This is a genomic window from Agrobacterium sp. YIC 4121 (assembly GCF_002008205.1).
Taxonomy (GTDB): domain Bacteria; phylum Pseudomonadota; class Alphaproteobacteria; order Rhizobiales; family Rhizobiaceae; genus Agrobacterium; species Agrobacterium leguminum.
The window spans coordinates 56,119-112,429 of sequence record NZ_MRDI01000020.1; the positions used below are offsets into that span (position 1 = coordinate 56,119).

A 56,311-nucleotide genomic window follows, 5' to 3' on the forward strand; every position below is an offset into this window, starting at 1 on the left:
GCCTGTTTTCTCAGTGGCGGTGCGGCCGCAGATGATCTCGTTGATGCAGGGCGGGCTCCGATCATGCTGTCTGCCGGAGAAAAAATGCTGTCGATCCGCCGCAACGCGTCCTTCGGGGCCCTGTTGCACGGGGCGGCCGACGTGATGGCGGTTGCCTGGCAATTGAGCCGGGAGGCGAGGCACTATGATGTGATCTGCGCCAACTCGCAAAAGGCGCTTTTTGTCTGTGCCTTGGCCGCGAAGCTCAGCCGCCGGCCGCTTGTCTGGATTTTACACGATATCGTCACCGATCCGGCTTTCAGCGCCACCAATCGCCGCGCCTCGCTGGCATTTGCGCGCCTTTTCGCCAGGCTGGTGGCTGTCAATTCCGAAGAGACGGGCCGGGCCTTCATCGAGGCCGGCGGCGAGGCGGATAAGGTTCGCATCGTTTACAACGGCTTCGACCCTGCGAAAGCAAGGGTTTACGAGCCTGGCACCGCCGCGCGGCTGCGTGCGGAACTGGGCCTTGGTCCGCAACCGCTTGTCGGCCTTTTTGGCCGGCTGAGCGAATGGAAGGGACAACATGTGTTTCTGGACGCGATTGCGGCGATGGAGGGCGTGCAGGCGGTCATCGTCGGCGGTGCGCTTTTCGGGCAGGAGGCCTATGAGGCGCGCATCCGCAAACAGGCGTCCCGTCTCGGTCTCGAGGGTCGCGTCCGTTTTCTCGGTTTCCGCCCGGATGTGCCGGAACTGATGGCGGCGATGGATGTGGTTGCTCATACCTCGATTGTTGCCGAGCCCTTCGGCCGTGTGGTGGTGGAGGCCATGATGTGCGGGCGTCCGGTTGTCGCCACGCGCGGCGGCGGTGTTACCGAAATCATCCGTGACGGCGAAACCGGCCTTCTCGTGCCGCCGGGGGATGCATCGGCGCTGGCAGCGGCGATCGGCTGTGTCCTGTCGCAACCAGCACTGGCGGAAAGGCTGGCGCAAAAGGGGCGGGAGGATGTGAGCCAGCGTTTCTCGCTGGAGGAAACCTGCCGCTCCGTTTCCGCGCTGCTGACGGAGGCGGCGTGAAGTTTCGTCCGGCGATCGACAGGAACAGGCAATGCCGGCAGGCGGAGGGGTCAGGATGCGCATTCTCGTAAACATGCCGAGCCAATATGGTGGCAAGGCCTCTGGTGTGGCCCGCGTGACCTTCAGCCTGCTGGAGCGGCTGCTGGAGCAGACGGGTGATGACTATGTTCTTCGCTCTCCCTGGACGCGTGCGCAACTGCCTGAAAACCTGCGCGACAGCCGGTTGCAGCTCATCGAGACTCCACGGCCGCGCGTCATGGTTTTGGATGTGGTGCGTCAGGCCGCGATGCTGCCCGCGCTCTGCCGCCGGCACGGTATCGATGTGCTTTTTAATGCCGATCCTTTCGGAAGTCCCCTCGGGGGCAAACGGCGTCTCACCCTTGTTCATGATCTTTATTTCAAAACCATTCCCGAACAGATCGGCTGGCGGGCGACCCTGACGACCGATTTCATCTTTAAGCTGATGATGGCCGGTTCGGATCGGGTCATCTGCGTATCCGAAGCGACGCGGAAGGATCTGGGGCGTTTCTATCCAGCCGCTGCCGATAAGAGCATCACCATTCATTCCGATAGCACGCTGAATGTCGATCCCGGGGTTTTCGACACGCTGCCGCCTGTTCCCGGACGCTACATACTGGCGGTCGGAAACGCGACGTCCAATAAGAATTTCGCTCTCCTGGGCAAAGCCTTTGCCATACTCGGTAAAAAATGGCCGGATTTGCGCATCGTGCATGTTGGCCGCGACGAGGCGGAGGAAATCGCCGGCGCGCTGGACGATCCGGAATTGAAGGCCCGGCTGATCCGGCTTTCCGGCATAGATGACCGGCAACTGGCCGAACTTTACCGTCACGCAGCCTGCCTTTGCGTCCCCTCCACCTATGAAGGCTTCTGCCTGCCGGTGCTGGAGGCGCAGCAGCTGGGATGCCCGGTCGTCTGCTCCAATCGTTCGGCAACACCGGAGATTGCCGGCGAAGGCGCCCTGACTTTCGATCCGGCGGATGCCCAGAGCCTTGTCGACACGCTTGAGAGACTTTTGGATAATCCGGAATTGGCAGAAAATCTCCGCCTGGCGGGTCATGAAAACCGCAAATTATATTCGTGGCGGAAGGCGGCGGAGAGCTACGCGCGGCTTTTCAAGCAAGGAGCCGCAGCCTGAAGAGGGACGCTGTCGTCACGCTCATGCGGTTTTGCACACATCCGCATAGAGCTTCTCATACGCCGCGACGACCCCTTTGGGCTCAACGCCTTGACGAATTCGCTCCCGGGTTTCAGGTGTTTCCGCAAGCATGGCGGGATTGCGCATCGCCTCTGCCATGCGTGCGGCCAGTTCGGCGGCATTGCCCGGGGCGAACAGGTGTTCCGGCCTGTCCGCGCCGATCTGTTCGGCGACACCCGCAATATTTGAGCCGATGACGGGTACGTCGCGCAAAATGGCTTCAGCGACGGTGCGGCCGAATGCCTCTGGCCATAGGGGCGGCACGATGAGGCAATCTATGCCGGCGAAAAAACGATCGGCCTCCACATAGCCCGGAAATTCGACCGGCAGGCCGGCTGCCTTTTGCTGATAGGCCTTGATGCCATCCGGCGCGCGGCCCGCCATGACCGCTCGCCAGCCCTGCGGCGGCAAAAGCCGCAACGCTTCTATCAGCAAGTCAGCCCCTTTCGCCGCTTCGATGCGGCCCAGATAGCCGAAAACCAGCGGCTCGCCGGGCGTGCGGGGAATGCGCGGTTCTGGCGAATCGGGTGGTGAGATGGCGTTCCAGATCACCGTGCGGCGGTTTTCGGGAACATGGGTGAAAAAACCGGCCCTCACGTGGCGTTCGACGATATCGCGACCGACGCCGGCGACAGCATCGACCGCGCATTGGCAACGCCGGTGGAGATAAGAAAAGGCACGGCATTTTTTGCTGCTGCCATCGCAGATATGCCCGTCATGAAACAGGGAACCATTGGTGCACATGCTCGTGAAATCATGCAGCGAATGAACCAGCGGAACGCCGCGCTTGCGAATCATCGGCCAGATCAGCGGCGTCAGTTCCGATAGCGAATGGGTATTGACCACGTCCGGCCGGAAATCATCGATGACACGCGCAAGCCGGCGAACGAGGCGCGAATCCAGCTGCACAGCGATCTTATAGTATTTTCGCTTCCATTCCGGTTGTTGCCCCCAGTCGCCGATAAAGAACGGCGTGGTATGCCCGAGGCGGTGAATGGTGAAACCGTCGCGTTTTTCCGCTGCCTGTTCTTCACGCGAGATGGCGGCCACCGCGACGGTGTGCCCCTTATCCGCAAGTCCACGCGCAAGGTCTTCCACGAATATTTCCGCGCCGCCCACCCGATCCGGAAAAAACAGCGAGGTTATTTGCAATATCCGCATGCTCAAATTCCTGCGCCTTCAAGATCACGAAACCTGTTTTGCATTCGTAAAATCCGTTATTGCAGACGAAGCGGCGTTTGTACTGTCTGGCCTGAATGGCCCGGCGCCGGCATTGCAGCGTCTTCCGGAAATTGTCTCCGCCGTTTGCGGCCTTCCCGCTCCATTCCCGGCGGGTTCAGACAAAGCGTGACGACCGGGGCGAGGAAAACGGCATAGGCCATGGCAAAGCCTGGAATCTGCAGTGAAAAATCAAGCGTCGAATGCAACAGGACGAGTAGCAGCGCGGCAAGGCCGAGATGAGAGGCATAACGATAATTTCTGCGTTTCAGTGCCCCGCGAATGAAAATCACCAGTTGGATGAGCACAAAAAAAGCGAGATAAAACGGGAAGGCCGCGCCGAGTGTCAGCAGCCCTTCGGCGTAGACGTTGTGGGCATGGGTGACGACGGCGTCCACCCCGCACCGCGCCACATGATAGGGCGCATAGACTTCCGTAAAGCTTGCAAGGCCCGACCCCTGCGGCCAATTGTCGGCGATGGCGCGGGCGATGCCCGGCATGTAGCAGAAGCGCATATCGTCTTCCAAACGCGTTTCCATGCGAAGCGCCACCCGGTTGGCGAAAAGCGCGAAGAGGGCGATGGCGATTGCGATCAGGAGCGCGGCACGACGTCTCGTCCCGCGCTGCCTACGCCGGCTGAAGGCCCCATTGCGGCCGGCTCTGGCGGGGGAGTTGAACACAATCAGCAGGATCAGGACAATCAGCGCTGCGAGGCTTGAGCCGATCCCCGCACGCGATCCCGTCAGCATCAATGCGATGAAACAAAAGCCCGCGAGGACGCCAAGAAAAGCGGCCCTGCGGATGAGCTGTTTCTGCTCCGCCGGCACGGTGAGGCGATTTGCAACGAGCGCCTTTACCCTGGCCCAATCCGGAGCGAGGAGGCTTTTATGTAATAGTGCGGCGAGCGTTAGAAGGATGAGACCGAAGAAGGTCGCGGCGGTATTGCGGTTGACAAAAAGGCCGGTGAGGCTGCCGACGTAGAAGCGCTTCTGGATGAGGCCGAGAGCTTCGGGAAAAAGCACGAATTGCACGATGGAAAACAGCGCGAGCCAGCCACCGGCGATTGCGAACCATCGCAGCGTCTTCGCCGCACGCTCGTCGCTATCGAAAAGCACGAGGCCGGCCATGAAGGCGCCGAAGGGCAGGGCGGCGCTCATGAGGCCGAGCCGGTCATCCGCCGGCGTCAGTGAGATTGTGGCGGCTGGCGCAGTCTGCATGAACATGGCGGCGGTGGACCATGCCGGATTGAGGCGCGCGATGCCGGGTATGGAGGAGGTCTGCAACAGCACCTGAACGATGAGCGCTCCCAATAAAAGGCAGGCTGCGGCGAGTACCTTGCCCGCACCGGCCTTCGGTGGTCCGAACAGGAGGATCGATGGCACCAGCAGGAGATAGATCCCGGCCGTGACGACGATGCGACTTTCTATTTCCGTAGCGCCCCTATTGAGAAGCGCCAGCAGAAATATTGCCCAGAATGCGGCTATTGCGACCGGCCGGACATAGTCCCGAACCGCCACGAGTGGGGGCTGCGAGGAGGAGAGCGGTTCTGATCGGGCTTCGGTGAGCGACATATCTTTGGGCTTTGTCGGAATTGTTTGTGGTGGCTATGCCGCGAATATCGACGAGGCTCAGCCGTTTCATTGTTTCAGATCATGACAGCGGCGCGGGGCGTTTTATATCTGCCGGCGGTGGCTTTGGGCAGACTTGCGCCAAGGTCCATCGCAGGATTTCCCCCTGCCTGCCGCAGACGACGGCCGTATCCGCCTCGCGGGCCGACTCGGCCTCGGGCAAGGTGTTCTTCGGAAACTGCTGCCACATCACGAAACGCCCACGGATCAGATTGGCATCGGCAGGCCCATAGAGCTGGGAGAAATTCATCAGCACGGCGACCTCCATGGGCGAGGCGTTGCGCAGCGAGCGAACCATGGCAAGACGCAGCCAGACATCGCCATTTGCGGGAAAACAAGAGAGCGAATGGCGAATAAAGGTTTCGGCAAAACCGAGACGCGTCGCGCCGGGATCGGATGCCGGATCGACGCCATTTGCATCGAGATCGGCCAGAACGAGCCTTAGTCCGGCTTTGACGATATCCGAACGGCAGATTTTTTCGCTAACGATGGGCTGGAGTTCAGGGACCGTTTCCGCAAGGAGATCAGGCGCGAGGCCGTTATTATCGTCGGCGATCCGCGCCAATGCGACAATATCAGAAAAACGTCGGCTTTGCGAAAAGGCCTGCGCCGCCACGGACAGGACAAAGATGGAAATGACGAGGACCGGTACGACCGCGAAGATTTTCCGCAGGCGCATCACGCCATCACGCCTGGTCATGGTAATATCGTGTATAGCGCGAATGATAATATTCGCTCGACCCATAGGCGCGATAAAGCTTCAGCTTTTCGGTGTCCACCTTGTTGAGGACGACGCCGAGGCACTTCTTGCGGATATGAACCTCATTCTCCACCGTGTTCCGCACTGCTCTGCGGGCGGTTTTGCCCCATTCGGTGACGAAGATGAAACCGTCGATCCGCCCCGCCATGGCGCGTGCATCGACCACCGGCCCGAGCGGGGGCAGGTCGACGATGATATAATCGAAAGCATTGCTCACTTCGGCCAGCAGCTTGTGCATTTGCGCCGAGGTCAGCAGTTCGGAGGAATGAGGGACACGCTGTTTGACCACCGTGGGCAGGAAAGCGAGCCGTGTCTTTTCGTCACGAAGCAGCACATCCTGCACGCTACGGCCTTCCAGCAATACTTCGAGTAGGCCTTCGCTCGCGTGACGCGCCATGGCGCGCGTTGCGCCGGGATTGCGAATATCGGCATCCAGCAGCAGGACCCGCGCACCCTGTCCGGCAAGCAGTTGCGCCAGATTGATGGAGATCGTGGATTTCCCTTCGCTCGGCAAGGCTGAGACAACGCCGACAATCCGCGCTCCGCTTTTGGCGGGAATACCGAGATCGATGGCAAGCCTGGTGCTGCGCAGGGTTTCGGCGAAGGAGGAGAGCGGATGGTCGACCGCGTAGCGCGCAACGCTGGTGGGGCGCGTAAGGGCCGGATGGCCGCCTTCCTGATCTTCTATTATGGCCTTGTTGTTCTGGATGAGCGGGGTATTGCCGAGGAATTCCAGCCCGAGAACGTCTCGAACCTGTTCCCCGGTGCGGAAAAAACGATCCCGGAATTCGCGGAACACAGCAATGCCGCCGCCGGCTGCGGCGCCCATGATCATGAAGAGGGCCAAAATCATGGTTTTGTTCGGCTTGCTCGGAATTCCAGGCGGCATCGCCTTGGAAATCACGCGCGCCTCCGTCACGGGGAAGGATTGCTGCTGCATCGCTTCCTGATATCGCTGCAGGAAGGTCTGGTACATGTTCTTGTAGGTTTCGGCCTCGCGCTGCAATTCGCGCAGCTGAACCTGTGTCTCGCTCGCGGAGTTGCTGATGTCGGTCGCCTTGGCGACACTCTCGGCAAGTGACTTTTCCCTCGCTTCAGAGACTTCCAGATCGCTTTTGTAACTTTGCGCGATACGGCTGATTTCCTGAAACATCAGCCGCCGGTATTCCTGCATTTCATTGCGCAGACGCACCGCCTGAATGTGGTTGCTGCTGAGCCTGCTGGTAATTTCCGCCTCAGTCTTGGAGGCATCGAGATATTTTTTGCGTAGATCGTTGGCGACCGAGCTGTCGAGAATGTCGGTAACGACTGCGTCGACATCGTCGGTGGCGAGAATATGTTCGATGCGTTGCACCCGCGCCCGTGCCCTGGCGGTTTCCGACTGCGCCAAAATCAGGGCGCTATTGGATTCCGCCAGCTGCTGATCGGAGAGCAGGCCGTTATTGCCGGTCGAGATCAAATTATGTTCGGCGCGAAACTTCTGAACGGCCAGATCGGTTTCGAGCGCCCGCTGGCGCAACTCGGCAATACGGTCCGACAACCAGTCGCTGGCCCGTCTTGTCGCCTCATATTTGGAATTCAGCTTGTCCACCAGATAGGCTGAGGCCACGGCGTTGACGATCTGCGCGGCGAGAACCGGCGATGTCGAATTATAGGTGAGTTCCAGCGCGTAGGTTCGGCCGATGCGCTTGACGCTGAGGTTGTTGAGCAGCCGGTCTGACAGCGATCTCTTCAGGGTTCCATTATCAACCACCGCCTCTTTTTTCGCTGGCGAGAACCATTGCGAAACATTGACGAGCGAGCGGATCGTGCCGAATATCGAGCTCAGAAGCGACGCACGCGTTGCCCTGAATTCCTGATTTTCCGTGAGATTGAGACTATCGACAACGGCAAGCCCGATGGTTTCCGATTGCAGCACCTCGACCTGGCTGAGAATGGAAGCCTCATCCTCTATGACGCCGCCGATTGTCGAAAGCTGTTCGACAATCTGGCTGTTATTGCGGTCGATCAGCAGCGTCGCCGTCGCCGAATAGATCGGAACGGCCGTTGCGGCAAAGGCGAGGCCGATTGCCCCGGCGACTGCCACCGCGGCAAGCACGATGCGCCACTGCCGGCGGATCATCGCAAGAACGGCGTCGATATCGATAAACTCGGACGTCAGCCCGCCTTTATCGTAGTCAGCCATCGTCAGGGGATCGTGCCTTTGCAACAACTGTCAGCCTCGCTCTTTTAGGCGGGAGCAGGGCCCGCCAAGTCACGGTTGCATCACAGAACTGGCGGCAGCCTTCCCTCAGGGAAAGGCGACAAAGCCAAACTCAAACGGGACTTGTGCTGACAGGCGTGGTGGTGCTGCCGGTCGAGAAGAAATTGTTGATCGTGGTGAAGAAGGACGTGCCGGTGCTGCCCGTCGTTCCGCCACTGCTGCCGCCGCCGCCACCAACGGGTGCGCTACCGCCACCCGCCTGTGCGGTGCCGCCTGCGTCACCTGCCGTTCCCGAACCGCCGATGCTGTTGGCGCTTGCCGGCGAGGAACCGGCGCCGCCGATCGGCGAGGCCGCTGCTGCGGCCGCCGCAGGGGCGGCCGGACCGGCAGCCGTTCCTTCGATATTTTCGCTAAAGGCGATCAGCAGATCGGCGGGTACGTTGGCGCCCTTTGTCTGCAACTGGATGGCGGCTGCGAGTATCGTGTTGCCGTTCCTCATCGCGGTGGCGTGGGCAAGCGCCAGGCCTTCGCCGACGACTTCGGAGAAGTCCTTGTTGCCGACCTTCTGGGCCAGTGCGACGATAGTCGGCAACTGGCCGGAGTCACTCAGGATGAGGCCGGAAAGCTGTTCGGAGAACTGTGCCGCGCTGGTGGAAACGGCGATGATCGGAAACCCGCTCGTCACTTTTCCGGTTACGTCGGCTGTTGCCGCATCCGTGCTGGAAGCGATGGTGACCAGATCCCTAATCATACCCTGCGTCGGAGACTGCTTGAACAGTTCCGCTGCGGCAATCGAAACAGTGTCCGGATTGGTGGTGTTGACGCGGCTCAGAAATGCAGCGGTGGTTTCATCGGCGGCCTTGACGGGTACGCCTGCTGCCGCGCTCTCAACCGAGGGCGCCTGCTGCGGTGCGGCCGGCGGTGTGGTTTCCACGTTCTGTGCGTTGGCAACAGCGGAAAAGAGACCCATGCTGGCAATAAACATCGCACCAACGAGCATCGAGCCGTTACGAATGCGGGGCATCCAACTCTCCAAATCTTTAAAATACGACTTTAAATACATCCAATGCCGGGCAAGGTTACCCAACATCTAAAATTTCTTTTTAAATCGCACAGCCCAAGCAAAGGATCAAGCGCTAAAATAAACCTGCGGCGGAAACCCTCAGCTATTGTTAACGGCCGCCCTTGCCTTTCTCCGGTTTCTTCATGACACGGCGACTTTCCGTGGCGCTGTTATCAGCCGGTCACGCAGCCAGATATTGGCCGGCGTTTCGACAAGGACGTGGAAGGTGTGGGCTATGGCGACGGTGCTGACGACGATGACGAGGTAAACGAGGTTGCTCCACTCGGGCGGGAAGGTGACGCCGCCGAGCGCAATCTTGAAGCCCCGGAAAATAAACGGATGCAGCAGGTAAAGCGCATAGGATGAATCGCCGAGTTTTGCCAGCGGCCGTGCGAAACGGGGCAGGGAGATGTTTCTGGTCAAGGTCGCCGCTGCCATCAGCAAAATCGCGCCGCCGCCGAAAACCAACAGCCGTGAAAAGGAATAACAGCCGGGATCGCACTTGAAACCTATCCTGCTCAGATCGGTCAGCATCCAGATCGCCAGGCCGCACAGGGCCGTTGCAAGCCCGAGCAGGGGCGGCAGGCGAACGCCTCGCAGGAAGAGGACTGCAATGAACATGCCCGCGACGAATTCGAGAATGATCGGCTGAAACCAGAAGCTGAACGGCAGGCCGAGATCGAAGGCGGAGCCGATCATGACAGCGGCAAACAGCACGCCGGCTGTCGTGAATACCGCGCGCTCCAGCGGCAGGAAGATGAACGCTGCGAAAACGATGTAAAAGAACATCTCGTAATTCAGCGTCCAGCCGAGATCGATCAGCGGAAACGGATAGGCGTCGCCATAACCCATGCTGTCATAGGGAATAAACAGGTAGGAGGTGAGGATCGACTGTAACGGCGGAAAGGCCTTCGCACTGATTATGGTCACGCTGGCGGCCATGGCAAGCCGCAGGGTCAGCACAAACCAGTAAAGCGGGACGATGCGGAGAAAGCGGCGCAGCAAAAACGCGGAACGACCCCCTGTCGCTGCGAAATAGGGCCGGGACGCATAAACGATGACAAATCCGGAAATGACGAAAAACAGGTCGACACCGCCGCCCAGCCTCAGCAGATGCAGTGGAAAAAGCGTGAATTGCCAGTTCACGTCCGCGTGCAGCGCAACAATCATAGTTGCCGCGACGGCGCGCATCACCTGAAGAACATCAAGACGCTGCGCCCCGGAAGCGGGCGCTTCTTTAAAGTTTTTCATCATCGTCAATCTATAAAAATAAAGATATATTTAGTATTATATTGCGCCGCTTTTACGGCGCCGAAGTTCAGTATTCAAGCAGGCTATCATGCAATAACGCGACGCGATACACACAATTTTGCGATGCGGCATTTCGTCGGCGCCATTCAGAAAACTTCCAGAACCGTAAGCTGGTCGCTGACCGAAAGCCGGTATTGCCCGCTTTCCTGTGTGATTATCTGTTGGCTCACGGAGCCGTCATCGCGGAAACGATGTGCGATAACGTGACTATGCTGGCCGGCCACCGAAAATGTCGCAATCCGTTCGGCAGGCGGGTTTTCGATGCGGGCCGGCCATTGCCAGCCGGAAATTCCAAGCCAGACGGGCACGAGCAAAGCACCGTCCGGTCTCACCAGATGCATCGACAACCTTTGGGAATCGGCGGTGAGGAAATCGAGCTGTCGTTTCTCCGGTCCGGTTTGCCGCTCTGCCCTGCAGAGGGAAAGAAGGGCGCGAACGGCCTCGTAGGCCGGGGTGCGGCTGAGATCGTGGCGCAGGAGGCCGAAGGAGGATTCCGGGTTTGTCTGATCAGCGGCGAAGCTTGAAACCATTTCATAGATGTAGGACCGGCGGATACCGCTGATGAAGCACCAGAGCAGCATGCGCGGCATATAGCGCGCCTTGATGCCTTCGGTGACGGGGAAATGAAATGTCCTGGTTTGCAGCGAGGTATGGTAGCCCATTTCCGTGGCGAGCACCGGCCTGCCGGCCGCTATATGCGCCGAAGCGGCGACGGATTTCGAGAGTGCCCCCGGACCCGTCGTTTCGGGATGCTCCATCCCGGCGTAAGCGTGGATATTGCCGTAATCGCAGGCATTTTTCAGGTCCAGCGCCAGCGCTCTGTTCGACAGGACATAACTTGGCGCCGCAACGGGCACCGCACTCAGGCGCGGAACCGAGCGGATGGCGTCGTGCAGCGCCGCCTGATGCTCCGCCGAAATACGCGGAGCATTTTGCGGGTCCTTCGTCAGGTTAGGCTCATTGCTGCCCTCGAAAATATCGATACCCGCGTCGCACCAGTCGTAGAAATCCGCCAGTCTGTCGAGCGGCGTGGAAACGTAAGGGTTTAGATTGTCGTAACAGATGACGGTGAGGCGAACGCCAGCCGCCACGATCCGGCGCAGCCGCCGAAAGACGGGGCTGTTGCGACTGTCTCTCGCGGTGATCAGCCCGTCATCGCGCAGATGCCGGACGCCCAGTGCTTCGAGTTCAGGCACGATCCGCTCGAACTGTTCCGTATAGACGCCCGTGGGACGGGTGAAGTGACCGCACACCCCTACACTGTCCAGAAAGGCTTCGGTACCGGCCGAAGCAACCGTCTGCGCCCGTGCGGGAACGGCCTGCAAACCGGAGGCGGCGACCAATGCAAGCGGCGCGGCTGAAAGCAGGTTGCGCCGTGTCAGGCTGCCCATGGCGATTGGCGTTTTTCCATTCATCTGCGCCTCCTGGTATGTCCGGAGAAAATATAAGCCAGACGTCATCACACGGACGTCGCCGTTTAAATGGCGATGATGCCTCTCAAGGCTTCGAAATCAGAATGTCCTGGAAGTTTTCGGCATCTACAACCGCCCTGAAATTCATGTGTTTGAAATAAAAAGATATTATCAACTCGAACATAATCACAAGCTGCAACGCAACCGATTTCTCCAGATTGCCTGCACTTTAAAGTGGCTAAACCGTAACACGACACCGGTTCTTTTCGCAACACCGCATGGCTTTTACCGCGCCGCGAAAAAAATCACTTGAAATAGCGCCGATTCCCGTGCTTTTTGAAAAGTAGATTTTGGTAATTCATATTTTCAAACATTAGTTCTGCTCCGGCTCTTTTATTTTTGCAGATGTCTCACTGGTCTCCTGAATGAGGTGAGACGAACGAGCCCGGGATGGACGCCATAGATTTTCGATGAAGGAAAACAGAGCGTATCCGCATGAGAATTCTCCATCTTAGCAGCCTTTATCCGCCGCATATCGTTGGTGGATGCGAACGCTCGGTCGAACACCTCGCCGAGGAACTCGTTTCCATGGGACATATGGTCGGCGCCGCCTGTATCGAGCGGCAGGCCGAACCGAAAACCATGCGCAACGGCGTCACCGTTTACCGCATGTTCCACAACAACGATTTCTGGCTCGAGGACTGGCCGCAATATTCGCCGCAGCAGCGGCGCATGCAGAAGCTCAAGCAGCAGTGGAATTTCGACGTCGAAAAGCAGTTCGAAGCCGTTCTCGACGATTTCAAACCTGACGTTCTCAACACCCACTCGCTTCTGGATGTGACGACGCTGGTGTGGCGGGCGGCGCATAAGCGCGGCATTCCGATCGTTCACACGATCTGCGAATATGATCTCCTGTGCGGCAACGCCGCCATGTTCAAGGGCGGCAAGCCCTGCGAGCACATCCATCTCGGCTGCCAGGCGGTGAATTTCACCAAGAAATTCACCCAGCGCTATATCGCGGCTGTCGCAAGCGTCGGCACGGAAATCCTCAAGACGCATGTCAATCACGGGCTTTTCCACCACATTCCGGAAAGCCTGCGCCGCGTCATCTTTTATTCCTGCACGGTTCCCGAGGGCGATCCCGTCGCCCGCCGGCAGATCGACCGCACTGGCCGGCCGCTGACCTTCGGTTATATCGGTCGCATCAATACGGAAAAAGGCGTCGGCAACATGGTCGATGCCTTCAAGGAAATTGGTCACGGCAACTGGCGCTGTCTGGTCGCCGGCCATGCGATGGACGATTCGATCGAACGCTTCACGGCTCAGGCCGGCGATCTGCCGATTGAATTCGTCGGCTGGGCGAAACCGAAGGAGTTTCTCGAAGAGATCGACGTGCTCATCGTTCCTTCCTTCTGGGCGGAACCTTCGCCACGCACGATCTACGAGGCTTATGCCATGGGCGTGCCGGTCATCGGCGCAGCCTCCGGCGGCATTCCGGAGCTGATCGGCGAGACCAACCATGACTGGCTGTTTGAGCCAGGCAACGCCACCGACCTTGCCGCCCGTATCCGCCGTGTGCTGACGCTCTCGCGCGAAGAATTACCGACGGAAGCGGATTTCGGAAACATCGTCGAGGAATCCACCTCGCGTCGAGTGGGTGAGAATTACGTGAAGCTCTACGAGGAAGTGCTGACGCGCTACAGGCAAAGCCGAACCCTGCGTGCATCTTAACCGGCAACGGACCCGGTCCGTTGAAGCGGTTTTCTTCGAAGGAGAGAGCATATGGTGGGAAGCAATAAGGGCAGCCTCCGCTTTCACGGCCTGGGCGTAGACTATTTTGTGGTCGCTGCGCATGTTGCGTCGACGCGGCCGGTTTTACGGGTGGTGGATTGATGTCCGAAGCTGCGTCGATAGGCAATGCTGCCCTGAAAGGCGTGTTCTGGTCCATTGTCCAGAACTGGGGCGGTAAGCTTTTCACCTCCATTCTCTTCATCGTTCTGGCCCGTTTCCTCAGTCCTACTGATTACGGTATGGTCGCCACCGCGGGGCTGGTTCTGATGCTGATCCAGATGGTGTCCGAGTTCGGATTCGCAGATGCGATCGTGCAGAAACGCAATCTGGAACCCGGCGACGTCAATCTGCCCTTTTATGCCTCGGTTGCGGTTGCAACGGTGCTGGCCATTACCGTTTGCGTGTTCTCACCGGAACTGGAACGCTGGTTTGAGGTCGAAGGGCTGGCGCCGGTGATCGTGGCTATCTGCATATTGCTGCCGCTGAACACAGCCTCGATGTTTCAGGAGGTGAATTATCGCCGTGCACTGGCTTTCAAGCCGCTGGCAATCAGAACATTCATATCGAACATCGTCGGCGGCGGCGTGGCGATTGTTTTCGCGATCATGGGCATGGGCGTCTGGAGCCTTGTCGTGCAGACCTATGTCGCCACCATCGTCACGCTGATATGGCTCTGGCGAAAGCCGCACTGGCTGCCGGGCAACACTCTCAACCCCGGCACCTTCGTCGAACTGCTTCGCTTCGGTTCGTCGGCGCTCGGCCTTCGCATTGTCGATTTCGCGGCCACGCGCCTGATCGATTTCATGATCCTGGGGCGTTACGGGGTCGCGCTCTTTGGCCTCTACACCGTCGGCAGTCGCCTTTATCAACTTCTCATGCAATTGCTTCAGTCGGCACTTTATGACGTGTCGCTGACGGTGCTTTCGCGCGTCTCGCACGAGCGCGAACGCATGGCGGAACTTTACAAGCAGTTGATCGCAATATCCGCAATTGTCTCGACACCAGCCTTCGTGCTTTTTGCGGCATTGACGCCGGAGATTTGCCGCGTTTTGTTTGGGGCGCAGTGGCAAGGAGCAGATGAGATCGCGAGACCCCTGCTGCTTCTCGGTGCGTTACAATGTGTACAATTTCAAAACGGCCCGTTTCTCTCCGCACGCGGCAGCCCGAACAAGGTATTGATTGCCGGCGCCGTCAAATCGATTGCCACAATTCTGATGATTGTCTTCATACCGACAAGCAGTATCGATGAACTCGTCATTGTTTACGTATTTGGCCAGCTTGCTTCCACGCCCTTTACGTTCTTTTATGTTTCGCGCGAATTGGGCGTGCCGCTCCGAAGAATAATGTCTCTGCTTCTGCCGAGTTTTGCCACCAGCGGTCTCTGCTTTGTCATTGTTCAATGGATGCGCCCTGACATTGCCACCCTGGGGTTAGGCGATTTCATGTCTGCAATACTGCTCGGATCCGTTTTCGTCTTAACTTATTTTTTGCTCATAGCGCTGGTTGCCCGAACGCAGGCGCGGTCGGCCGTTCTTTTCGTCACGAGCAAGGTACTCCCACGGAAGGAAGTGAATGCGTAAGCTCATAAAAAAAATCATTCCCGCGCCGCTGCATCGTGAATGGGTGAAGTACAATGAACGCCGCAATCAGGATGTTGCCATTCGTCACTTCTTTCACGCGCTGCAGGAGCAGAAGCGACGTATAAAAAAGTTCCCCGGTGGGGATCATATAAATCGGGTTTTGATTGTCGCCTGCGATCCCTATTCCGTTTTTGGCTCTATCGGTGATGACGCCATGATCACCGCGACAGTTCAGCATGCTCGCGCAAGAAATCCTGATGTCGAAGTCGATATATTGGTCGAGGGAACAGATGCCGCGGACTTGGTTCGCCAGAGGGGGTTTAATCCCGTCGATCTCTTTGGCGAAATTGATTTTGCCGGAGCACTTGGTAACCACCTTGAAGCGCGGCGATACGATTGCGTCGTGGTGGTTGGGGCGGATGTCATGGACGGATATTACCATCCGTTGGTCAGCGCAAAACTCTTGGCAAGTGCAGATTTGGCCGCGGCTGCCGGGATAAAAAATGTCATCCTCGGTTTCAGTTTCAATCAAGCGCCTCATCCCGCTCTGGCTATGTTTTATAGCGCCCTGCATCCTGACGTCTCGATTAATGTGCGCGATCCGGTTTCCCTCAGCCGCCTGCAATCCTTCGCCAGGACAAACGCGGTACTGGTCGCCGATTCGGCGTTTAGCCTTGTTGCCTCAGAACCGGACGAAGACACCGTCTCCTGGATCAAACGGAAACGTGACGAGGGATACAGGGTGATGGGCTTCAACCTGCATCCCATGCTGTTCAAAAATGCTGACCGCAGCCAGGTCGATACCATCATCAAGCGGGGAGCCGAGGCATTGCACTTTGTGGCGGATGCACGACCTGTCTGCTGGCTGCTTATGCCGCATGATTACCGGGAGGGTTTCGGTGACCAATTTTGCCTTCAGGCGATTGCCGGGCAGGTTCCAGATTCGCTGGCAGATAGGGTTCGATATCTGAACGGCAAGTGGTCCGCGTCCGTTCTCAAGGGCATTGCAGCGCAACTGGATGGAATTGTCAGTGGGCGCATGCATCTCGCAATAGCAGGGCTGGGTAAAGGCGTTCCGGTCATATGCATCGCCTATCAGGGGAAATTCGAAGGGCTATACCAGCATTTCGCCCTATCTTCGTCAGAACTGCTCGCTCCCTCCGCCTTCTATAGCGATGACGGAATAAGGAATGCCTTGATGGAGTTCGTCGAGAATGCGGATGACCTTCGCGAACAGGTCCAGCGGAAATTGCCTGATGTTCTCAGCCTGTCAAAAAACAATTTTCAGATTTTCGAGTCCTTTCCAAAACAGAATCAATCGTTCTCATGAAAGTTGCTTTCGTTTCAGCCATTCCCGCCGTTCCTGCGTCAGAGGGTAACCGCAGCCGGATTCTCCAGCTGACACGTGCGGTTCGCAGCCTGGGACATGAGGTGCATTTCGTCTATATTGATACCCCGATTGCCGCCGATTTCGATCCGGTCGTGCATGAAGCAGAATTCGGTTCCGGACGCCTGCATTTCGTATCACGGCAGCGAAACCGCTTTGAAACACGGCTTATGGGGGATCTGGGTTTCGAAGCTGAAGTCATAGCCTTTCGAGCCGTCCGAAAGGTTCACCGCCTTCTCGGTCACGACAGCGGTTTTTATAATCACCTCGACGAGTTCTATTATCCCGAAATCGGCCGGCAGGTTAGGGACCTTCAGCGCCGGCTTGGTCTCGATGCCGTCATTGTCGAATATGCTTTTCATTCGCGGGCGTTCCTGGGGTTGCCGAAGGGTGTGCTGCGCATTCTCGATACCCATGATTCCTTCGCTGACCGACACAAGGCTTTCGTCAATACCGCGAACAAATATGGATACTGGTTCTCCGTTCCGCCGGCCGTGGAGAGCAAGGCTTTCCGCCGTGCGGATGTGGTTGTCGCCATTCAGGAGGAAGAGGAGCGGACGTTCAAGCAGCGGCTGGGGGCAGAGCCGCCGGTTGTTGCGACCGTCAGCCATATTCTCGATCTCGGTGGAAGGGTGGAAGACTTAACACCGAGCGACTTCCTGTTCCTCGGTTCCGGCAACGACGCGAACATCATTTCCCTGAAGGGGTTCCTCCAGAACGTCATGCCGCTGGTCAGGGCTGCCCGGCCGGATATTCGTCTGGTTCTGGCGGGCGGCATATGCGGCAAGATCGAAGACGGGGAAGGCATTCTCAAGCTCGGTCGCGTGGATAATCTGAAGGACGCCTTCGCGCGCGCGCCGCTCTCCATCAATCCCATCACGCTCGGAACAGGCATCAATATAAAACTGCTCGATGCCCTGGCCGCCGGTGTTCCCACGATCAGCACCCGGACAGGTGTGAGGGGACTTTCGGAGCGATACCGGCGCGGCGTGGTCATTGTGGAAGATAATGACCATCGGGCTTTCGCCGACGCGATCCTGCAGCTCGCCTCCAGCCGCGATCAGCGGCAGGAACTGGGAAACAGGGCGTTTGAGGACGCCGTTGAATGGAATCGCCAGCAAATGGCGGTCCTCGATGATATTCTGAGCGGCAGGCAGGCTGGTTGAAACCAAAGCCCTGACGCCGTCATCAGGCCTTGTTCAGTTAGTTTAGCTTGACGCGGGTGGGCAACGCGCGCTCAACCGATCAGGTGCAAGCCCGCATCCGAAAGCCTGAGAACGGTAAGCCTGCCCGTGGTGAATGCACCCGTGTCGATGCCGATCCGTTGCGGGCCGGTTTCCGGCTCGGTTACCGGCGTGTGGCCGTGGATGACGACGAGGTCCAGCCCAGCCCCCTGCGACAGGAACGGTTCCCGGATCCAGAGCATGTCTTCATCCGTCTGCGCCTCCAGCGGCAATCCCGGTCTCAAGCCGGCATGCACGAAAATATAGGGTCCTATCCGGGCGTAGATCGGCAGGCTGGATAAAAGCTGGCGGTGGGTCTGCGGAATCGCGCCGAGCAGGGCGTCCCTGAATGGCTGCAGTCTCAGGCGGCCCTTTTGCAGGAAATAGTCGATATCGACGCCGTAGGATAAAAGCGTCTGGCGGCCACCGAAGTCCAGCCAGTGCATATTCTGCTGCGGATTTTCGAGAAAATCATGGAAGAGCTGCTCATGGTTGCCGCAAAGCGCAATGCGGCGCAGCGGCGCGGGTGGCGGCTGCAGCAAATGTTCGAGAACGCCACGGGAATCGCGTCCGCGATCGACATAGTCACCGAGGAGAACGACCAGCGCGGGAGAAGGGTCGTGCCCCAGATCGGCAAGGATTTTCCGCTCCGCCTGCAACAGCAGGTCGAGGCTGCCATGCACGTCGCCAATGGCATAGATCGGAAAGGAGGCCGGCTTGTCGCCAAGGTCAATTCTGCGCCGCCTCCGGTCGTCGCGGGAGGCTGGTTGTTTACGACCGCGAATCCAGTTGAGCACCTTGGGCATAGCTGCCGATACTGTCTCTCCCGCACAAGGTCAAGAGCGTTGAAGGCGGCTGTCGCATTGCCCGCCAAAGCTGCGTTGACGCGCCGATTCTGTGGGGAAAGAATACCCGTTTTGATGGTCGAAAGATACGGCGCCTTAAACCGTCAACCGAAATGCCTGCCCTCCGAAAGGGCGGCTCAGCCTGAAACCGTGTTCTAGAGTTTCAGCCAGACACGCGGGTCCTCGTGCGACTGGATCTTGATCCATTTCAGATCCACCGCTTTCCATGGCTTGACGACATTGGTGCGGTTATCCAGCACCAGATCGCCCTGGCTGGTGCTGACCACCAGAACGGCATGTCCTATGCCATCCGTTGTGCGGGCTGTGGCGATGCGCAGGGCGCCTGAAGGCCAGCCGGCGCGCAGGAGGCGTTGCCGCTTGGTCACCGCGAAATCTTCGCAGTCGCCGCTTGCCGGGTTCAGTTTCCAGTCGTCTTCGCCGTCCTGTTCGCTGGCATAGATTATCGAGGTGTTGATCTCGGCGTTGATGCGCTGGAGTTCCGTGCGCTTCTGCTTGCTCAGTTCCACTGTATCGCGGTCGCCAATCCGGAGGCACTGGTCGGCGGCGCTTTCACAGAATTTCGCAAAGGCAATGGGTGCGATGGTCGGACGGCTCGTGGTCATGAACTGGCCGGGCCGCGAGGCGCCGGGCTTCTGGGCAAGGCCACCGAGCTGGACGGCGGACGCCGTTGTCGCAACACTTGCCGCCACGCCGGCAGCGACGGCAAAAATCTTTGCCAGACGGATTGTTCTCTTCGCCATGTCCTTGCCCCTGCACAATTGTTTTGTCTTGTCTTGTGCCTGGCACCATAGCGACCCATTCTTGCGGGCCGTTTAAGTCGATAGATTGCATTTTAACGAAATCTAATTTTGTTACAGCGCGCTGAAAACAGCCGGAAAGCCGGGTTCGCGCTCACCTGCAGCGGGTCCTGCCCTCGGTGTCGACAATACAGGTCTGCTGCGGGACAGCCCGCCTGAGTTCACGCCGGGTCTCGGGGGAGGCGCGGCTTGCCGGCGGCCGGTCGTAATTTCGGTAAACTTCGAAATTGCGCCCGCCGATCGTTCCCTGCGCTCCGCCGCGGCCATCCGGCGTCACTTCGAAATTCTGATATTGCTGGGCGTGGGCGCCCACGGAGAGGAAGATCATGGCGGTCAGGACGCCGGCCGCCAGACCGCCCCGCAATGCTGCTGCTTGCTGCCTGCCCAACCTCATGACCGTTCCTCCATTGACGGAAATGATGAATGCCGCCGCCGCACATTTGCCATGCCCGGCGCGCATTGATTTTCCAGTCGTCCGTCGGGGGTAATCATATCACCGATAGTGCATCCGGTGTGAGAAGGATTTGTGCCTGGCGAAGGCCCGAATCGCCTTCCTGCCGCATCGGCCAGCGGTGTCACAGCGCCAGGAGGTGTCCCGTGCCGTTCGATCATCAGGAATGCGAAAAAGGCCATTCTACGGCTCAAAAATTAAGCTCTTCGCCGCTGCATTTATAGGCTTCACAATCCTGTAACAACGGACCTAATATACAAGTGCAGATGCCGAATCGCTCAGGAGAAGCCCTTGACGATTGCAGTTTCACCACAGGCCCTGCCGGCGCTCGTTCTGAACGCAGACTACAGGCCACTGAGTTATTATCCCTTGTCGTTATGGTCCTGGCAGGACGCGATCAAGGCCGTCTTTCTAGACCGTGTGAACATCATTGCAGAATATGATCACGCGGTGTCGTCCCCCAGCTTTTCCATGCGGCTGCCGAGCGTCGTCAGCCTCAAGACCTATGTGCAGCCCACCCGCAACCCCGCCTTCACCCGCTTCAACGTTTTCCTTCGGGACAAGTTCGAATGCCAGTATTGCGGCACGCGGGACGAATTGACCTTCGACCATGTGATTCCCCGCGCGCATGGCGGTGAAACCACCTGGCACAATGTCGTTGCGGCGTGCTCTCCCTGCAACCTTAAAAAAGGCAGCAAGCTTCCCAAGCAGGCGGGCATGTTCCCGGCGCAGAAGCCCTTCCAGCCGACGGTTCAGGATCTGCACAATAACGGGCGGCTGTTCCCGCCCAATTATCTGCACGAAAGCTGGATGGACTATCTTTACTGGGATACCGAGCTGCAGCCCTGATCTTTCGAGGACTGCAACGCGGTTTTCCGCTTACCGGCTTTTACGGCTCGCGCCAAAAAAGGCGACTGCCGCAAGTGCAACGCTTGCAATGACATTCCAGCCCGCAAAGGAAAGGCCGAGCACCCGCAAGGCAGCGTCGTTGCAGGAGGGGGCCTTGATGGCGTTCAGATTGCCCAGCAGATCGCCGGCATTGGTGGTGATGGAAGGCGCCCCGGTTGCGCAGGTGATCGGCCCTTCCCAGAAACCCCATTCCACACCGGCGTGATAAACGCCGAGCCCGGCGCCGATCAGCATCGCCACGCCGATAAGGGCAAGCAGCAGCCGGGTGATCTGGACCGGCAATTTGAAGACGCTGGTCGCAATGGCCAATATGCCCAGCGGAATCGCGTAATAATAGGGATCGCGCTGCAGCAGGCACAGCGCGCAGGGCGTATAACCGCCAATATGCTGGAAACCGAGGGCGGAGCCGACGGTGAAGATCATTCCCGCCGTGACGCCGAGAGCGGCGAGCGTGCGGCTATTGTCGGCGGTGGTCGCATTGGCCATGTTGTTTTCCTCAAACTTCGCGAAGAAGCAGATATCCCGGACGGGCTTTCAAAAAGGCGGGCGTGATGGCGAAATTAAGTCGCCGGTCTTCACGGGGTGTAACGGGATTCGTCTAATCGAGTCCGCCGCATCTGGCAAATGAAAGCCCGGTAATACTCGGAGGCGCGGAAGCAAAGTTTCGTGAGCTTTTCGGCGGCGTGAGACCGTCGAAGAGTTCACTGACGCATGCTGGTCAAAGCCTAGAGAAATCAATGCGCTTTTAGGAAATGGTACCCCAAGCCGGGCCGCTGATTTTGCACAAAATCAGCGGCTTACTGCGTGATTGGACCCCTCAATTTTCTATGCTTCTGTTAATCTTTTTCCAAAAGTGTCCAATCACTCACCGTCCTGCTGTCTCTCGTTGCATCGCAAGCGGCATCGTTGATAGTATCTGCTTCCGCCAGGCGGCTTTGGCCTTAACGCAAACGGGTCAATTGTCATTCTGTGTGTTTGTTAAGCGCTGGTATCAATCGGTTGGGGCAGAGAAATCGAGACCGATACGTGTAAACTCGACGCCCAGCTTCTGAATTAGATTCAACGCGTACTCGTATCTTAACTGGCCGACCAGCTTGGCTCTGACTGGTTCAACCTGCATCTGTTTCCCTTTCCCTGACAGGTAACTTACTTCAAGCTCGGCAGTCCGATCCTCCCCAATTTCGAACTTGCCGTAGTCGGACGCCATGAAGAGCCGCCAGACCGGAGATCCAAACTCGCCGCCACGTGGATAGACGGTATACGTGCTAATTTCGTCATTCTCCTTGAGGAAGATCAGGGTGTTAGAGTTCACCTCAGAACCAGTGTACGTAGGCTTCGGAGTCAACTTGACGCCAACAAACGGCTTCACCGATGCCACGCTGGAACCATGGACAGCAGCCGATATCTTCTGCATTGGCACCAAGTCACACGAAGGCGAAAGACATACCCACACCTCCCGATCGATCTTAAAAATATGACCAGGTTGAAGGTGCCAACCGGAGAGTTGTTTCGTAGATATATGGGCGTTGTAGTGCGAACGTGCTTTGTCGCGTACCGCTCTATTGGAAGACTTGATCGCGTAGTGACTAGAGAACCCGGAGCGTTTCGGATTGCCCTCGCTTGGGTCCGTTTCTAAGACTTTCATGCCAAACTCGACGGCCTTCATTCCAATCAAGTCGAGCAGCCGTTCAACATGACGCGCAGTATGGCTCTCGAGCAGCGTCTTTCGACGATTCTTTAGCGCTAGGGCTGAGTTATCTAAAGGTGTGCCTCTCAATTCTTGATAGTATTGCCAATAGGCGTGCTTGTCGCTCAGGGCATTGTCCTCGGCACCAGCGCCTTGCTTACTTATCTCCGCACGAATACGGGAGGACATGAGTCTGGATGGGGAGGGGCGCCAATCCTCGATCGCAGTTTGGAGGATATTTAATAGCTCAGTGTTCTTTTTGTCTGCGAAGGCGATGAAGCCGCCATTAGTCCGAATCCAAGGCTTGCGGCGGATGCCGGGAACGCTCCATCGCAGGTCCCTAGGTGCTGCGCCGTAGGATGCGACCTTCTTATTATGCAACGACATCCCCCATTCCATCACCTTGAGGCGGTTGCTGAGGTCCCACCCGGCCGCATCCGCAATGGCACGAAAAGTAACAAATTCGCGCGATGACGTCATGCATTCGGCCGCCTTGCCTCCATTTCGTATATGTGCTTGGAGCGCGACATATGCCGTGGCATTGAGGGCTGTCTGCAGTTCTTCCCGGACGTTCTCGAAGCGCTCGTCGCCGGTATCTTCTAGATCTCCGATTAATGCGAATCCCTGTTCGGCCCTTTTGTCCAATATCTTCAGTGGCGTCAGAAGCGACATCAAAATAGTATTGAACGGGTCAACAAGGTCGCCAATTGCGGTGTGTATTATGACCAGATTGAAGTGGTTGTTCTTAAGAAGATCGGCGATAATTTCGGCTGCGCGTCCTCCATGCGGCTCGCTTTTCTCAAGCTGATAATCGAGCACTAGAAGATCGGATTGATGTAAGTAGCTGCCGATCTCCTCGTTGTGCTGGCCATCGTGAATGTCAACGGTCAGCGCGGGCGACACTTTCCGAAATTGCCTCACCACCTTCAGGATCTTGCTTTTAGGCGTCCAACGACTCTTGTCGGAGGCGTCATAACCTTCATCACTGAAAATCTGCTCCCACGTGGGATATTGGTCGTCGATGATCAGAACCGACCTGATCGGGTCTATAAAAGCTTGTTTGACCAGATCGGAAAATTTAGCCTTGGGTTCCCCCACTGCTGCCCCTGCCAGTTCATTCATTGATATTCGCCCCCCGGAACTTCATCGCGAAGTTCGCACCAGACAGGACCTTCCTGTCATCGTCTTGTACATAACGGATTGTGTGTCCTCCCGCGGCAAGGTTAGCCTGGGATAAGTAGAGGCCGACACCACGGCCGCCGTCGATTTTTCTTGTGAAGAACAAGGTGAAGAGCCGTTTAAAGTCTAACTCATCTACACCGGGGCCATTGTCGGCTAGTATTACCTCAGCACCACGGACATCGAGAACGATCTCCGGAGCCGCCACACGCTCGTTGATCAACCAATAGATGCTGTTGTTCACGAGGTTTACGAAGACTGGCAAAAGGCGGGAGGGCTGATCGAAAACATTGAAGCGTCGGAAAGCAGGGGTAGCAATTATCTTGATGCCGCTGCTCATAACAGTGCGACGGAAAAAATCGGATATGTAATTGTATATGTACTCGCCGCTAAGATCGCGCGGCTGGGGACGACCTGCCATGCGCAATGGACCTAGGAAGTCGAGAATCTGCTTCAGGCCAGCATAGCCCATGGCGAGCTGTTCAAGATCCTGGTCACCTCTAAGCTTCTTTCTTAACCGTTGAATACCGTCGTCTATTACTGCATCGTGGGAATGGAGCTCGTGATCTAAGAATTCGACTGTGATGCCCAGTTGCGCCAACCCGTTAAGGCGGTCGACGGTGCTGCGGAGCTCACTGTTCTCCTCGCCGCCGAGGACGGCGATTGCCTGTATGTCGATGCTTTCCTTTAAGTTCTCCAAAGCTAATAGGTAGTTCTGAAAGAGCAGCTCGTTCTCGGCATCGATCCTGTTCTTGGCCTCGAGGATCGATTTCGACGCAGCATTTAACGATAGCCTACCACTAGCTGTCTGCTCAACCAGCGGCATGGTCTCCTCACGCAGAAGCTTGTTGCGCTCCGTCACAAGGTCCCCGATGCGAACGCGTTCTGCGTCCTGTAATACCCTGATCTCCTTAGACCAACGCGTTACGCGAGAGGTGAGTTGGCCCTCGTTACGCTGGATCTGTTTTAAAACAATCTCTTCGGGGGACGGTGGATGTATCCGTTCTACAGCTGTGGCAATGCTGGTCGAGAAATCTGCAACCATTTGATTGAGTTCTGTCATCGCTCGCCGATAGGATCGGTATTCCTCTTCAAGGGTGCCTAGTGGGGATGGGGCACCAGGCAGGCGCAGTTCGGCTATGCTGGCTTGCGCCGCTTCAAGACGCTCCTGTGCAATCGGGATGTCGTCAGCGACCTCGATGCGGGTTGCAGCGATGTCCGCCTGCAGCCTTTCTGAGATAGAAGGCAGGCTCGTGGTCCGCGCCTTAAGATTTTTACGGAAGTCTTTACGCTGTTTTTTGCGTAAGTTCGCCTGCGCCTCCTTGGCCTTGAGCTCGGCAAAATTAAGCTGAGTCTCCTTGATCTCCGAAGCGCGATCATCGGAGCTCGATCCGAAATAATCGTAGGCTGTCGTCTTTAAGATATTGATAATTAACGCCTTTAGAGACTTGGCCGCCCTATTGACAATGAACCCCTCTCGCCCGGCTTTATCCTTCAAATTTGGATTAAGTTCACGACTGATAGCGATACGGCCGAAAATTCGTCGAGCGTTCCAATACTCCCGACCAGCGTTAATGCTTCGCCGTTTTTCTATCTCAAAGAAGTCGTTGTCCTCGCGACCATAGGGCAGGACACGTAGACCGTTCCGGTAGATCATCAGGCCAGCATGGGAAGAGGCGTGCTGCTTGAGATATTCGAACTCCATTGGTGTGTGCGTAGAGTTCTTCTGCTCTTGCTCGAAGGTCGCAATGTACACATCGACGGGCCCAAGCGAGGCTCCCGTCCCGCTTGGCACAACGAATTCTCTCGGCGGCGGAATTCTGTATTCGCTTCCGATCTTACGCCACTTACCGAAGGACTTAATCTGGCCCTCGAATACGCCATTCTCGTCGATGCGCCCGTCAACGACGTGCTCCATTCGATCTGTGAGCGATCTGTTAAACTCTGCTGCGGACCCAATGATTTTGCTCGGGGTTCCTTCGGAGGAAACGAATACACCATACTCGAAATCGGGCTTGGCCGCATTGACCTCAGGTCTGGCGGGATCGTAAAGCGGATCCACGAAGCTCCCCAGTGTCGTCCTGAACCGGGCTTTGTCTTCCTTTGCCGTTGCAAACTGACTGTTGGAAGGAAGAAGTGCCGTGAATTCGTCGCTCGCGCCTGAGACCACAAGTGCCGTGCCTTTCTCGCTGAAACCGGACCAGACGCCCCATGGCCTCAAGTAGTCTTCAGCGAGCTGGAATGATCTGCAAGCAGTCACGATGGTTTCAGATGGCTTTTTCTTATCGCCGTCACGTCCCTCTACCTGCGTAGCAAGATCGTACTTGGTCCAGGCATCGATCATCCTATGGGACCGCTCGTCGGCACGACTCGTGCCAAGGACGTTCTCAAGCAGAGCCTCGGCCATTAGAGGAAGGAATTCAGCGATCTCTGTCGGATCATCGAATTCTATTACCGGTATCTCGATATCGCTCAGGATCAAGAAGGGATTCTCGAAGAGCCTCCAATCAATAAGGGCTCCAGCCATCTTCTGCTGCTTGCGCTTGGTCACCAGCAACATCAATGGACCAAGATGTGCCGATGAAAGTCGGCCTATGCCCTTCTGCCCTTGGCGAGTCCTCTTCTCCAATCCGTCTCGATCGTCTTCTGAACGACCATCGCCAAATAGCTTAGATTCAGTGCCGACAACTAACCAGCGATCGATCAGTTCATCTACGTTCATCCCGTGGCCGTCGTCGGCTAGCGTTACAACCAACGGATCGACGTCGAAGATCGTGAGTGACGCTGACCGCGCGTATGCGTCATAAGAGTTCTTCCACAGCTCTGAGATAGCCGTCGGTACGTCAGCGATTTGTTCGCGTCCGAGGTGATCGACGGTGCGCGCCCTGGTCTTGAAGCCGACTGTCCTCATGCGTTCACCAGCTCGCCAATCTCAGCCGTCGGGCCAACCTGCATCTCGGCGTTCTCTTCACAGCCGTAGTTTCGCAAAAGTAACGTCTTTATATGCTGAATGAGACACTGTCCGAACGCCACAGGGACGGCATTCCCGATCTGCTTACCAGCGGCCGTCAAACCTCCAGCGAAGATGAAGTCGTCCGGGAAGGTCTGAATGCGTGCGGCCTGTCGGGCCGTGATGCCATGATGCAGGACAGGGTGCACGAACCTGCCCTTTGATGGATTGATGCACGCCGTTGTCATGGTGGGGGCGGGCTTGCTGGGATCGATTCGGCCGTAGACATCCTTGTGTCCATCGTGATCGACGTGGCAATCAAGCAGCCGGCCTGAATCCCTTCGACTCCCACCATTAGCTGGCGTGCGTCTGAATGCAGCAATCAGTTCGGGGCCGTGGTTCATGTGCACGCCATTGATATCATCTGCGGGCAGCTCTTCGAAAGCAGCGCTGCATGGCAGCCAGGGCTTCAATCCAGTCATATGCGACGATTCCGGTGCGCAGTGGGTAGGCGCTGGCGGCCACTCAAAACCATCCGTGGTAACGTCCTCGCGGGTACCCAGAATGAATACTCGCTGCCGCCGCTGCGGGATACCGTAGTCCCGCGCATCCAATTTGTACGGCTGATGGACAACGTAGCCGCTGTCGAGCGCCTGCCTGTAAAATTCATCGAGGTAACTCTTGTGCCGCGGCCACAACATACCGGGCACGTTTTCCATCAAGAATGCCTTGGGTTTCAGACTACGCACGAAAGTGAAATACTCGTGGATCAATGCGTTTCGCGGGTCGTCCACACCAGCATCGTTGATCCTGTGGGCGGAGAACCCTTGGCATGGAGGACCGCCCAATAGCAGATCGCAGTCGAATGCTGAAAAGTGCTTTTTTGCCAGATCGGCTGCGCTTAGCAAGGTAATGTCTTGGTCGTAAACGACGACATTTTTGCAGCGATGTCTCGCGCCGATGTTATTCCTGTAGGTTGTGGCAGCATTCTTATCGAACTCGACTGCGAATACGATCTCGCATCCTGCCTGCACGGCAGCAAGAGAAAATCCGCCAGCGCCAGCGAATAGGTCAACCACTTTCAACTTAATATTAGTCAAAATTTTTTACCGTCTCAACGTCATCGCATGGCCCGCCTACGATAGGACTCCTTGCGTTTAAAGCTTTAACTTACAATTGCGCGAAACAGAATAGGTCACAGCTCCAACATTCCTTCCTCTGGCGCAACCTTTAAATTGTGTCCATTACAAATAGGTTGTATTTCTTAAAACTCGGTTTCGATAACGTTCTCCGTTCCCTCGTTCTCTCGTTCGCTGACAACCCTGCTTGCGGATCGCCCCTTTGAAACGCCGAAAGCCTCGCCGATTTTCCGAACGGCTTCCAATAAACGGCACAGTTTTGCGGTATTAGAGTTTATTATGAACCTACCTTTCGAAGAAGCAGTATTTGAAGGATGGAGTGTGGGATTGTCCACGGTCGCTACTCGGCTTGACAAGACGAAAGCCGAGGCTCAACTTGGGGTTTCTGCGCTGAAATGGCACTTCTGCGACGCGCACTTTGCGCCTCTAAAGCACGCCGGGTAACTTCGCGGTTTTCGATTGCACTTGTCAGGAGTATTGGCGATGTAAAGGTGTCGTATGGGGATTCAACAATTCATGTTTCGATCTACTCTGGCCGCCACTTTCGTTGCGATCGCTTCCATTGCAAATGCAGCGGAACCGCGCACGTTCGAATGCAAGGAGCCAATTCCCGCATTTACTTTGGGTGCTAGCTCAAACCCAACGGACGCCCAGCTTACGCAGTTGTGCGGATGCATATGGTCAAAGCTGCCGGAAGGTGGATGGGAGCGGAAGGTTGCTGCGGGGATAAAAGCAGGGCGAGATCCAGGTTGGCGGGCGCAGGCATTTCCGCCCCGGTTCGGCGCGGCCATAGAGGCGTGTGGCGGTCGGAACTTGTGAGATTGATATGACGGAATACGGACAAGCAGCAGCTATTGCGGCGGCATGGGGCGTGGACATCGAGCTACTGGAAGATAGCGACTGGGAAATCGACACGATCGATGGCAATGACGGCGAAGTTTATGGCTATCTTATTCGTTTTGACGAACATACCGACCCGCAAACCCTCGCGCAATTGGGCCTTGAAGATGGCGAATTCACGCGGCAATTGAGTATCAACGCTTTCGATGAGCCCGAACCTGATGAGCTAGAGTGGGGCTATCAGAATACCGACCCTCGCTTTCGGGCAAACTCTTCCGACGAAAGGCCACCAGTCTATAGACAGGGGGTTGCCCTTCAAACCAGCGAAGATGTTGAGGGTATATACTCCGTCGATCAACCTTTACCCGACATCTCCGATTTCATTGAAGACGATGAGGATTTCGTTGTCCCTGATAATAGTCCAGATGGTGGAGAGCGGTCCTACAATCTCGATGGCCAGCAGTACAGCCCGGCTACATTTCGGGCATTGCACCCGGCGCGGCGGATCGAGGCCATGGTTCAGTGGTTCCACGAGAACTATGAAGATCCTGCCGTCCGCACGCCCTACGAAAGTGCCGAAGGCGGTTATCAATGGATTTGGGGTGGGCCATATGATGCCCGTGAGGAAATCGGCGACCAGTTTTCCGATATCGCAGATGAGGCAGAAATTGATGCCGCCGTCGATGAGGTTGAGAAGGACGGCCTAGTTGATTGGGCTCCGAAAGAAAGTCCAGATGACTATGATCAACGTGACGAAGAAGACGATTTTACGCCCCCGCCGATCTCGCTCACTGGAATTGTCGGTTCAAATTTTAACTCGTCAAACTTTTCAAATCTAACTTTTGGCACAGGTACGCCAGCGCAAGCTCGCGTTCCGGATGGAGACGTCGAAGCCCTTCGAGTTGAAATGCGCAGCCGGCTCGACAGTCTTGAGGCGCTCATACGACAGCAAATGAGCATCGCGCCGAACCGTGGGCATAATCACCCACCTGAATTGCTCGAAATCGAGCGCCCGGTTTCGCAGGCGCAGCTTCAGGAAGTCATGATAGCCATCGCCGAGATTCGCGACGAAAGCGAAAGTCCCACGCCGCAGATCACCAACATCCTTGAACAGGTTTCCCTATTTAGACGCGTTGCAAAATTTCTCGGTAGCGGACCGGGTTTTGTTGTCGGCGCGGCCGTATCCGGCGTCATCGGCGATATCGCGGTTGATACCTATAAAGCCCACCAGAACCAAATTTATGAGGCGCTAATTCACACGTCGGACGCCGTGATGGCTTGGGTGCACCACTTGCTTCCTTTTTAACGCATGCCGAACCGGTAGCGGCTGACCCTCGCCCGGCAGCTTCGCGCTAATAGCGGACTTCCAACACCTGCTCAGAAGATTCTAGAGTTCCTGGGTGCAGCCGGTCCTCTATGACAGAGACAGAACGCCGAATAGCTTTGCCAAGTGCTACGTGCCCTTCTCAATCACGCTGAAATAGAATATCAACCTCTGGGGGTGGCTAATGTTGATTTTCTGGCTGGCGGTTGTCTGCTCACCGCTCATTATGTTGTTGAGTTATTGGCACTTCGGAGACCCCGTAGGCGAAATTGCCGCATATGGCTCCGCAGAATGGCTGACACTAATTGGGACGATGCTCAGTTATGTTGGCATTGTCACATCTGCCTATGCTGTGATCAAGATTGGCGAGTTAACACGACGTCATTACGCACGAACCCGACTTCCACAATTGCAAATTTCACTAATCAAGACGTGTGACCAGATGTCCACTTTTTCGGGTACAGCGAACGAGCTGATGTCAGAAAAATTTGTTGCTGGTGTGCCAGCTCTTTCCAGGGCACTCCGGCGGGTCAATGATGAGGACATTGCAAAGTTAGCACGAGCGGCGATAAAGGCTCAGTCTAAGTTAGTGAAGTGGGCTGCGGATAGTGGCAATGGCGAAATTCTTATGGCTTCCGAACCGAGATACTGGGCCGTACTAGGCATACTAAACGAGCTTTCCGTCGAGGTAAGTGAGCGGATAAAAGAGGAGAAAGCGGCACGATGAGCTACACAGCAAAAGATTGGTCGCAAGCTATCACGAAGTTAATCCAGCTCACGTCGAATGGAACTCTCACCTGGCGTTTCACTACAGACTATACTGAAGATACATGGGAGGTTGTGGATCGCGCGTTTTCGGCTACCTATAACAGTACTCGCTATGTCGTTAAAGCAATTCGAAAAAAACATTATATTGACGAAGAAGAGTTCTACTGGGTTTCGGACGCAAAACTCGAGATATACAAGAGTCCTTCTATCATGGAGGGAGAGATGCGCATATCATCCTCACCGGAGACGCCGGTTACTGGACGCCTTTTAAGCGCCGTCGAGGCCAGCTTCGCCTATCAGCAAGGTGCCCTCAGCGGTTTGTTGGATGACTGATAAATCTTGCATGTTGGCGGTGTCAAAAACATTAACCGAGACTTGTCAACGACAGGATTGGGCAAATTTCAAATATTGTCTGCGGGCCAAATGCTGTCGCGGGAAAGGTGCGCCAAATACAGACATTTTCGCACAACTCTGTATTGACAGCTTTTGACGTCATTTCGAAGGTTTGCTTTCGATGCAGCCAACGGGCGCTTTCGGGGATGCGTGTACTGTCTCTTCGCGATGTGGATATGACCTAAATGTCTTCTTTCTATTAAACCGGTTTCCGACTTTAATCCCCTAGCAACTGGTAGTGCCAGGCACCATCGTTTATGGAGATGAGTATCTCTGTAAGTGTATATCGCTGGGAATTTTTTTGGGGGGGTTATGAAAAGCAGACTTAGTCGTATCGAGTGTTTTACGTGGTTTGCGAACCATTCCACCGCTTGGTTTGATGAACTCGCCGCGAGTGACAACCGGCACAGTCATATGGCCGAACTATATGGGTTTCTCATATCGCCGAAAGGACGAGCAGGCGGGATAGATGATCGCACTGTTGACGTGTTTTACGGTCAACGACCGTTTGAAAGCGTCAAAGAGCTCGTCCATCAAGATGGCAATCTACCATCCCTGCGTCGACGATTGCTTGTCGAACGCGGCGCATCGCTGACGTACCAACGCGGCGACAACGGGGCGGTGATTGTCACCTTGGCTCCTGCGATAACGGAGAATTTTCGACAACAGGAATCGGCTATCGTTCTTGATCTCATGACCGATCCGTCCCCCCTGCGAGCGCCGCCTTGGCTCGTGGTGCCTCCTAGAATCGAGAGCCACTGGCGCTGCCTGATGTCCTACCTTCAGTGCACCTCGATCGATGGCGATCCCACACTTGGCGACAGGTTACGCCTTGGATGGCTACGGTGGACTAAACCCTTAATCATTGAAGAACAGCTAGCTCCACCACGTTGGCGTTCGTTCGCGTTGCAAATAATCGCATGGGTTCTTACGGTTGGCCTGAGCGGAACCGTGCTGTTCGGACTGCAATGGTACTTCCGTGATGCTCTCAAGTGAAATTTGCAGCTGCTCCCAAATTGGACCGAATCGTCCCAAGTAGCTGGCGAAGCCCCGCGCTAATAGCGCGTAGCAGTCGCCGAAAAGCAACACAAGACAGCCTGCTCCGAACCCTGTCTCAGTTTTCAAGAGGTCGGTCTGCGAATGATCGGTTTGGGCCGATAACGGACTTCGCTAATTAAGGTGTAATCTCGCCCGCGGCCGCCGATGCTGGAGCGTGAAACAATCGTTCTTAGGCTGCGGCCCCCCGAGGCGGCAAAAAAAATGGGCCGGATGGAAACCAGCCGGCCCGTTTTTTCGCAAGTTCAGGCGACCTTTTTGCTAAACCAGCGCTGGAAGAGAACTTCCGTTCCGCGTGGCCCTAAATAGGCGAGCGCGGCAATAAGCCCGGTTGATGCGGGCTGGCTCATGCCGAGGTATGACGCAACGCCTTCACCGATTAGCGCCATACCCACGGCCACCGGAAATTCCCAAAGCAGCTCGCGCCCGAAAAACTTCCTGTTGCCCTTTCTGGCTTCGTTGCCGTGCCACATGAAGCGGCCGGCCAGTGCGCCAATGATAGTTGTGAATGCCCCGCCGCCCCATGCGGTCAGCATTTCGTTGAACGAGTTGAACTTGTCCACCTTCAGCCCCTTGGCTTCCTTGAAGCCTTACGATTTCTATTTGCGGCAGGCAGGGTCTTTCATGCACTGCTGGTTATTTGAATGGATGGCAGGGCCAGCCGTAGCATCCTGCGAAGCCAGCCGGGCCGCCTTCGCACTTGAAAAGCGCGTAATCTGGTACCCGCTGCCTTCAGTCGTCGCAGGCGCTGTCAGGCAACCCGCTAGAGCGCATGAGAGCGAGGCAACGATGGCGAGGCGAAAGATCGCGGAACGATGCATTGTTTTTCTCCATGTTGGTGATGCGTTGGAGCGCGTTCTTTGCGGCCTTCGCCTCGCCCTCTGCGCGCTCGATGGAGCGCCCTTCGTGCTTTCCGAGGTGATACGAGCCAGCGGCGAGGGCAAACGCGCAGAAAAGCCCCCCAGCCGCCATTTTCAGCCATCCGGCATCCAGACCGAACATTACCGTGCGGCGCTCCGGTTGATCGTGATCCGGCCGGAACCGACAAGCCACGTCAGAACCACCGCCCCGGTTGTGGCAAAGACCAGGCTACCGAAAGCCCACGGATTGGAGATCGCGCCGAACAGGGTTGCGCCGCTTTCAACAACGTCCTTCAGATCGTCCACCGCGCCGAGGCCGATTGCGCCGAGGAAGCTGCCGATGATCGTCAAGAGCGACTTGCTTTTCATGGCCGGCACGTTGTCCGGCTGGGCATCGCGTTCGGCAACATCGTCCGGCTGGCCTTGATAATAAGCGACGGTCGCCGCCTCCAATGCATCAAGGAAGGACTTGTAATAGCCGGCGATCAGCTTCGCTTTGTCGGTCCCGTTTACGACCGCCCGAGCGCCGATAGGATCATCCTTCTTGAGGTTGAAATAGTCCGTCAGCTTCTTTCCGGTAAACAGGCCTTCCAGCATGCCCACGATGGCAATCTCTGCGCTGATATCGAGATCGAGGGCGAGAGATGGATTGCCAACCAGGTCAACGTCGAGCCGCTCGCCGAGCGTCTTGTAGTTTTCTTCGTGGGTGAGCTGGATATCGCCCCGGCCGAAGTAGGCTTTACCGTTCGCGCCTTTGCGCCAGTACGGCTTGCTGACCTGTCCGAGCCGGCCGGCTTTATGTGCCTTGTCCAAAGCAGCGATTGCGCCGGCGTCGGTCGAGGCGAAGGTTTCGCGCACGGGCACCATCCGGCCACCCGTTTCGTGAAACACCGACGCCAGAATGTAGGCGAGGTGGCGTTTATCCGGAGCGGGAATTTTGTGAGAGTCCCAGCACCGGAACAGTGCATTAATGCCATCAATCTGGCCCTGCGTAAGACGGCCGCCAAAAGGGGCGCGCCTCGCATATGCGAAGAACGTTGTCGCATCCATAAGGATAACTCCGATTTTGATGAGGATTGCCCGAAGGCGAGGGGAGGGATTGAACCTTGTGGTTCAAGCACCCGGCGAGGCCGGGCTTTGCCAAGTCACGCGATGCGACCAGACAGGAGAGGCCGACGCGTTGCGCCGGCGATCAGTGATTTAGTTTTCGTCTGCGCGCCCCAGCCGAGGCGTCAGGAAGTGCGCCGGCGTTGCGGGTGTACCAGGTGCACTGTTTGGCGCGACTTTGCCGCCGCCTTCCGTTCCGCCCTTCGAGCCGCCAGCCCCGCCAGGGGAACCGCCGCCCTCGTCGTCGCCGCCTTCCGTCGATGATTTGCCATCGTAAAGCTTGCCGGAAATGTCGGTGGTGAAGGTGCCTTTCGCGACATATTTGTGCGTGGCCGTGTCGATGATGTAGGGCACGCCATCGAGGCCCGCCCGAATGCCGGCGTAGAGCAGGGGAGCGCCGGCGCAGATCGAGGTATCGCCAATCACCGTGACCGATGTACTGCCCTCGCCACGCTTCAGGCTTTTGGCTTTCGCCTGCGCCGCCTTGTCCGCTTCATCCGGCGAGGAAAACGGCTCCGGAATGCGGTAGACGCTTTCGCCATCCGCATCCGCGTCCGCTTCGATTTCGACGCGTTGCGCCTTGTCACTGTCCTGATAGTAGGCAACCACCTTGCTGTATTTGGTGCGGTCGCCAATATCGAATTTCAGGCTACCGAGCTGCACCATTTCAGGCGTGACGATGACACTACCGATATTGTCGCCGCTCGCCGATCTGCCCGAACCCAGCTTCGAGAACAGCAACCGGCCCTGCTTGATCGAGAACAGCCCGTTATGGCGCTGGGCGAGCCGGCGCAGAAAATGCAGATTGCTTTCATCTTGCTGTCCGATCCAGTCATAGACGAACTTCGCCAGGTCGGCATCAACGGCCGGCGTCAGGCCGCTTTCATCGGCGATCTGCGAGACGATATCGCCAAGGGATTTCTTGTCCCATGCCCGCTCTTGCCGTTCCTTCAGCTTGCCGCTTCGGAAGTCCACGGCCTTTCCGGAGATCGACAGGCCATAGGGCAGACAAGAACCATTGATCTTGTCGGCCGTGAAGGTGCCGAGCGAACCGAGGTTCTGGCCGTAGCCCATCCGGACCGCAATGATTGCGCCCTTGCGGGGCAGGGCCAGAAAATCGGGCGAGCCATCGTTCAGCTCGATATCGACCGTGTCGGATTTCAAGCCTTCCTTATCGGTCACTGTGATGGATTTCAGACGCTCATAGAACGTGCCGGCCACGGGCTGGCCGTCAATGGTGACTTCGACGCGTGGATGCATGGTTCAATCCCAAAGGCTGACAAGGCGCGGTTGCGTCGTGGTGGACGGCATGGCCGGCATGATGATCGTGGTGCCGAGCGGCAGCACCACGCCCAGCGCCGCGAGGCCCGGATTTGCTTCAAGCACGGCCTCGACGACTTTTTCAGTCCGGCCGTAATGTGCGAGGCAGGCGAGATCGACGGTTTCACCCTGCCGTGTGATATATGTGTTCGACATGGAAAATCACCGGAAGAGATTGGAAAGAAAGCTTGTGGCGCGATCCAGAATGGAGCCTCCGGCCAGGGGCGTTGTGTCCGGCTGGCGCTTGAGCTTGATGGCGTAGGCGTTGCGAGCAGCCACGCCGCGCGCGTTATGAAGCGACTTGTCTTCCTCGATGCCTTGCACCGTGAAGACGCCTTGGATGACGCCCTCGACGGCATCACCCGTAACCAGCATCATGGGAACGCCCGCCAGTGCTTCAGCGGTAATCCCGTCGAGCTGCGATTGCCCGCCGAATTCCTCCGTGAAGATCACGCCAGCGATTGTGATTTCATCTGACGTTGGCCCGGTCCATTGCTGCGGGTTAAGGGTTTGACCCACGGCCACTTCAGCCCATTGGGTGTTCAGGGAGCGTTTGACACCCTGATAGCCGAAGCCCAGCGCCTCGAAAGCGTAGTCGCCGAGCATCATTGACGTGTAACCGGACATATTTTACCTCTGGCGACGCATGATGAATAAGAGGGGGAACAGCGGTGAAGCCAACGCTGATACTTGCACCGCTGATGATTTTCGCGACCGTCGCGCTTGCCGCCCCTAAAAAGGATTCGAGCGACATTGCACTTCAGCTCGGAACAGTTTTGGCTGCCGAAGACTTTTGCGGCCTAACCTATGATCAAGGGATGATCACTGCTTTTATCGAGAAGAATGTGGCGGCCGACGACATGGGTTTCGCTTCTCTGTTGCAGTTAATGACGGCCGGAAAACAATCCGCCCAAAAGGGCATGACAGCCTCCGCCAAAGCAGCCCACTGTACACAGATACGCAGGACCGCTAAGGCGAACGCTTTTATCCGCTAGTCGCTATAAGAGCTTTCGACGCCCTGCCGCACCTTTTCGCCGACTTGCGCAGCGGCTGCATTACCGGCCGCCTCCGGATCGGAAACACCCGTGATGCTGATCTGGTTGTGGACTGTGACGCTAACAGGCTCGCGGTTTGTCACCCTCACATCCTGCGTGCCATTCGGCTTCACCATTTCAGCAATCGAGCCAGCATCGATGCGCGCCAGAACCGGCTGACCGGAGGCGCTTGGCGTCGGCGGTGCATTGCCCCCGGTCCCACCGACGCCAGAAATACCGGCGTGTTCGCGAAAGCTGAAATCCGGTTTGGCAGCATCGCCGAACCAGAAGCTGTCCCAGCCAGAAACCCCCGAAGCGTCCTTGTTGAGGCCAAAGAGTTTCTGCAAGGCTTCCTTGTACTTTTGCTGGTTCTTGACCTGATCCTCAAACGTGTCGCCGGGGGTGTCACCCAAGCTCTGGACGGACAAGCCGAAGCCGAGCTGCGAACCAAAACCCTTCAGCCACTGGCCAGCCTGGCTGTACCAAGGCAGAACCTCAGGGACATTGCCGCCCCCACCTTTGGGAGCTTTACCGCCCGGTTTTCCACCGTCACCACCCAGCCCCGGAAACTCGCTCAAAGTCCCTATCGTCTTAAGGATCGAAAGCGCAGTGCTCGCGCCTGAAAGAAGCATCAATGCCCCAGCCAGCTTGCGAATTGTGCCCGCCAGCATCGCGATGCCGGCCGCGTACAAGAAAAGCTGGAAGCCGTAACCAGACATTTCCGCGAGGAATTGGGCAATCGGGTTATCCTTGATCGCGTCATTTAATTCGCGGATGGAAGCTCCCCATTCCTTGGCTTGAACGAAGATGCTGCCGATCCGATCTGCCGCGTTTGGATCGATTTTACCGAACAGCAAATCGCCCAAATCTTCTGTCAGTTCACGCACACCGCCTTCGTAGCCAAGTCCCTGCATGAAGCCCCTCATTGAGGCCTCTAACTTATCAAAGATCGTCACCCGACTGCCAAGGGTGTCGATCACATAGCCAATGGCCTCAGCGCCCTCACGGATTGCCGGCAACATGTTGTCGCCCATCTCCGCGAACTTGTTAGAAATCTTGTTTCCCAAGAGATCGAGAACGTTGCGCGTGGTGTTAGCGCGCTGGACATACTCGGCAAAAGCCGACCCGGAATATTTCGTCCGGTCGGCCACGGATGCGAGGGCCTGGTCGAGCAGCTTGATATTCCCGACCAGCGGCATGAAGGCGCTGGCTTCATCGCCGAAGAATTCAGATAGGAGCGCCGTCTGTTGGTGCTTCGGAGCCTTGGCAATTGCAGTCAGCACCTTTCGCAAGGTGCCCTTTGCGTCTTTCTGCATGTCCTTTGCGATGGACGGCAGATGCAAGCCGAGGGCTTTTGCCGCGTCCTTCTGTGACTTCTTTGCAAAATCACCTCTTGCCATAGCGCGGATAACGTTCTTCATCGCCGTGCCGGCCGTGCTGGCATCCGATCCGGCCGCGATCATGGCGCTACCCATTGCCGCGACGTCTTCTTTCACAAAGCCGCTCATCTCGCCGATGGCGCCAACGCGCAGCATGAATTCGGTGACATCCTTGGCCTTGGACGCCATGTTGTTTGACAGATGGTTGATGGCGTCGGCCATATCGCCAGTTTCGGCGACGTTCAAACCGAGCTGGGTTTTCAGCTTGGCGAGGCTTTCGCCGGCGTCGGCCGCCGTCATATCGAAGGCAACACCCACGCGGGCGGCCATTTCTGCGAAACTTTGTAGATCCTCAGTCGCAACACCGGACTCGCCAGCCGCCGCGAACAGGGCTGCAATGTCGGTTGCGGCCAGAGGGATTTCGCCGGACATGCGCCGGATGCTACGGCGCATGTTTTCAAACTGTTCGTCCGTCGCCTCGACAACCTTTTTCACATCAGCAAAAGCGGTTTCGAATTCGATGGCAGCGCCGGCCGTCGCCGAAATACCTTCGGTCGCGCCGAGGTAGCCAGCACCCAGCGCGACGGCCTGCCCGATCAGCCCGCGCATCGGGGCAAACGCCTTCATCTGCTGGCCTTGCAGCCGGTCGAGAGTGCGGAAGATCGGGGCGGATTTTGCGACGACATCTTCCAGAAGGGAGATGCGCAGGGTGCTTTGCACGACAGACATTTTATTGCCTCATGATCTTGGAAAGCTCACAGGACTTTTCGAAATAGGCCAGCAGCTTTTTAGGAGTCCATCGCTCAATGGCTTCAAGCGATGTGGAGTGACGTTCGGAGACGAAGACGGCGATCAGCCGCCAGTCGTGTCCTTCTTCTTCTCGTTTCCCAAGAGGTCGGCCGTCGCGGTGACGATCTTGGAAAAGTCCTTCGCACCAATCTTCTTGAACGCCGGCAGGGGCGTGTCAGAGATTGAGGCGAGGATCGCGGTCATCTTGGAAAGCTGGCCGTTCATCTGGTCGCCGATGATCAGATCACCTACGGTCGGCTCGCGGAAGGTCAGCTCGGTGATTGTGGTTTCGCCATTGGTGACGGGCTTGGCGAGGGCAACAGTTACAGTCTCGGTCATAGTAGAACCTCAAAGAAATGGCCCGCATGAAAGCGGGCCGGATGAAAGGAAAATTTGGGAGGCGTGACGCGCCCTTAGATCAAGAGCGCGCTCCGAATGTCGGCGTTCTGCGAAACGCCACCGACCTTGAATTCGAAATCATCCATTTCGTAGATTTCCGCGCCGTCGATTTCGAGTTTGTAGTAATTCACGTCCACGGCGTAATCGTTTGCCGCCAGATCGCCACCCTTCCAGGTGCCGGGATCGGGCTTGTAGAGCTTGCCACGAATGGACATGACCGCGCTGTGCGTGGTGCCATCTTCATCGACGTGCGCGCCGGTAACGAGGAAGGGCGTGTCAGCGCCGGGCTTCAGGCCGAAGAGCTTCAGGATTTGCGGGTCAAGGCCCGGCATCTTGAAGCTGAATTCCAGCGCATTGTAACCAAGGTGCACGTTGCGTTCCTTGATCATGCCGGCGTTGCGCATCCCCTCGCGCTTGGCTTCCGGTACAGGCGGCGTGATTTCGCCGATCTGGCCGAGCTGGCTTTCGCGATCTGCCCACAGCATCGCGAAGGATGTAACGGGGAAGGGTTTTTTCTGCCATGTCTGGCTACTCCTTATGCGGCAACCGCAAGCGGGCCGGTTTCGATAAGCCCATTCACTTCATCCAGCAGGAGCCGGTAGTAGAGAATGTTGCGGTGAGTGGTGATGTGGATTTGCTCCATGATGGCAACAGGCTCGAACTCGACATCGAGGAAGAGCTTGCCGTTTGCCATTAAGGTCGGATCGTTCTGCGTCGAGAACCAGCAACGGAAACCGAGGATGTCTCCGTTGTTTATGAAAGCGCGGCCAGCAGCATTACCGTCCTCGATCATCATCTTCATGTTGGCTTTCGAGAACTTGCGATCCACGTAGAGGAAGTAGATATCTTCCAATGCTTCGTTGACCATGTCGGCCGTGGCGCGAACGTTGTCGAACTGCCAAAGAGGGTCATCCGTCGCCAAACGACTACCCCAGGTGCGGAAGCCGCCTCGCTCATTGATGATGGTCGCCACCTGATTTTCGTTCAGGTAATTGGCGTCATCGGGATACGTGATCGTACGGGCAACGCCGTCGATGGTGCGGATGATCTTGTTCGAAACCGAACCCGACACGCCCTCATCACCCGCGACCACGCGGGCGCGTACGCCAGCAAAGACCGCTGCGACGGGCTTTGTCACCGGAACGCCGTTCACGTTCTTGATGACCTTTGGATCGATAACCAGAATGCGACCGCCGTTGATGGTGCGGCGGAAACGCAGGGCTTCGGCACTGGTCGTGTTCGGGCCGCTGATATAGGCACGAGCGCGAATTTTCGGAGTGATTGTGTTCAGTGCCGAAACGAACGGGTTTGCAACATCGCCGACATTCGCGGTTGCCTGCGGCAGTACCTTGGCAGCGTCAGTGCCGCCACCTTCGAAGGTAATGACAGGCGGCTCCGAGAGCTTCTTGCCGGGCTTGACGACGCGGACGGCCACGACCTTATCCGCATTGACACCGTCGCCCATGACCGCTTCCAGCGTCGGCAGCTCTTTACCTTGATCGTTACCACCGTCCGTGGCTTTGACGATTGGTGGCTCGGTCAGCTTGGAGCCTTCGGCGACGACCGAAACCGACACGACGCCGGCCTCGATCCACGCGCCGGTATTACCCGCCGTGATGATGACGCGCGGCTGATAGCCAGTCAGACCCTTTGCCCGGAGAGCCGCATAAAGGCCTGTACGGGCGACCGGGTCGCCGATGAGGTTCGCTTGAAGCTCTGCGGGATCGGCGCTGTGCTCGACGCGATTGATGATGCACCACGAACCGCCTTCGCCGAAAACCGTCTGCACGTCTTCGAGCAACGTGCCGTCAGCGCCGAGGCCGGCCGCTTGCGTCAGCGAAGTGACGAGTGTCGGATAATTCAGCGGAAAAGCAGCCGGATCGGCATCAGGTGCCGTGCCGTTGACGAACGTAATGCCTTGACGCTGAACACGAAGAAGCGAGGGCGTCACCGCGCTTTCAACCAAGGTCACGCCATGCGCATAGGCCAGGTCAGCCATTTATAGACTCCTTTGAGAGTTTCAGATTGTGAGGGAAGGCCCGGATCATTCCGGGGGAGGAGTTAGCGCCCCGCCAACTAAGGCGAGCCGTATTGTCAAGATGCGCGGATGCCTTACGGCCAGTAGGCCGGGTTAATCGCGAAATCCGATGGGATGGTGGCCATGTTCTTCAACGTGCGTGCCGCGAAGATGTGGGCCTGTTTGTGGTTCAGGGCCGCGTAGCCAAAACGCATCGCGGTTTGCGCATCCATTGGATGGGTCGTGTTGTCCGCTGCGATCCACCGGAATTCCGCTGGCGCGTTCGGGTCAAGAAGGCGTTGCCAAGCGAAGTTACCCGGCTCCGCGCCGTAGATCGTGATCGCATCGGTTGCCGCCGCTTTCGCGCCAGCAATGTTTTCGCGATCTTCGGGGCGAGATTGGTAATGCACCCCCTCAAATACAAACCCGGCGTCTATGCGACGGTCACGCTCGACATCGACCGCGTTTGCGTTCGGTTGGCGAAACGCTCTCAGAATGTCGGCATATACCGTTTCGTATGTGTCGATTTCCTCGGGGATAGGGCGGGGGGCTTCAAGAAGCCAGTCCGCAATGAACGCTTGCCCGGTTTGCTGCCCTGTCGACGCCTCAACAGGCATGGCGACGTAGAAGTCAAACATGTGTATCGCGTTCGGATGCTGCTGCTTGATGCAGAGTGCCAGTTCATCGTGAGAAAGCATGGATCACCTGTTCCGTAGAGCGACACAGCGCAGATAGGTTGCATTGTTCGCACCGACATTGCCGCGCCGCAGACCAATGACCACGTACGGATTTGAAGCCTGTCCGATACTGTCCGTGATGCCGGTATCGAAGCCGCTGAATTCCACGATGCCAGAGTTATGCTGGCAGTTGACACCCGCCTCAGCGAACCTGTCGTGAAGCCACCCGTAGTTTGCCGCCCACAACTGCCCGGAATCGCTGGCTTGGAAAATCCAGTTGCCAGATGGGTTGAGAAGGCCGATTGACCCGGAGTTGTGATGCAGAGAGCGCGTCTGGTTATTGTCGGTATCGGTCAAATTGAGGGTCGGCGCGCCATTTTTGATTGCGAATGCGCCCGTAATTGTCCCGCCCGCCTGCCTCAGGTAGCGGCCATCGAAGAGAGCAATCAGTGCCGTCTTGATGTTACCCCATGTCCACCGGAACATGGTGGAGGAGCCAGCCTTCGTGCCCGCCAAGGTGTCGCCATCGTCAGGCGTTTCCAAGCCGTTTGCGCCAGCGATGGCAGCGCCTACCGTGGCGGTCGTTGTCATCGTCGGCAGGTTTTCAAGCGGCACCTTGCTATCCAGACCGAGCGGCGCAACGCCTTCCGGCGCGTTTCGCTGGTCTTTGAGAAGATAGTTCGCAAGACTGGTCTGGATATCCTGCAAGCCGGCCGCCGTCGCATAATAGGCCGGCAATTGCCCGCCGAATTTAAGCGTATCGGGCGCTTTGCCGCCGATGATGATCTGGTCGATCTGGTCCTGCGCCAGCGTAATCGATTGCTGGAGAGTTGCCAGTTTAGGAGCCACGTTGACTTGAATATAATCAAGAGAAGCCTGAATGCCCTGCGCCATCAAGGTTTCAAACGATGCTTCAAGTTCTTCGCGGGCAAGCAGCCGCAAATGAATGTCGGCCATTGTGCTATTCCACAATGGCCGATCAATCAGCGTTTTAGGGTACGATGGAAGCTGATAGCCGTCAGACCTCTCTGGCATAATCCAGCACCTCGTCACCTTCCTGCTCGATAATGTCGAGAACGACCTTGCCGACCATTTCGATTTCATTGAGCGGCTTGTATGTGAATGCCCCGAGTTTAACGGGTCGAGCGAGTTTCACCTGATAGGTTTTTTCAGCGTTGATCTGGAAAGCCATGAGAACCCCTTAGAGTGCAGCAATGAAGGCGTCCTGCACGAACGGCACGGAGGCAACATTGTTGGTGGCGGCTGCTGGGCGCATGCGAGCGGCATTGGCAGCAGCGCCGAGCGTGTAGGTGGAAAGATAGGTCCGTCGCGAAGGCCGCTGCGGATCAACCGTGATTTCAGTGGTGTTCGGATTGACCACCGTATTTCCGACCATGATCGCTGGCGTGAAGGTGTGGCGGTCAGGATCGAAGCTATCCAGCGTAAATTGCGTCTGGATGCTTGTAGTGGAAAAGCCAAACGGGAAGCTCTTCGTGACGCCCCGCATGGTGTTGCGGTTGCGGGCAACGCGGGAAATCGCCTTTTGGTCAAGCTGGATCATCGGCTGCAAATCAGCCGTGCCCATCATGACCATGCGCAATTCCACGGATGCCGGAAGCCCGACGAGCGGATTTGTTGCCGGGTCGCCGTCATCCAGCTCGGTCCAGACATTCGAGCCGGAAGGCCGGATTTCCCAACCGAGCGTACAACCGCCCGGCACCCAACCAGCAAACAGCATGTCGATTTGCGTCATGCCGTCCGCGAGGTTCAGAGCCTGCATCGGAATGACCGTGCGGGGGCTTCGATAGCGGGCGGCATTCAGGCGGAAGCAGATATCTGTTTCCGTTGACCCCTGCGCAAACGCGCCGTCTGTCGTCAGGAACTGCGTTCCGCCCGTGTACTTGTTGGACCCGGAAATATGCAGGGCGTGCGCGCCTGTCGTGACTGTGACGAAAGCATAACGCTTTCCGCTCTCCAGCAGCGTGATAGGAAGCACCGCCTTATTCCAGCCGACGACAAGATCGGCATGGTTCAACTTGCCCTGCGCCAGCACCGCATCAAAACGTGGCATGCCGCCAGTCGTCGTTTCCACGATGAAAACATGCACGTCGCCGTCAGTATCAACGCGGGCAAAAGACAGGTCGAGACTCGTCACCTGCATGGGCTGCGCCACTAGGAAGGACTGGCCATAGATGGAGCCGTTAAGCCCCACCTGCTCGGTTACGTACTCCCAATAGGGCTCGCTATAGGCTTCATATCGAACCGTCCGGACGCCGTAGGTCTGATGGCCGGGACCGTTGTTGACGCCGACATAGACGACTTCGAAAAGCTCGCCGTTGACGCTCAACATTTGCCCCACCCTGGCATCGCCGCCAAGGCCGGACCAACCAGCCGCATTCTCGCATGCCCCCATCGTTGGACCGTAGGTAACGCGAACCCGCGATGCCTCTTTGCTGATGGCCGTCACTTCCGTATGCACCAACTGCGAAATGTTCAGCGTGCCATCCAGTGACGTGTTTGCAATGCGCGTCACCTCGTCAAAGGCCGGCACCATGCGGCGACCACGGAAAGCAATCCGTGGATCGTCTTCGGCCTGCACTTCGAGGCGGGCTTGCGCTTCGGCAGCAAAGCCGAACCGGACGCCCTCTTCAATGCGCGCCAGCCAGTCAACATGCGTCATATCCCAGCGGTCAGGGATAAGGCCGTCATCGAAGACATAGGCGCGGGCCTCGTCTGGAAGATCGACCTTCAGCCGGGCAGCGCCGATATCGCGCTGCATTTGCCGAATGACCTCGCGACGTGGGATTTCCGTAAGCTTTCCCTGAATATTGACGATCTGCGTTTCAATCGTCTCGGTCCGCATGAAGAGGCCATCGAGATCGACTTCCAGCGCCGTCACGCGGCCCTCAACTTCATAGAGGGTTTTGACGCGGTCACTGTTGCCCGGCTCGATGGCGTCAATGCCAGAAGACGTCAATAGGACGAGCGCGATGCAGGCATCCGTGGAATCCACCACCGGCTTGACCGGAACCGGGTTTGCTTCGCCCGGCTGCACGATCAGGTCAACGACACGCCTGATAGTCTTCGGCGTGGTGCGGTTTACGATGACACTGGTTTCGGGATCATCAGACGTTTCGAAAGGCCGCGTGGCGGTTTCCGTGATTTCCCTTCCGCGAAGCAGAACGGCAACCCAGCGCTGGTCAGAGGCGGCGACCGGAATATGAAGCTGCAAGTTCACATCGGCCGGGGCTTCGTGCGCGTAAACGATCTTGCCGGCAACATAGCGGCCGGCCGAAACCGTGATTTCCTGCGCCGATTTGCGAGCGACCGTGAAGGCGGCCCAATGGGCAGGATAGCCGATGGCATCCTGCCAGAGTTCGTCTATCGCGTTTTGCGCCTGCTGACCGATAGCGTCAAAGTCCGCGTAATCTGCGATTTCGGCGTCTGCAAAGGAAGTGCGTTGCATGTCTCTTTTTCCTTAATCCAGCCGCTTGCGATCCATGTAACCGCCGATGGCATGGCTTCCGTCGATGAAGATGTTGTCGTTAAAGGTGATGCCGCGCCGCCATGCGAAGGAAACCGAGTAGAGCGTCTCCGGCGTTTTGGCGGTCGTCATGGCGCGCTTGGCGCGGCGGATGGGTTCAAGGTCAACCGAAGTCATTGCAGCCCGTCCGAAGGCGCTACGGCCAATCTGGAAACGGTTCTTCGGGGCGGTCAGCGTGACGCGCACCAGGTAGTGCGCGACGAACGGCTGATGCGCTATGGGGGTTCGCCCTATCACTGCCCGGCCGAAGGTAAATCGGTTCGGATGTGCGATGCGATCCACAATGACCGCATCGACAAAGGCAAGATAGCGTTTCAAGCCAGCGAGCGTTCCTTTCAGCGCCGCCAAAGGTGACGCCGGGTAGAGCGTGGAAACCCCGGCGCATTGCGCGATCATTTCCCGCTTTCGCTCGTCGGTCCAATCGTCAAACCAGAGATCGACCGAATGATGCACGGCAAGCCAAGGCAGGAACCGCGCCGGCGTCTGGTACGGGTCCATCAGCACGGCGTAAGGGATCGGCAAGTCATCCGACATTGCGGCGGCAAGCGCCTTTTCGAATTCCTCCGACGATGGCGGAAGCAAAACGCCTACATCGCTCATGCCCGCACCTCGATTTGAATATCAAGGCTGGTCATGACGGGCACCTTGTACGGGTCCGGCTCGATGATAACGGGAGCGAGATCGCGAACGCGGATTACGCCATCGCCGAAGGCAGCTCCGGAAAGCAGGGCTTGCGGGATTTCGCCGCCAATCAGGATGCGGGAGGTTGCCGCCGCGATGATGCGCTTTTCCGCTTCGGCCTTGATGATGCCGGCGCTGGCGCGAGCGGCCACGATTTCGAGCGAGAGCGAAACCGCATATTCGGTGCGGCCGGCCGCCATGACCGAAATGGCAACGGCTTCCGGCGCGCGGTCCGGATGCGTGACAGCAGCCCGGATAACGGCCAGCTCGGCATCTGTCGGAAGCCTGCCCATCGGACCGGCTATGACAACATCCGTATCACCGCGCCGGCCGTGGACCGCCCGGCCATTCACTCGCGCATCCCAAAGCCCTAACGACTTGTCAGAGGATTGCGGCCACGCCGTCCAGGCATCGAACAGATAGCGGCCGGCCGAACCAGCAGCCGGTAAATCGAAAGACAGGAGGTAGCGGCGAAGCAAGGCGTCATCGCTTTCCATGATCGCGGCCGAGTTGGGCGTGGCAGGAGCGACAACCAAGCGGACGATGTTGCGGCCGGCTGTGATGGCTTCCAGATTGCTGCCCTTGGCATAGGCCGCCAGTAGCGACCGAAAGGCATCGTTGACGCGCTGGCGATCCATCAGGCGCAGATAAGACCACGCCTCGCCGACAATGCCGGCAGGATCGGTTTCAAGGTTTTGCACGTCATAGACCGGCAAGGCCGGGTTGATGGCGCGCATCTGGTTCCAGAATTCCAGAAACCGGACCTTGAAGGCCGAATAGAGTGTTTCGAAATCCAGAGCCTCAATGGCATCCGGAGCCGGCAGGCGCGAAACGTCGATGGCGGCCGGCGCGTAAACAGCAAGTGTCATGATGATCTGCCCGCTATGACGACCCGCGTGCTTTGATCTTCCGCAATGGAATAATCGCCGCGATGGCCGAGAGGATAATAGACGCCGAAGATTTCCAGCGAGATTTTGCCGCTCGCGTCGGCACGGCTGACTTTTCCGAACCGCATCCGGAAACGCGGTTCCCATTTTTGGATGGCGATTGCGGCCGAGGAATAGAGCGCCAGCACGTTGCGGCGCGTCATCTTCGCATCGACCAGGTCCGGCAGTTCTGAGCCGAAATCACGCCGCATGACACGCGCGCCAATCGGCGTGTTGAGGATTTTGTCAATTGACTGCTGGGTGTGATCCCAATCAGTCAGGGGCGCGCCGGTTGCGGCGTTGACGCCGGTTGAGCTTGGCATCCTCTTTCCCCTTTTCATCGATTAGCGAGACGACATCGCCGAAGGGCAGCGCAAGCTCGCGGGCCTGATCGGCAGACAGTTGGATTTGTTCGCCGGCCTCGCGCCAGCGCCCGGCAATCTCGCAGCCGGTACGAACCGTGTAATTTTTCATGGGGGTTCCTCAGTCTATCGCGAAGACTTTTCCCGAGCCTTCGACAATCGGCCAAAAGCCGGCCGACGATCCGCTCTCGACGTGCACCTTGTCGCCGATCCGCGCGACCTGCTTGCCGCCGTCGCCGCCGAGCTGCACGTTATCGGATTGCACGATGACCTTCTCGGCGGTCACTTTCACAAGGCCGCCCGTCGCCTCGATGACGGTGTCGCCGATCTTGACGTGAAACGGCGTATTGCTGTTTTCGCGGGCGTTCTCGTCGCTATAGGTCGAGAAGTCGATCTGCGCGTCTGCGAGATCGCCGCTTTCCGAAACCACGTCCACTTGCTCGCCGACGCTGTAAAGCACATCGACCTTGACGCCACCGGCCGAAAGCGTGCGCGCCTTGATCCATGGCGTCAGGTAAGGTTCCTCACCCTGCCGAGACAGCTCGACGCGATACCTGCTTTTGTCGTCGCTGATTTCGGCAATCTTGCCCTTGCGGCGACGGTTGCGCTCGCGCCGTTCGATATCGGCAATCCGGTAATTCAATTCCTCGATATGGTGGGCCAGCCACTCGGCACCTTTCATGGCGAACCCCCATCCGGAAGCGTCAGCAGCATGGCATCGGCTTCATTGTGTGTCATGCCATAGCGCCGCATTGCCGCCGCCAGTTCTCCATCTTTGCCGGCGATCTGCGCTTTCATGAGTGCGATCTTTTTGACCATGTCCGGCTCGCGGTGCACCAGGTCGCTTTCGCATTTGGCGAAGAATGCGGCCATTGGCGTTCCCGGCTTCAGGGGCTGGCCCGCGACCGGCTCGGCAATGGCGGCAACAGTCATTTTCATCTGATGCGCCGCCAACCGAACGCCGTTCGTGTCGCCGCTGATACGCGCGCGTTGGCATTTCTCGACCCGCAAAATCAGGCTGTTGAATATCGCGGCCCACTCATTGTCCGGATCAGCCAGCGCATCCGCAATCTGGCGAAGCGTCATATCGAGATAAAATTCGAAGTTGGCGTCGGCCGCAGGAAGGCCATTCATGATGACCTTCTCATCCGTAAGTGGATCGGTCATCAGGTGCGGCGAAGCAACGCCGGCTTCAAAAACCAGATCGATTTCACCGCTGGCGATCAGGGAGCGCAATTCAAGGCCGCTCACCTGCTTGCTGTCGTCGGTATAGACCGAAACGAATTGCTTTTCCTGCGGGGTTTTAAGCTCACCGGCAGAGCTGGTTTCCAGAGCGCCGATTTCGCTATCGAGAACATTGTCGCCAACCAGCGTGCGACCTTTAACGGCTTGAACGGCGCAGATGCGCAAGGCGATACGAACAAGAGACATGGCACCTACCAGCGTCAGGCTTGATTAAGCCCGGCAATCAACCGGGTGTGATTTCGGTCATCGACCGTGGAAACTTCAAAGACCGGTTCGCCGGGGCGCTCCAAGGCGCGCAGCTTGTCTTTCTTGCGAAGGACGATATCGGGGTATTCGGTGCGGTCGATGTAGAGAGCCGCCTTTCCCGCCGCTATCCGCGAATGCAGGGAGCGGCCGCCGCTGACATCGAGAGGCCCGGCCGTTTCATCACCGGTCCGTAAAACCGCCATGATGATGACTTGCGGCCGGTCCGGATCGGCCTTTTCGTTTTTCATGGGCGACAGACGAATGCGCTCCGCAAACCTTTGGTCGACTCCGGACACAACAGCATCGCGCGCAGCCCGAAAGGAAGAAGCAACCGGCATGGCAATCCCCATGGAATGCGCCCGGCCGTCGAGATGGCGACCGGGCGTTTGTTGATAATCAGTTGGTCTTGAGCTGCACCAGGCAGTCAGGCTGCTTGCAGATGGCCAGCATGTTGGACTGCGACTTCATTTCGAGGCCGGTTCCATGTTTCAGCGTCTCGGTAGAGATGAAGATCGAGCCGTCTTCGCCTTCCGTAGGCGCCTGATTGACGCGGTCGATATGATAGGCCGGGCCATCATAGGTGCGGAACATGGACTGCGTGCCGGTCGGGTAGGCCGTGCCGCTGTTATCGTCCACATTCTTGACCGTCGAAATAGAGCCATCATTCGCCTTGACCGGCAGACCACCCTTATACTCGCGGAAGAGAATGTCGCCGAATTCAAAGACGCGACCCCAATTGCCGCCGAGGCGCTGGCGTTCAAGCGTTGTGTGAAGGCCGGAATTCTGCGCCTGCACCCAAAACTTTTCGACCTTGGCATGCGAGATCAGCTTGGAGAAGAATTTCGTATCGACCACGGCTTCCACCGCGCCGACCGTTTCACCCTTGGCATTGCTGATGATGTGGTCGCTTGCTTCCTCGCACTTGGCGCGGACATCGGTAGCGGCCGTGCCGAGCGCGAAATCGATTTCCTTCTTTTCGACGCCGAACGTGTCGTAAAGATTGTAAAGCGTGCGAAGCTTGCCGTCCTTGATTTCGCCGCGGAGCATGCCGAGCCGCAGAAACTCGCGGGTAATCGCATGGTTCTTGCGGATGATGACAAGCTTGCGTTCAAGTTCGGCGTCGAGCGAGCGCTCGGTAATCTCGCCGTTGACGACTTCAAGCATGCCGTCGATATCGCCGACGAGGATGTTTTCGAAGTGCGTGAAATGCGGGATCGCAATGATGATGCCGTTCTGGTCATCATCATCGGCGACCTCACCAGGTGCACCCGGTTCCTGATGCGAGAGAACGACAATCTGGCCGTCGCGGAAGTCGATGCGAACCATGCGCGACCGCTTCGGCTCGCTTGGCGCGATGCCCAGCGCATTGAGAAGGCCGAAGGTGTTCGGCAGTTTGTTGACCTCGTCGGTGAGTTCAACGTTGGTGTAAGGCAGCAAGATTTCAGGCATTGCCGATTGTTCCTTATGAAGAAAAAGGCGCAGGACATCGCGTCCCGCGCGCGCAGGCTGAAAGGCCGGCTATTGATGGAAAGGGTGGATCAGGCGCGCAGGATCAGGCCGAGGCGGTCTTCGATATCTGCGATGGCAGCGGCCTGCTGTTCGGCAGTGACGCCAGCGGGCCAGACGATGTTGGCACGGTTGAGAACCGAGAAGCGACGGGAATAAAGCAGACCGTCCACGCGGTCCACGCCGTCCGGCGCTTCGCAGTCCTTCAGGCAAACGCCGTGCACGATCTGGCTACCGTCCGTCGCGGCCGGGTCCCATGCGACCAGCTTGCCGAGCTTGTCGCCGGCCGGCGCTTGCTCGGTACCGACAATCCTACCGACGAGCTGGCCGAGCTTGACCAGGCGGGCAGCGCCGCCAGTGCCGCCGAGCAGCGTGCCAACGGCGCGCGAGATTTCGGGATCTACTTCCTTCTTCAGCAGCGTGGACATGCCGGGGGTCTGCTGGAATTTCATGACAGGCAAAGTGCCCATGGTTCTTTCCTTTCGAAAGGAATTGGAGTTTCAGGGGTGGCGCGCGGAGCCGATCAGCTCTTTTTCATCTTGGCGGCGCGGGCATCCATACGAGCGGACAGACCGCCCTTGGCCTGCGGCTTGCCGTTCGGCTCGCGGTTGAGGTTTTCCGCATTCATCATGCGGCGCGGCGGCAGGTATTCTTCCTCGCCGGCGTCCGCTTTCGGTGCGACGGACAGGGTTGCCTTGGCGGCCTCAACAGTGTTGCCCGCGTTGAACAGATGCTCGGCAAGTGCCTCGCGGCCCTTGGCTTCATCCAGCGCCATGATGGCGGCGCGACGCTCAAGCGCTTCTTTCACGGCATCGTTCGCGGAGGCCGTCAGTTTCGCGACCTGTTCTTTCAGGCCATTGTTTTCCGTTTCAAGCAGCGCGGCGCGCTCTGCATCGGTCATGGTGGTTTCCTTTGGAGGGTTTGGCGTTTGGGTCTTCGGCGGATGGCTGGATGCCATCGACCATTTCTTCGTTTTCGCCAGCGCGACCAGTTTTCGGGGCGCGTGCGCAAACAGGCTGTAATCGAAGGCCGCAACCGGCTTGGCCTTTGTGGTGGCCGTCGCATCGGCGAAGCCTTCGGCAACCGCCTCATCGGGGGTAAACCAGCGTTCCGCCTTCATAATCTCGCGGCAATCTTCAGCGCTCTTGCCGGACTTTGCGGCGTAGACGCGCGCATAAGAGGTCGCCAAGGCTTCCAGCGCCTCGATTGTCTTGCTGTGTTCGCTGGAATTTCCGAAGGTGAAACCGCTCGGATCATGGATCATCATCACGGAGCCGGCCGTCATGGTGACGGTTGCGCCGGCCATGGCAATCAGCGAGGCGGCCGACGCGGCTATGCCTTCGATGACAATGTTCGTGATACCGGGGCGAGCCGACAACAGCGCGTGGATTGCAGCGCCTTCCGTCGCAACGCCGCCGCCTGAGTTCAAATGAACGTCAAGTTCGGAATCGCCATCGATCTGTGAAAGCGCGACGATCACATCGGCAGACGTAAAACCGTCATCGTAGTAATACTCGCCGACATAGCCGGAAAGCCGAAGCTTTCCGTCTTCAAGGATTGCAGCCATTTGGGATTACCTCAGTAGGGCCGGAAACGACCGCTAATAGCGTGCCGCCGAATTTTGGGTTTCTCGCCGCGCGCAATCTGGCAATTGCGGAGGGCTTCATTCAAAGCGCGCTGCACCTGATCGAGCGAGGCGGTGGAATAGCGCATCATGTCTTCGCCGAAGCGGCCTTCCGTCATCATCTCGCCGGTAAGCAACGCTTCCTCGACGCGCCGCAGTTTGACTGCGCGCGCGCACCAGTCAATCTTCAAAGGATCGTCATTATCGGCCATCAGGCGGCCTCCTTTGTTGGATCGCGGTTGCCTTCGGCAGCAGCCCCAAGCGGCCCGCCGCCCCCGCCTTGCGAGCGGCCAAAGGGATGCGGAACGCCTTCAGCGTCGAACATTCTCTTTTCGATGCCGAGCTGGGCGATCTGTTCTTCGCCGTTCCTGCCGACGAGCGCGCATTCGTCATGGAAAGTGGAGATTCCCGTTTCCATACGAACCTTGGCAGCAAGCGCCGCCTTGTAATCGTCGGCAGATGGTGCAGCCGGTCCGCTCCATTCAGACTGGAAGACGCTTTCGCGGTCCCGGCTGAAGGCTTCATATCCGCCCTTGAATGGAATGATCTTGCGAAAGATCATCTCATCAAGCCAGCGCTCGAAAACACCTTGAAGGAACGGGGCAACGATCCGCGAGCGCCGACGCATGACGATAGGCCAGATAGTGGCAACGGCCATACGAACCGACGAATAGGAGGCGTTGGAATGATCCATCGCCAGTGCCTCGTATGTGATGCCGAGGCATCGGGCTATTTCCTTCAGGAGACTTTGGAAGAACGGGAGATACTGCGAACCCGGCGTTGCTGCCGAATGCATCTCGAAAGTTTCGCCCGGCCCAAGATGATTGATGCGGCCGGACTCGGACATCGAAATGCCCTTGTTCTTCAGGGCATCAATGCGATTGCCCCAAACGTCCATCAAGTCTTCCTGCAGGCCGCCGATGAATGCGCCCCAATCACCCTCATAACCTTCGGGCGGTTCCATTTCGGAAAGCGTCCTGATGGCGTCGAAGGCGGTTTCGCTGGGTTCGGGGCTTTTGATCGTCGCCGCGAAGATGGTTTGCATCAGTGCCGTGGCGAGCGTTGCATCCGCGAGCTGGTCGGATTGTGCGATGACCTTCAGCACCGCCGCAATGACAGAAATGCCGCGCGGGCTGTTGAGGTTTGCGGCACGGTCCATGACGTGGATAACGTCAGCGCCATCAATAGTCCGATCGGTCTCGATACCGTTCTTGCGGACGCGGAACTTGTAGCCAATCGCCCGGTTGAGTTCGTCATGATAGACGCCCTGATCAAGCCCCTCGCTTTCGTTGGTCGTGCGCGGGCAACGATGCGAGGCAAGAATGGAAACCTTCAGGCCGACGGTCAGACCGAGGCGACGTTGCACGTCGAGCGGCAGTTGATCGAGAACCGCAAAGCCCTCACCCGTGGCGAGGAAGCTGCGCAGCAGCGCTTCCGCCATATCCGCAATCGTCGCCTTGCCAGCGAGATCGCATTCCTTCGGGTTCCACGCAAAGCGCCGCCATGCCCGTTCAACCTTGCGGCACCATGCCGATGCCTGCTTTTTGGTGTAACCGAAGGCTTCTAGCTGGGAGCGCAGATTGAGTTTCAGTTCGTCGCCGATAGTATCGGTGATGATCTGTTCAACCGCGCCCGATATCCAGCCGCTGTTCTGCATGAAGTCGAAGGCAAGCGCCGAGGCGCGTTCGGCCGACTCACGAACATCGAGGCGGGCATCGCGCGTGACGGCGCGGCGCATGGCAAGGGTTCCTGCCGTGTCGCCGCGCAGATATCGCGCAGTCATCTTTCGCGCCAGCGGCTTGTTTGCGGCCGGGGCAGTTACCCGAACCGAATTCGCCTTGACGCGATGGCGAGGTTTTTTACTCAAGAGTATGACCCCCAACGTTTGCGCTGACGCGACTTCTTGCCGGTTGCTGGCGCTGGTTTCTGTTTTTGCTTGCTGAAGGGGCTTTCATCGGCCAGGTCGAACAAGTCGTTTATCTGTTCCGTGTCCCCGTGAAGATCACGGATCAAATCGGCCCAGCGGTCCGTTGTCAGCCGGCGCTTGTTTTCGAGGTGCCAGCCAAGCGCATAGGCGTAAACGGTCACGTCAAACCAGTCATTCTGGCGACCGTTGATCTTCTTCCATTTGCGCCCAGCCTTCGGATTGACCAGTTTTCGCGAACCGCGCTTGAGGCTGGTTCGCGCCTCTTCTTCCTCGTCAACCAGCCTTTCGGCCGTCAGCTCCTTGGCGAAATCGTTGTCGCAAAGGTTGGCAGCAAAATGGATGGTGCCCCGTGGCCACTGGTTATCCTCGCCGACGCCCTGCACCAGGTTGGCGAGGGCGGCCGCAACGGCCGTTTTCACATCGTAGAGGCCGACAGGATAGAGCAGGACTTTCGCAATCACGCGGTTGCGATGATCCTTGATATCCTTCTTTTTCGGCGTTCCGAGCCATGGCAGGCCGATGGGTTCGCGACCATCGAGAGCAAGCACATTCGGCCGGCCGGCGCAGAACCGGTAAACCCGGTCCGTTGCCCAGCCGGTATCGACGCCGGAAATATCCAAGCCCTTTTCCCTGCCGCTCGGCGTGACGTAGGTCCGAGAGAGCGCGTCAGAAAGCTTGATCCATGGTTCGTCCGACTTGTCGGGCGATCCCTCGAAAATCTCGCGGTCGATAAGGCAATACTGCCCGCGCGGCCCGATGGCATAGACACCCCACTTGATGCCGTAGCCCTGAACGTCAGCCGCTGAAACCAGCAGGGCCGCCCATTCCGGAATCACGTTGTTCGGTATGCCCTCGTCACGGGCCGCCTCGACGATCTTTTCATGATCGATTTCGACGCCGCCCGGATCGTATGGCAGGGCCAAATCCTGCTGATAAAACGCCTTCATTTTGGTGGTATCGCCTTGCGCGTCTTCCCACCGTTTCCAAATTTCGGCCCAGCGCTCGCGTGGCGCGTACGCCGCCCAAAGGTGATAGCTCGGTTCCCACTCACGGCACCTGCCCTCTTTTACGGGGCAAAGCCATTTCGCAAGATCGGCCGGCGCTATCGCCAGCGGTACAGCATCGTCACCCTCGTGGACGCGGCGCGCGATCCAGTGTGCCTGTTCCTCCATCTGCCGCTTGTGGCCGTCGAGGATCGGTTCGTCACAGCGGACGCAACGCATATGCACCGGAAGGCCACGCGCGGCGTCCGGCCCACGCATCATGTCGAATTCGAGCGCCTGATAGGTGCCGCAGTGCGGGCAAGGCATATAGCGATATCGCTGATCGCCCGCCTCGAAATCTTCGGTGATCGCGCATTCGCCAGCGATGCCCGGCGTAGACCCCTGCCATTCCTTGGCAAGATCGCCGTACATTTTCTGACGCGCCCGCGCCTGATCGCGAGGACTGCCGCGCCCGTCAACGTCTTTCGGGTAGCCCGTGACTTCGTCCATCGCCAGATACTTGATGGACACCATCTGCAAGCCCTTGGAAGAACCTGCATTGACGATCTGGCAGAAGCCACCGGCATAGCGCTTGAACGCGGACGTGCTGCCCTGTTCGTCACGGCTATTAACCGGCATCACCTTGTGAGCGATGCGGGGCGATACCTCGATTGTCGGCTGCAATTTGATGCGGTTGAACTTCGTCGCTTCTTCCAGCGTCGGCAGCACGATCATCATCGAGCCGGGCGCTTGATCCACGATGAAGCAAAACCAGTTTTCAATCGCGGTCGATTTGCCGAGCTGGGCGGCCCAGCGGCATGTGACGCGCCGCGCCGGATGATCCGGATGCAGGCAATCTTGTGGCTCGCGCAGATATGGAACGCGGTCCGTCAGGAAGTCACCCGGCCACGGGGAACCCGATTCCGGCGACACCTTGCGATAAGCGTCAGAAAATTCGCTTATCGTCAGGTCTTCAGTCGGCCGGCTGGCGGCCGCCATGCCGCGAAACAGGACCAACGCCCCATGGACAAGCTCTGGAAATCGAGCGCGAACATCGTGAATGGTCACTGGTAAGCCCGCCCTGATCAATCTTGCTGAAGTAGCTCGCCCTCGGCTTGGCGCTTCAGCGCTTCAAGTTGCTTTGTCACCTGCTCGTTGAAGGTCGCCAGACCAAGTTTGACGAACCCTTTCAGCGCAAGGCGCACGGTTCGTTCGTCCCAGCCGAACTTGAGCGAGAGCGTTGCGGCTTCCGGCTCGATGGCGCGCTCGAATGCGCTTTGCATCAGGGCAACCGCATCGCGGCCGGCCTGATCGACCTCGTCAACGATGGTGAGTTCGCCCCGCCGTTTGGCGAGGTCCATTTCCTTCAGCTCGGCGTCAGCGAGCGCTTTGCGCGCGTTGCCATCGGCCTGCGTTTTGTTGCGATTGTGGACGCCACCCGAGGAAGGTGCCGGGCTGGCCACGCTGCTGAAGAGCGTGCC

The 56,311-nt window shown here is 57.7% G+C and carries 54 protein-coding genes (2 of these 54 running past the window's edge); 12 read left to right on the top strand and 42 right to left on the bottom strand.

Annotated elements, in window-relative coordinates; all coding sequences use genetic code 11:
* Together BTE54_RS17710 and BTE54_RS17715 are read left to right on the top strand one after the other, a co-directional pair.
* On the top strand, nucleotides 1–1,053 hold the 3' portion of the coding sequence (locus BTE54_RS17710) for a glycosyltransferase family 4 protein (protein ID WP_078053361.1). It extends 96 nt beyond the left edge of the window; the window shows 1,053 of its 1,149 coding nt (coding positions 97–1,149); its start codon lies beyond the left edge, outside the window; it ends in the stop codon at nucleotides 1,051–1,053.
* A 55-nt stretch (nucleotides 1,054–1,108) separates the two neighbouring features.
* Entirely contained in the window at nucleotides 1,109–2,209 is a 1,101-nt protein-coding gene (locus BTE54_RS17715; RefSeq protein ID WP_078053362.1) for a glycosyltransferase family 1 protein, read from the top strand.
* A gap of 21 nt (nucleotides 2,210–2,230) precedes the next feature.
* Here the strand turns inward: BTE54_RS17715 and BTE54_RS17720 are convergent, their stop codons facing one another.
* From BTE54_RS17720 to BTE54_RS17750, 7 genes are all read right to left on the bottom strand, one after another.
* Nucleotides 2,231–3,430: a glycosyltransferase family 4 protein gene (locus tag BTE54_RS17720; RefSeq protein WP_078053363.1), complete on the bottom strand. Its 1,200-nt coding sequence runs from the start codon at nucleotides 3,428–3,430 to the stop codon at nucleotides 2,231–2,233.
* 56 nt (nucleotides 3,431–3,486) lie between these two features.
* On the bottom strand, nucleotides 3,487–5,058 hold the full coding sequence (locus BTE54_RS17725) for an O-antigen ligase family protein (RefSeq protein WP_078053364.1): 1,572 nt from the start codon (nucleotides 5,056–5,058) through the stop codon (nucleotides 3,487–3,489).
* Between the two features lie 79 nt (nucleotides 5,059–5,137).
* Complete coding sequence (locus tag BTE54_RS17730; RefSeq protein ID WP_245316637.1) at nucleotides 5,138–5,815, bottom strand: hypothetical protein; 678 nt, start codon at nucleotides 5,813–5,815, stop codon at nucleotides 5,138–5,140.
* On the bottom strand, nucleotides 5,802–8,060 hold the full coding sequence (locus BTE54_RS17735) for a polysaccharide biosynthesis tyrosine autokinase (RefSeq protein WP_078053365.1): 2,259 nt from the start codon (nucleotides 8,058–8,060) through the stop codon (nucleotides 5,802–5,804). Before BTE54_RS17735 ends, BTE54_RS17730 begins: the two co-directional genes overlap by 14 nt.
* A 130-nt stretch (nucleotides 8,061–8,190) precedes the next feature.
* Nucleotides 8,191–9,102 carry a hypothetical protein gene (locus tag BTE54_RS17740; RefSeq protein ID WP_078053366.1) on the bottom strand — a complete coding sequence of 304 codons (912 nt, stop codon included), beginning with the start codon at nucleotides 9,100–9,102 and terminating at the stop codon, nucleotides 8,191–8,193.
* A 180-nt stretch (nucleotides 9,103–9,282) separates the two neighbouring features.
* Nucleotides 9,283–10,395, bottom strand: coding sequence for an acyltransferase (locus BTE54_RS17745; protein ID WP_078053520.1), 1,113 nt, complete (start codon nucleotides 10,393–10,395; stop codon nucleotides 9,283–9,285).
* Between the two features lie 143 nt (nucleotides 10,396–10,538).
* On the bottom strand, nucleotides 10,539–11,867 hold the full coding sequence (locus BTE54_RS17750; protein ID WP_078053367.1) for a hypothetical protein: 1,329 nt from the start codon (nucleotides 11,865–11,867) through the stop codon (nucleotides 10,539–10,541).
* 492 nt (nucleotides 11,868–12,359) lie between these two features.
* Here BTE54_RS17750 and BTE54_RS17755 point away from each other — a divergent pair, with 492 nt between their 5' ends.
* The 4 genes from BTE54_RS17755 (at nucleotide 12,360) to BTE54_RS17770 (ending at nucleotide 17,788) form a co-directional block, all read left to right on the top strand.
* Nucleotides 12,360–13,595 carry a glycosyltransferase family 4 protein gene (locus BTE54_RS17755; RefSeq protein WP_078053368.1) on the top strand — a complete coding sequence of 412 codons (1,236 nt, stop codon included), beginning with the start codon at nucleotides 12,360–12,362 and terminating at the stop codon, nucleotides 13,593–13,595.
* 161 nt (nucleotides 13,596–13,756) lie between these two features.
* Complete coding sequence (locus BTE54_RS17760; RefSeq protein ID WP_078053369.1) at nucleotides 13,757–15,235, top strand: lipopolysaccharide biosynthesis protein; 1,479 nt, start codon at nucleotides 13,757–13,759, stop codon at nucleotides 15,233–15,235.
* On the top strand, nucleotides 15,228–16,565 hold the full coding sequence (locus tag BTE54_RS17765) for a polysaccharide pyruvyl transferase family protein (RefSeq protein ID WP_078053370.1): 1,338 nt from the start codon (nucleotides 15,228–15,230) through the stop codon (nucleotides 16,563–16,565). The genes BTE54_RS17760 and BTE54_RS17765 overlap by 8 nt, the downstream gene beginning before the upstream one ends.
* Nucleotides 16,562–17,788, top strand: coding sequence for a glycosyltransferase family 4 protein (locus BTE54_RS17770; RefSeq protein WP_078053371.1), 1,227 nt, complete (start codon nucleotides 16,562–16,564; stop codon nucleotides 17,786–17,788). Before BTE54_RS17765 ends, BTE54_RS17770 begins: the two co-directional genes overlap by 4 nt.
* A 71-nt stretch (nucleotides 17,789–17,859) precedes the next feature.
* Here the strand turns inward: BTE54_RS17770 and BTE54_RS17775 are convergent, their stop codons facing one another.
* The 3 genes from BTE54_RS17775 to BTE54_RS17785 form a co-directional block, all read right to left on the bottom strand.
* Nucleotides 17,860–18,651, bottom strand: a complete 792-nt coding sequence (locus BTE54_RS17775; protein WP_078053372.1) for a metallophosphoesterase family protein — start codon at nucleotides 18,649–18,651, stop codon at nucleotides 17,860–17,862.
* A 194-nt stretch (nucleotides 18,652–18,845) separates the two neighbouring features.
* Nucleotides 18,846–19,451 carry a transglutaminase-like cysteine peptidase gene (locus tag BTE54_RS17780; RefSeq protein WP_003520892.1) on the bottom strand — a complete coding sequence of 202 codons (606 nt, stop codon included), beginning with the start codon at nucleotides 19,449–19,451 and terminating at the stop codon, nucleotides 18,846–18,848.
* Nucleotides 19,452–19,602: 151 nt separating this feature from the next.
* Nucleotides 19,603–19,902, bottom strand: coding sequence for a hypothetical protein (locus BTE54_RS17785; RefSeq protein WP_162856828.1), 300 nt, complete (start codon nucleotides 19,900–19,902; stop codon nucleotides 19,603–19,605).
* Between the two features lie 348 nt (nucleotides 19,903–20,250).
* Between BTE54_RS17785 and BTE54_RS17790 the strand changes: the two genes are divergently transcribed.
* The gene (locus tag BTE54_RS17790) at nucleotides 20,251–20,808 is read left to right on the top strand and encodes an HNH endonuclease (protein WP_003585610.1); all 558 of its coding nucleotides are present in this window, start codon (nucleotides 20,251–20,253) and stop codon (nucleotides 20,806–20,808) included.
* A 30-nt stretch (nucleotides 20,809–20,838) separates the two neighbouring features.
* Here the strand turns inward: BTE54_RS17790 and BTE54_RS17795 are convergent, their stop codons facing one another.
* The 4 genes from BTE54_RS17795 to BTE54_RS17810 form a co-directional block, all read right to left on the bottom strand.
* Nucleotides 20,839–21,354, bottom strand: coding sequence for a disulfide bond formation protein B (locus BTE54_RS17795; RefSeq protein WP_078053374.1), 516 nt, complete (start codon nucleotides 21,352–21,354; stop codon nucleotides 20,839–20,841).
* A 505-nt stretch (nucleotides 21,355–21,859) separates the two neighbouring features.
* Nucleotides 21,860–23,677 (bottom strand): response regulator receiver domain, encoded by a 1,818-nt coding sequence (locus BTE54_RS17800; protein ID WP_078053375.1) that lies wholly within the window; start codon nucleotides 23,675–23,677, stop codon nucleotides 21,860–21,862.
* The gene (locus BTE54_RS17805; RefSeq protein ID WP_078053376.1) at nucleotides 23,670–26,645 is read right to left on the bottom strand and encodes an ATP-binding protein; all 2,976 of its coding nucleotides are present in this window, start codon (nucleotides 26,643–26,645) and stop codon (nucleotides 23,670–23,672) included. Before BTE54_RS17805 ends, BTE54_RS17800 begins: the two co-directional genes overlap by 8 nt.
* Nucleotides 26,642–27,784 carry a DNA cytosine methyltransferase gene (locus BTE54_RS17810; RefSeq protein WP_245316638.1) on the bottom strand — a complete coding sequence of 381 codons (1,143 nt, stop codon included), beginning with the start codon at nucleotides 27,782–27,784 and terminating at the stop codon, nucleotides 26,642–26,644. The genes BTE54_RS17805 and BTE54_RS17810 overlap by 4 nt, the downstream gene beginning before the upstream one ends.
* Before the next feature lie 865 nt (nucleotides 27,785–28,649).
* Here BTE54_RS17810 and BTE54_RS17815 point away from each other — a divergent pair.
* The 4 genes from BTE54_RS17815 (at nucleotide 28,650) to BTE54_RS17830 (ending at nucleotide 32,144) form a co-directional block, all read left to right on the top strand.
* A complete protein-coding gene (locus BTE54_RS17815; protein WP_078053377.1) occupies nucleotides 28,650–29,969 on the top strand; it encodes a hypothetical protein in 1,320 nt (439 codons plus the stop codon).
* Nucleotides 29,970–30,171: 202 nt separating this feature from the next.
* Nucleotides 30,172–30,714 carry a hypothetical protein gene (locus tag BTE54_RS17820; protein WP_078053378.1) on the top strand — a complete coding sequence of 181 codons (543 nt, stop codon included), beginning with the start codon at nucleotides 30,172–30,174 and terminating at the stop codon, nucleotides 30,712–30,714.
* Nucleotides 30,711–31,088 carry a hypothetical protein gene (locus BTE54_RS17825; protein ID WP_078053379.1) on the top strand — a complete coding sequence of 126 codons (378 nt, stop codon included), beginning with the start codon at nucleotides 30,711–30,713 and terminating at the stop codon, nucleotides 31,086–31,088. The genes BTE54_RS17820 and BTE54_RS17825 overlap by 4 nt, the downstream gene beginning before the upstream one ends.
* A gap of 372 nt (nucleotides 31,089–31,460) precedes the next feature.
* Nucleotides 31,461–32,144 carry a hypothetical protein gene (locus tag BTE54_RS17830; RefSeq protein ID WP_143240737.1) on the top strand — a complete coding sequence of 228 codons (684 nt, stop codon included), beginning with the start codon at nucleotides 31,461–31,463 and terminating at the stop codon, nucleotides 32,142–32,144.
* Between the two features lie 305 nt (nucleotides 32,145–32,449).
* Here the strand turns inward: BTE54_RS17830 and BTE54_RS17835 are convergent, their stop codons facing one another.
* The 6 genes from BTE54_RS17835 to BTE54_RS17860 all read right to left on the bottom strand — a co-directional run bounded on the left by BTE54_RS17835 (nucleotide 32,450) and on the right by BTE54_RS17860 (nucleotide 36,118).
* Nucleotides 32,450–32,740, bottom strand: a complete 291-nt coding sequence (locus tag BTE54_RS17835) for a phage holin family protein (protein ID WP_031234067.1) — start codon at nucleotides 32,738–32,740, stop codon at nucleotides 32,450–32,452.
* A gap of 196 nt (nucleotides 32,741–32,936) precedes the next feature.
* Nucleotides 32,937–33,206 (bottom strand): hypothetical protein, encoded by a 270-nt coding sequence (locus BTE54_RS17840; protein ID WP_078053381.1) that lies wholly within the window; start codon nucleotides 33,204–33,206, stop codon nucleotides 32,937–32,939.
* Entirely contained in the window at nucleotides 33,206–34,114 is a 909-nt protein-coding gene (locus tag BTE54_RS17845) for a glycoside hydrolase family 19 protein (protein WP_078053382.1), read from the bottom strand. The genes BTE54_RS17840 and BTE54_RS17845 overlap by 1 nt, the downstream gene beginning before the upstream one ends.
* 150 nt (nucleotides 34,115–34,264) lie before the next feature.
* A complete protein-coding gene (locus tag BTE54_RS17850; RefSeq protein WP_078053383.1) occupies nucleotides 34,265–35,431 on the bottom strand; it encodes a contractile injection system protein, VgrG/Pvc8 family in 1,167 nt (388 codons plus the stop codon).
* A 3-nt stretch (nucleotides 35,432–35,434) separates the two neighbouring features.
* Nucleotides 35,435–35,647 carry a tail protein X gene (locus BTE54_RS17855; protein WP_020811263.1) on the bottom strand — a complete coding sequence of 71 codons (213 nt, stop codon included), beginning with the start codon at nucleotides 35,645–35,647 and terminating at the stop codon, nucleotides 35,435–35,437.
* Between the two features lie 6 nt (nucleotides 35,648–35,653).
* Nucleotides 35,654–36,118 (bottom strand): phage tail protein, encoded by a 465-nt coding sequence (locus tag BTE54_RS17860; protein WP_078053384.1) that lies wholly within the window; start codon nucleotides 36,116–36,118, stop codon nucleotides 35,654–35,656.
* Between the two features lie 44 nt (nucleotides 36,119–36,162).
* Between BTE54_RS17860 and BTE54_RS17865 the strand changes: the two genes are divergently transcribed.
* Entirely contained in the window at nucleotides 36,163–36,486 is a 324-nt protein-coding gene (locus BTE54_RS17865) for a signal recognition particle (protein WP_245316641.1), read from the top strand.
* Here the strand turns inward: BTE54_RS17865 and BTE54_RS17870 are convergent.
* From BTE54_RS17870 to BTE54_RS17970, 22 genes are all read right to left on the bottom strand, one after another.
* Nucleotides 36,483–38,633 carry a phage tail tape measure protein gene (locus BTE54_RS17870; protein WP_078053386.1) on the bottom strand — a complete coding sequence of 717 codons (2,151 nt, stop codon included), beginning with the start codon at nucleotides 38,631–38,633 and terminating at the stop codon, nucleotides 36,483–36,485. The genes BTE54_RS17865 and BTE54_RS17870 overlap by 4 nt on opposite strands.
* A 123-nt stretch (nucleotides 38,634–38,756) precedes the next feature.
* Nucleotides 38,757–39,032 (bottom strand): phage tail assembly protein, encoded by a 276-nt coding sequence (locus BTE54_RS17875; RefSeq protein ID WP_078053387.1) that lies wholly within the window; start codon nucleotides 39,030–39,032, stop codon nucleotides 38,757–38,759.
* 74 nt (nucleotides 39,033–39,106) lie between these two features.
* Complete coding sequence (locus tag BTE54_RS17880; RefSeq protein ID WP_078053388.1) at nucleotides 39,107–39,577, bottom strand: phage major tail tube protein; 471 nt, start codon at nucleotides 39,575–39,577, stop codon at nucleotides 39,107–39,109.
* A gap of 50 nt (nucleotides 39,578–39,627) precedes the next feature.
* Entirely contained in the window at nucleotides 39,628–41,091 is a 1,464-nt protein-coding gene (locus BTE54_RS17885; RefSeq protein WP_078053389.1) for a phage tail sheath C-terminal domain-containing protein, read from the bottom strand.
* A 113-nt stretch (nucleotides 41,092–41,204) separates the two neighbouring features.
* Nucleotides 41,205–41,807: a DUF4376 domain-containing protein gene (locus BTE54_RS17890; protein WP_078053390.1), complete on the bottom strand. Its 603-nt coding sequence runs from the start codon at nucleotides 41,805–41,807 to the stop codon at nucleotides 41,205–41,207.
* A gap of 3 nt (nucleotides 41,808–41,810) precedes the next feature.
* Nucleotides 41,811–42,743, bottom strand: coding sequence for a hypothetical protein (locus BTE54_RS17895; RefSeq protein WP_078053391.1), 933 nt, complete (start codon nucleotides 42,741–42,743; stop codon nucleotides 41,811–41,813).
* A 61-nt stretch (nucleotides 42,744–42,804) separates the two neighbouring features.
* A complete protein-coding gene (locus BTE54_RS25130) occupies nucleotides 42,805–42,978 on the bottom strand; it encodes a hypothetical protein (RefSeq protein ID WP_198939184.1) in 174 nt (57 codons plus the stop codon).
* Between the two features lie 9 nt (nucleotides 42,979–42,987).
* The gene (locus BTE54_RS17900) at nucleotides 42,988–45,252 is read right to left on the bottom strand and encodes a hypothetical protein (RefSeq protein ID WP_078053392.1); all 2,265 of its coding nucleotides are present in this window, start codon (nucleotides 45,250–45,252) and stop codon (nucleotides 42,988–42,990) included.
* Nucleotides 45,253–45,264: 12 nt separating this feature from the next.
* On the bottom strand, nucleotides 45,265–45,930 hold the full coding sequence (locus tag BTE54_RS17905) for a phage tail protein I (RefSeq protein ID WP_078053393.1): 666 nt from the start codon (nucleotides 45,928–45,930) through the stop codon (nucleotides 45,265–45,267).
* Nucleotides 45,927–46,880: a baseplate J/gp47 family protein gene (locus BTE54_RS17910; protein WP_078053394.1), complete on the bottom strand. Its 954-nt coding sequence runs from the start codon at nucleotides 46,878–46,880 to the stop codon at nucleotides 45,927–45,929. Before BTE54_RS17910 ends, BTE54_RS17905 begins: the two co-directional genes overlap by 4 nt.
* Nucleotides 46,877–47,260, bottom strand: a complete 384-nt coding sequence (locus tag BTE54_RS17915) for a GPW/gp25 family protein (RefSeq protein ID WP_078053395.1) — start codon at nucleotides 47,258–47,260, stop codon at nucleotides 46,877–46,879. The genes BTE54_RS17910 and BTE54_RS17915 overlap by 4 nt, the downstream gene beginning before the upstream one ends.
* Complete coding sequence (locus BTE54_RS17920) at nucleotides 47,211–47,411, bottom strand: hypothetical protein (RefSeq protein WP_078053396.1); 201 nt, start codon at nucleotides 47,409–47,411, stop codon at nucleotides 47,211–47,213. The genes BTE54_RS17915 and BTE54_RS17920 overlap by 50 nt, the downstream gene beginning before the upstream one ends.
* A 9-nt stretch (nucleotides 47,412–47,420) precedes the next feature.
* Complete coding sequence (locus BTE54_RS17925; RefSeq protein ID WP_078053397.1) at nucleotides 47,421–47,981, bottom strand: phage baseplate assembly protein V; 561 nt, start codon at nucleotides 47,979–47,981, stop codon at nucleotides 47,421–47,423.
* Nucleotides 47,978–48,730, bottom strand: coding sequence for a hypothetical protein (locus BTE54_RS17930; RefSeq protein ID WP_078053398.1), 753 nt, complete (start codon nucleotides 48,728–48,730; stop codon nucleotides 47,978–47,980). The genes BTE54_RS17925 and BTE54_RS17930 overlap by 4 nt, the downstream gene beginning before the upstream one ends.
* Nucleotides 48,731–48,744: 14 nt before the next feature.
* Nucleotides 48,745–49,128 carry a hypothetical protein gene (locus tag BTE54_RS17935; RefSeq protein WP_158080271.1) on the bottom strand — a complete coding sequence of 128 codons (384 nt, stop codon included), beginning with the start codon at nucleotides 49,126–49,128 and terminating at the stop codon, nucleotides 48,745–48,747.
* 58 nt (nucleotides 49,129–49,186) lie between these two features.
* On the bottom strand, nucleotides 49,187–50,239 hold the full coding sequence (locus BTE54_RS17940; RefSeq protein WP_078053400.1) for a major capsid protein: 1,053 nt from the start codon (nucleotides 50,237–50,239) through the stop codon (nucleotides 49,187–49,189).
* 89 nt (nucleotides 50,240–50,328) lie between these two features.
* On the bottom strand, nucleotides 50,329–50,766 hold the full coding sequence (locus BTE54_RS17945) for a head decoration protein (protein ID WP_078053401.1): 438 nt from the start codon (nucleotides 50,764–50,766) through the stop codon (nucleotides 50,329–50,331).
* Between the two features lie 53 nt (nucleotides 50,767–50,819).
* Nucleotides 50,820–51,863, bottom strand: a complete 1,044-nt coding sequence (locus tag BTE54_RS17950) for a head maturation protease, ClpP-related (RefSeq protein ID WP_078053402.1) — start codon at nucleotides 51,861–51,863, stop codon at nucleotides 50,820–50,822.
* An 11-nt stretch (nucleotides 51,864–51,874) separates the two neighbouring features.
* Entirely contained in the window at nucleotides 51,875–52,132 is a 258-nt protein-coding gene (locus BTE54_RS17955; protein ID WP_078053403.1) for a hypothetical protein, read from the bottom strand.
* Entirely contained in the window at nucleotides 52,132–53,703 is a 1,572-nt protein-coding gene (locus BTE54_RS17960; RefSeq protein ID WP_245316642.1) for a phage portal protein, read from the bottom strand. Before BTE54_RS17960 ends, BTE54_RS17955 begins: the two co-directional genes overlap by 1 nt.
* 80 nt (nucleotides 53,704–53,783) lie before the next feature.
* Complete coding sequence (locus BTE54_RS17965) at nucleotides 53,784–55,898, bottom strand: terminase gpA endonuclease subunit (RefSeq protein WP_198939185.1); 2,115 nt, start codon at nucleotides 55,896–55,898, stop codon at nucleotides 53,784–53,786.
* Between the two features lie 17 nt (nucleotides 55,899–55,915).
* Nucleotides 55,916–56,311, bottom strand: partial view of a hypothetical protein gene (locus BTE54_RS17970; protein WP_245316644.1) — the 3' portion only. The gene runs 207 nt beyond the window's last position; the window shows 396 of its 603 coding nt (coding positions 208–603); its start codon lies off the right edge, out of view; it ends in the stop codon at nucleotides 55,916–55,918.

Bases quoted from the DNA above. Each gene is read 5' to 3' on its own strand.
- BTE54_RS17910 (WP_078053394.1), bottom strand. From the start codon at position 46,880: ATGACACTTGCTGTTTACGCGCCGGCCGCCATCGACGTTTCGCGCCTG.
- BTE54_RS17820 (WP_078053378.1), top strand. From the start codon at position 30,172: ATGTTGATTTTCTGGCTGGCGGTTGTCTGCTCACCGCTCATTATGTTG.
- BTE54_RS17795 (WP_078053374.1), bottom strand. From the start codon at position 21,354: ATGGCCAATGCGACCACCGCCGACAATAGCCGCACGCTCGCCGCTCTC.
- BTE54_RS17760 (WP_078053369.1), top strand. From the start codon at position 13,757: ATGTCCGAAGCTGCGTCGATAGGCAATGCTGCCCTGAAAGGCGTGTTC.
- BTE54_RS17840 (WP_078053381.1), bottom strand. From the start codon at position 33,206: ATGTTCGGTCTGGATGCCGGATGGCTGAAAATGGCGGCTGGGGGGCTT.
- BTE54_RS17825 (WP_078053379.1), top strand. From the start codon at position 30,711: ATGAGCTACACAGCAAAAGATTGGTCGCAAGCTATCACGAAGTTAATC.
- BTE54_RS17855 (WP_020811263.1), bottom strand. From the start codon at position 35,647: ATGTCGAACACATATATCACACGGCAGGGTGAAACCGTCGATCTCGCC.
- BTE54_RS17850 (WP_078053383.1), bottom strand. From the start codon at position 35,431: ATGCATCCACGCGTCGAAGTCACCATTGACGGCCAGCCCGTGGCCGGC.
- BTE54_RS17900 (WP_078053392.1), bottom strand. From the start codon at position 45,252: ATGCAACGCACTTCCTTTGCAGACGCCGAAATCGCAGATTACGCGGAC.
- BTE54_RS17720 (WP_078053363.1), bottom strand. From the start codon at position 3,430: ATGCGGATATTGCAAATAACCTCGCTGTTTTTTCCGGATCGGGTGGGC.
- BTE54_RS17885 (WP_078053389.1), bottom strand. From the start codon at position 41,091: ATGGCTGACCTGGCCTATGCGCATGGCGTGACCTTGGTTGAAAGCGCG.
- BTE54_RS17775 (WP_078053372.1), bottom strand. From the start codon at position 18,651: ATGCCCAAGGTGCTCAACTGGATTCGCGGTCGTAAACAACCAGCCTCC.
- BTE54_RS17750 (WP_078053367.1), bottom strand. From the start codon at position 11,867: ATGAATGGAAAAACGCCAATCGCCATGGGCAGCCTGACACGGCGCAAC.
- BTE54_RS17915 (WP_078053395.1), bottom strand. From the start codon at position 47,260: ATGCCAAGCTCAACCGGCGTCAACGCCGCAACCGGCGCGCCCCTGACT.
- BTE54_RS17875 (WP_078053387.1), bottom strand. From the start codon at position 39,032: ATGACCGAGACTGTAACTGTTGCCCTCGCCAAGCCCGTCACCAATGGC.
- BTE54_RS17730 (WP_245316637.1), bottom strand. From the start codon at position 5,815: ATGACCAGGCGTGATGGCGTGATGCGCCTGCGGAAAATCTTCGCGGTC.
- BTE54_RS25130 (WP_198939184.1), bottom strand. From the start codon at position 42,978: ATGGCTTTCCAGATCAACGCTGAAAAAACCTATCAGGTGAAACTCGCT.
- BTE54_RS17930 (WP_078053398.1), bottom strand. From the start codon at position 48,730: ATGTCTCTTGTTCGTATCGCCTTGCGCATCTGCGCCGTTCAAGCCGTT.
- BTE54_RS17735 (WP_078053365.1), bottom strand. From the start codon at position 8,060: ATGGCTGACTACGATAAAGGCGGGCTGACGTCCGAGTTTATCGATATC.
- BTE54_RS17945 (WP_078053401.1), bottom strand. From the start codon at position 50,766: ATGGGCACTTTGCCTGTCATGAAATTCCAGCAGACCCCCGGCATGTCC.
- BTE54_RS17715 (WP_078053362.1), top strand. From the start codon at position 1,109: ATGCGCATTCTCGTAAACATGCCGAGCCAATATGGTGGCAAGGCCTCT.
- BTE54_RS17785 (WP_162856828.1), bottom strand. From the start codon at position 19,902: ATGAGGTTGGGCAGGCAGCAAGCAGCAGCATTGCGGGGCGGTCTGGCG.
- BTE54_RS17815 (WP_078053377.1), top strand. From the start codon at position 28,650: ATGACGGAATACGGACAAGCAGCAGCTATTGCGGCGGCATGGGGCGTG.
- BTE54_RS17870 (WP_078053386.1), bottom strand. From the start codon at position 38,633: ATGTCTGTCGTGCAAAGCACCCTGCGCATCTCCCTTCTGGAAGATGTC.
- BTE54_RS17845 (WP_078053382.1), bottom strand. From the start codon at position 34,114: ATGGATGCGACAACGTTCTTCGCATATGCGAGGCGCGCCCCTTTTGGC.
- BTE54_RS17905 (WP_078053393.1), bottom strand. From the start codon at position 45,930: ATGAGCGATGTAGGCGTTTTGCTTCCGCCATCGTCGGAGGAATTCGAA.
- BTE54_RS17920 (WP_078053396.1), bottom strand. From the start codon at position 47,411: ATGAAAAATTACACGGTTCGTACCGGCTGCGAGATTGCCGGGCGCTGG.
- BTE54_RS17950 (WP_078053402.1), bottom strand. From the start codon at position 51,863: ATGGCTGCAATCCTTGAAGACGGAAAGCTTCGGCTTTCCGGCTATGTC.
- BTE54_RS17780 (WP_003520892.1), bottom strand. From the start codon at position 19,451: ATGGCGAAGAGAACAATCCGTCTGGCAAAGATTTTTGCCGTCGCTGCC.
- BTE54_RS17755 (WP_078053368.1), top strand. From the start codon at position 12,360: ATGAGAATTCTCCATCTTAGCAGCCTTTATCCGCCGCATATCGTTGGT.
- BTE54_RS17940 (WP_078053400.1), bottom strand. From the start codon at position 50,239: ATGCCTGAAATCTTGCTGCCTTACACCAACGTTGAACTCACCGACGAG.
- BTE54_RS17805 (WP_078053376.1), bottom strand. From the start codon at position 26,645: ATGAGGACAGTCGGCTTCAAGACCAGGGCGCGCACCGTCGATCACCTC.
- BTE54_RS17800 (WP_078053375.1), bottom strand. From the start codon at position 23,677: ATGAATGAACTGGCAGGGGCAGCAGTGGGGGAACCCAAGGCTAAATTT.
- BTE54_RS17835 (WP_031234067.1), bottom strand. From the start codon at position 32,740: ATGCTGACCGCATGGGGCGGCGGGGCATTCACAACTATCATTGGCGCA.
- BTE54_RS17770 (WP_078053371.1), top strand. From the start codon at position 16,562: ATGAAAGTTGCTTTCGTTTCAGCCATTCCCGCCGTTCCTGCGTCAGAG.
- BTE54_RS17740 (WP_078053366.1), bottom strand. From the start codon at position 9,102: ATGCCCCGCATTCGTAACGGCTCGATGCTCGTTGGTGCGATGTTTATT.
- BTE54_RS17880 (WP_078053388.1), bottom strand. From the start codon at position 39,577: ATGCTGTGGGCAGATCGCGAAAGCCAGCTCGGCCAGATCGGCGAAATC.
- BTE54_RS17960 (WP_245316642.1), bottom strand. From the start codon at position 53,703: ATGACTGCGCGATATCTGCGCGGCGACACGGCAGGAACCCTTGCCATG.
- BTE54_RS17830 (WP_143240737.1), top strand. From the start codon at position 31,461: ATGAAAAGCAGACTTAGTCGTATCGAGTGTTTTACGTGGTTTGCGAAC.
- BTE54_RS17745 (WP_078053520.1), bottom strand. From the start codon at position 10,395: ATGATGAAAAACTTTAAAGAAGCGCCCGCTTCCGGGGCGCAGCGTCTT.
- BTE54_RS17890 (WP_078053390.1), bottom strand. From the start codon at position 41,807: ATGCTTTCTCACGATGAACTGGCACTCTGCATCAAGCAGCAGCATCCG.
- BTE54_RS17925 (WP_078053397.1), bottom strand. From the start codon at position 47,981: ATGAAAGGTGCCGAGTGGCTGGCCCACCATATCGAGGAATTGAATTAC.
- BTE54_RS17765 (WP_078053370.1), top strand. From the start codon at position 15,228: ATGCGTAAGCTCATAAAAAAAATCATTCCCGCGCCGCTGCATCGTGAA.
- BTE54_RS17860 (WP_078053384.1), bottom strand. From the start codon at position 36,118: ATGTCCGGTTACACGTCAATGATGCTCGGCGACTACGCTTTCGAGGCG.
- BTE54_RS17935 (WP_158080271.1), bottom strand. From the start codon at position 49,128: ATGCCGGTTGCTTCTTCCTTTCGGGCTGCGCGCGATGCTGTTGTGTCC.
- BTE54_RS17955 (WP_078053403.1), bottom strand. From the start codon at position 52,132: ATGGCCGATAATGACGATCCTTTGAAGATTGACTGGTGCGCGCGCGCA.
- BTE54_RS17725 (WP_078053364.1), bottom strand. From the start codon at position 5,058: ATGTCGCTCACCGAAGCCCGATCAGAACCGCTCTCCTCCTCGCAGCCC.
- BTE54_RS17895 (WP_078053391.1), bottom strand. From the start codon at position 42,743: ATGGCCGACATTCATTTGCGGCTGCTTGCCCGCGAAGAACTTGAAGCA.